Source organism: Lysinibacillus xylanilyticus, from assembly GCF_001183605.1.
Taxonomy (GTDB): Bacteria; Bacillota; Bacilli; order Bacillales_A; family Planococcaceae; genus Lysinibacillus; species Lysinibacillus xylanilyticus.
In genome coordinates this window covers 288,358-346,028 of sequence record NZ_LFXJ01000008.1, presented here as the reverse complement: position 1 = coordinate 346,028, position 57,671 = coordinate 288,358, and the positions used below count along the sequence as shown (strand labels likewise).

Sequence of the window (57,671 nt, the reverse complement as noted above, 5' to 3'; positions counted from 1 at the left end):
ATACGCATTACTTGTCCTTTTAAATAATCATACATTCTATAATCCCTCACAATCATCGTCTTCGATTATAGCATATTACGAACGAATGCTCGACAATAAGAAATAACACAAGTAGTCTTGCACATACAAAAATGACCGCCAAAAGACGGTCATTTCTTTATCATTTTATCAATATCGTACCACAGTTTTGGCCAATATGTGAGAGCTCGTTTTGTAAATGGCACTAAATAATCTAAAAATACCAGCTGTTGATCTAATGGTAAATCTACTGCAAAAAGCCATTCACGTAATAGCTCATTTGGATATTTTAAACGATGTAGCTTTCTTTTATCTAATCGTTTCAACTCTGGTAGCTCAGCAAATATTTTACCAAGGTCATAATCTACTGCTGGCAATACACGATGTAACCATAAAATATATTCATCATCAGCTTCCCCAAGGTGAGCCAAATCAAAATCAATTAAACGTAATTCCCCATCTGAGCACCATAAAAAATTATGATGGACGACATCTCCATGTAAAAGCGTTATTTCTTTTTCAGGTACATCTTCCTGAGCAATTAGCTGTAACGATTTCTCGCTATAATGTGAAATTTGATTGATTTCTTCTTTTGTTAAAAATGCACGAAATTCATTCCGTCTGCTCTTAAAACGCATATGACGCATTTGCCATTTTAAAAGCTGTGAATAGGTATGCAAACCTGGCATCCGCTGCCAAGCAATTTTTTTATGTGTATCATGTAACGTATTTAATAGCTTTAGTGATTCCTTCCGATCCTTTTTATGTGCAAAATTAGCACTATGACTTCCTTCTTGCCAATCTTGCACGATTAAATACTCATCATCACTTTTCATTAAAGGTAAGATCAATGAGGGCTCTAGATGTCCAAGCTGTCGATGGATAACCCTTACCTTTTCTGCTATTTCTATCTGCTTTGCTCGTTTCACAAAATAAATATTGGATTGATATTTATACTTCCAAATATTCGGCTTTACTTCTTCAATGATATACGCTTTTTTACCATCGATAAGGCGTCATCCCGCCTGGGAAATAGTGCGGTGACATCCATTGTCCTACTGACGAATACGGCATATGGCAGTGTGATGGACATGGCATTGGGCATGGTGGCGGACATGGTGGTGGACAGCAACATGGGTCCATTTGCCAATTTGGCATCATAACTGGTTGTGCATGACAACCACAGGGCTGTTCCATTTCCGGCATTTGCTGATATTCAGGGCTCATAGGGAAGAATGGAGATGTACTAGATTCTAAGAAATCCCCAGCAACTTTTTCGCATCCCATTTCACATGATGGTTGCTCCGGCATTGTATAAGCCTCAACTTGCGGTTGCATTGGCATCGGCCAATACATATGATGATGCACGGGCTGATGGCAGCTTGCACAATGTGGTACTGCTGGCATTTGTGGCATGATAAAAATCGGTTGCGGCATTGGTGCTGGTGGTGGCGCCGGTTGGGCTATAGGCTGTGGTTGTGGTTGAATTTGAATTGGAGATACAGTTTGCTCTACACTTGGCATGACAACTTGTTGATTCCAGCTAAGCTCAACTGGAGCTGGCTGAGGCATCGGCATTGGCATTGGCATTGGATAAGGAAATGGAATCATCTGTGGTTCTGGCATTGGTGGTGGTGGTACAATGATTGGAGGTGGCGTTGGTCTTTGAACTTCTTTTTCTTTAACGTGCCTTGTAGGTGACTCCTTGTGCATATGTTCTTTGTGCATGTGTTCCTTATGCCCCTCTTTATGTGATTCCCTATGTCCTTCTCTATGGCCTTCTCTATGTCCCCCCTCTCTATGGCCTTCTCTATGCATTTTTTCAGGTAGGATAATTTCCATGCCCGGTACAATATAATCTGGATTAGCAAGATGAGCATTAAGCCGCTTTAAATCTTCAAACGAAACTCCGTACTCTTTCGCAATCTTCCACAACGTGTCTCCCTTTTGGACTATATGAATACGCAATTTTTTCCTCCCTTCCTCTCTCCGTATCATATGTTCAATGTTTCATTTGGATACAAAAATTTCACGCATGTGGAAATGCTTCATGGTACACTAGTTTTTAAGGAAAACTGCTTCCTTTATTACAGGCAGAGGTGATCTCTTATGAAAAAAATGTTAGGCGAAGAACGCCGACTGCAACTCCTAGCACAACTAAAAAAAAGCACAGCACCTATAACAGGGACGGACCTAGCTAAATTCGCTAATGTTTCTAGACAAGTCATTGTCAATGATATGACATTATTAAAGGCTAGAAATGAACCTATTATTGCAACTAGCCAAGGATATCTTTATATGCATCAGGAACAATTACATCAAACTGTTGAACGTGCAATTCCTTGCTTCCACACTGCAGAGGATGCTGAAGACGAACTTATAACAATAGTTGATTGCGGTGGTACAGTAAAAAATGTTATTGTTGAACACCCAATTTATGGGGAAATTACCGCATCCATTATGGTTTCTAACCGTCATGAAGTAAAAAGATTTATTCAGCGTGTCAACGAAACACAGGCTAGTTATTTATCCGAACTAACAGGTGGTACACATCTTCATGTTATTTCTGCTCCTTCTGTGGAAATTTTAGATTTAATTGAACTAACTTTACAAAAAAAGGGCTATTTAGTTGTAGATCAATAAATGAACAAATTTGCTTCAATAACGTGGAAAATCAAATAATTGACTAAAAGCTGCTAGCCTTCACGGAGACTTGCAGTTTTTTTATAGAAAACATACGTAAATGTTTAGGGCTTTTAGTGATATTTACCACAAAAAATATGATGTATAGTTATTTCATTTGTTCCTTATTTATGGCCCCTCTTCAAGAATTGGTAGTGAAATTTATTATAAAGTATGACCGTATATATTAGTTGATTGGAATGGCGACTGGGCGATTAGTGTCACAAATTGGCCCTGGACCAAAGCAGCTGAATTACTGTTTCATTTTCCGTAAAAAAAGCTATCCACATCAATTGGATAGCTTCAAAGTTAGAGAAATCTTTTTCGTTGCGATGGTGTTGGCAATAAACATACTTCTTTCCGTCCAAAAAGACGATATCTATTTTTAGCAAATAATCGATACATTTTATTTCGTATAAATGAAGGAATCATGACGAAAATATAACAAACAGGCCAAAAACTATCTAATCTCCTACAGATTTTAAGTGCTGCTGCGGATTCAAAATATACCTTTCCATGCTCAATTAATATGACACTATCAATATTTTCTGGTACTTCGTATTGTACAAGTAATGCCTGCCCAGCATCGCTTTGGATGGATGCAAATTGAAAATACGCTGCCTGATCATATTTGATAATAAATTGCACACTACTATCACAAAAATTGCATACTCCGTCAAACAAAATAATCCCACCCACAACGATTCCTCCTAGCCACTTTTATTACTCGTCCGATGTTAGATAAGTAAAGTATGTACCAAGTGACTTCACCTTGCAACCAAGTGCAGCTAGTTCTTCCATCGCCCCACGCATCATAGGCTCCTTTTCATCAGCTAATACATCAATCATAAAGAAATAATCACCTAAGCCCGTTTTTAATGGTCGTGATTCGATTTTACTTAAATTTAGCTGTCGCCATGCAAATACTGATAATACTTGATGTAATGCCCCTGAACGGTCCGTTGGCAATGTAATCATGAAAGTTGTCTTCGCCTGCCCATCAGATAATTCTTGTGGCAATCGTCTATTTTGCTTTGATAATACAAAGAAGCGTGTATGGTTAAAATGGAAATCATGAATATCAGGTTGAACAATTTCTAAGCCATATTTAACTGCTGCCGCTGCATTTCCAACTGCCGCAATGCACTCGTTTGGATTTTCGGATACAAATTTTGCAGCAGCTGCTGTTGATGTCGTTTGATGTAACGGGACATGGCTGAAACGATAAAATAAGTATTTATGACATTGAGCTAGAGCATGTGGATGTGAATAAACACCGGTAATCGATTCCCAATTGTCCTTTTGCGCTTTATTGACCATTAAATGTTGTTGTATTTTTAATAGAAGCTCACCTGTAACGTATAGGGTTGCCTCATGGAATAGATAATCGAGCGTTAGCGATACAGATCCTTCTAAAGCATTTTCTAGTGGTACAACTGCTAAATCTACCTTCCCCTCAGCTACTGCCTCAATACATTCTGGAATTGTAGAACAAGAGACAAGCCACTCATTCGGAAAGGTTGCCTTTGTTGCTAAGTATGTAAATGATGCCTCCGGTCCTAAATATCCAATTCGTTTTTCCCATTGTTGCTCTGTCATTACTTCTACCTCCTTCACTACAACTTGTAGCTTTTGATTTTATATTAAAATGGCTCATCACCATAACGTGGTGTTGATTTCCGTTCCGACTACGCGCTTTGCCGCTGAGGCTCCGCTTTCGCACAGAGCAAAGCTTCCTGGGGCGTCGGGGCAACAGATTTTTTTTGCGCGAAAGCGTAGTGTTAACGAAGCGTCAGCGGCAGGATGTTTTTTGCGCGAAAGCGTAGTGTTAACGAAGCGGCAGCGGCAGGATGTTGGCCACGAAGGCGTTATCACAGGACGTGATGGTTTTAGCCTTCGTTCCTCTATTGCTGGTCCCCAAGGAGTCGCGCAGTATCCTCTCCAATCAACTTATATACATGACAACGTTCTAACAAATGTTATCCTCAACTTCTTTTTAAATTTCACTAATGTAAAAATTTAGAATTTTTAGTTTCCGAAAGCTCCTTTTATTCTACATCAAATGTCGGTAAGGCATAATATGAAGCTTCCCAACCATTATGGAATCTCTCTTTATGACGTTCTATCCATTACTTTCCTTTCTATGAATTTTCTCTTTTGTTATAGAATAAGGAGCTGTCCCATGAAGCGATATTTTTGCATCACATGGGACTGCTCCTTTTGAGCTTATTTACATTCTGTCAAAAATTCAAGCTTGCTTTTAGTCATTACAATGCACCAGAACTAATTACTTCCGCTGACTCTACAAAATCTAGACGTTTGAGTTGCTGTATTAAATCATCAAGGTCGCATGTCATACTAGTTACATCCAATGACAATGTAACATTAGCTCGTCCTTGAATCGGTATTGTTTGATGGATAGTCAGTACATTGCAATGCGTAATTGTCACTGTTTCTAAAAGCTTTGCAAGTGTTCCTTTACGGTCCTGAAGCTGTACAAAGACTGTTAAAATGCGTTCCTGCACAATTGAGTGAAAAGGAAATACAGCATCACGATATTTGTAAAACGCACTACGCGATAAATCCACCTGCTTTACCGCATCCCAAATGGAAGATACCGAACCACTTGACAGTAAGTGTTTCGCTTCCAAAGTTTTTTGCATAGCATCCGTTAAAACATCTTCACGAACTAAATAATATCGCTGATTCGCAACATTCTTCATACGCTTCCCCCTAAAACTCTTGTCTTAATCGATAAATTCAAATTCAAACTCTTGCAGACGAACTACATCGCCATCTTGCGCTCCGCGTTCGCGTAGAGCTTCATCCACGCCCATTGCACGCAATTGACGAGCAAAACGGCGAATACCATCTTCACGGCTAAAGTCAGTCATTTTAAATAGGCGTTCAATTGCGTAACCACTAATGATAAATGTGCCATCATCATCACGTGTAATTTCGAAATCTTCACCTTTTGCTTCATGTTTATACATTACCGTTGCGTCTGATTCCTCTTCTAAATCATCAAATAGAAGGAATTCAGGCGTTACTTCTAGTAAATCGGCAATAGCAAATAGTAACTCTTTTAAACCTTGACGTGAAACAGCTGATATTGGGAAAATTTGAACGTCTTCTCCCACTTTTTTGCGGAATTCCTCTAAGTTTTCTTCTGCATCTGGCATATCCATTTTATTGGCAACAATAATTTGTGGACGCTCAGTTAAACGAAGATTATATTGCTTTAGCTCTTCATTAATCGTTAAATAATCCTCGTACGGATCACGGCCTTCCATTCCAGACATATCAATTACATGGACAATAACACGTGTACGTTCAATATGTCGTAAAAACTGATGACCTAAGCCTACCCCTTGGTGTGCTCCTTCAATAAGACCAGGTAAATCAGCCATCGCGAAGCTTCGATGATCGTCTGTTTCAATCATCCCTAAATTCGGGACAATTGTTGTAAAATGATATGCACCAATTTTTGGTTTCGCAGCAGAAACAACAGATAAAAGCGTTGATTTACCAACACTTGGGAAACCTACTAGTCCAACATCTGCTAAAACTTTTAACTCTAATATAACATTTAATTCTTGTCCTGGCTCACCTTTTTCAGAAAGTTCTGGTGCTGGATTTGCCGGTGTTGCGAAGCGTGAATTTCCTCGGCCACCTCGGCCAGATTTTGCGATAATCGCTTGTTGACCGTGCTCGACTAAATCGGCAATAACAGCGCCTGTTTCTTCGTTCATTACGACTGTGCCTGGTGGTACTTTAACGATTAAATCGTCTGCACGTTTACCATGCATTCCTTTACTCATACCATGCTCACCACGGTCAGCCTTAAAATGGCGTTTATAGCGGAAATCCATTAATGTTCGTAAGCCTTCTTCAACTTCAAATACTACGTTACCGCCATGTCCGCCGTCACCACCAGCTGGACCACCATTCGGTACATATTTTTCTCGGCGGAAGGCAACCATTCCGTCCCCGCCGTCGCCACCTTTTACATAAATCTTAACGTGATCGACAAACATTTAGTTCACTCCCTATTTGCTTTCAATACATATTGCCAGCACGAATTCGTCTGTTCAATTGTTTGAATGTCTAATTGTTTCAAACCTTTTTCGGTGAATGCATCAGCACTCCATAGCCCATTTAGCGTGAATGTCACGGCAAATGTATGATCGTCAACACGTACATCGAGCGCTAAGCTCTGCTCTGTAAATGGATCTAATGTATCATAAACATGCATAACTGTTTTGTTTAAATAGTCTACAACATCCGAATCAATAGTATTTGTGACAGGCTTTTTTATCTCACCGCTTAGCTTCATTGGTAATGAAGGGTAGCGCCAGCCTCCTGTTTGCAGCCATTCTATTGTCCGTGGTAATTGTAGACGATTAAGGATAGAAAGCACATGTAATTGCTCTGAATACTCTTGAATTAGTTTTTTTGATTCATCAATTCTACCTAAATCTAGATTCATGCGAATAAGCTGAAGCTGATTCACATAATCATGATTTGCAAAACGTAATACTTCACTAATGGTTAGTGATTGATTGTTCATCCCATTCACTCCAATAAAGTTATCCTTACTAGTATAACAAGTTTTGCTGTATTTTTCCCTTAATTCTTCAATCAATTATGCCTCGGCATAATTGCGTCCGGAATCGGCATTGTGCTTAGGCCTGCAGATGTTTATTGCGCGAAAGCGTAGCGCCAGCGGCAGATGTTTATTGTGCGAAAGCGCAGTGCTAACGTAGCGGCAGCAACAGATGTTTATTGCGCGAAGCGTAATGCTAACGTAGCGGCAGCAGCACGATGTTGGTCACTCAGTCGTGTGTTGTTGCTGTCGCTGCGCTTTCGCACAGATAAATTGCCACAGGACGTGGCGTTCTTAGACTGAGTTCCTCTATTTCAGCGGATGTTTGGACACGCGCTGTAAAATAAAAGTGATTTTAAACGGCATTCATAGACTTCTGTACCTGTCGCTACGCATTCGGTACAAAAGACACTTGTAGCTGACGCTTTGCTTTCGCTACAGAAAATAATTGCTGAAAGAAGTTACAATTTAGCCAAAAAAAGGACTGCAATAAATGCAGTCCTCCGCTTTATGTTATCTTATAAAAGATTAAGCTTCTTGTGTTGCTGGGTATACAGATACTTGTTTGCGATCGCGACCTAAGCGTTCGAATTTAACAACGCCGTCAACTTTAGCAAATAATGTATCGTCACCACCACGACCTACGTTTGTACCTGGGTAAATTTTTGTACCGCGTTGACGGTAAAGAATTGAACCACCAGTTACGAATTGGCCATCAGCACGTTTAGCACCAAGTCGTTTTGACTCAGAGTCACGTCCGTTTTTAGTAGAACCTACACCTTTTTTAGATGCAAAAAGTTGAAGGTCTAATGCTAATAATAATTTCATCGTGTTCCACCTCCTACTTGGTTGTAGTTGATTTGGATGTATTGTCCGTAATTTTGCACCATAGAATACACTTGGGCAGTCATTACTTGGACAATTAACTGTAGTTTTGCATCAATCTCAGGCTCTATATCTGATGGCAAATCTACCTTAAGATAGCCTCCACCTTCAGCAGCTTGTTCGACTTCTGGCTGTAATTGTAATAGTGCATAAATAGCATTCACCGTACCTATGGCAATGGTAGATGCTCCTGCACATACTAAATCCTTACCAGATTCATCGTATTCAGCATGTCCTGAAAATTCGAATGCTGACACATGTCTATTTTCATCGTGATGAATCGTAACTTGTATCATTCGTTACACCTCACAATTAAGCGTTGATAGCTTCAACAACTAATTTTGTGTAAGGTTGACGGTGACCTTGTTTACGACGGTAGTTCTTTTTAGCTTTCAATTTGAAAACAACGATTTTTTTCGCACGGCCTTCTTTAACAACTTTAGCTGTTACAGTAGCGCCTTCTACTAATGGAGCTCCAACTTTAACGTTTTCGCCACCAACGAATAAAACTTTATCGAAAGTTACAACCTCGTCAGCTTCTACACCTAATTTTTCAATATAGATTTCTTGACCAGCTTCTACTTTGATTTGTTTACCACCAGTTTCAATAATTGCGTACATTTTACTGCACCTCCTCATAGACTCAGACTCGCCTGTTTATAAAGGTGATCATACGATACTTAAACCTTTCCAGTGCGGTTGTAGTAGCACAGGTGCTACAAACAATAACATTAAAATATTACCACACGATTTATTTTAAGTCAATCTATTCATTACATATTTCTCAAATGCTAAACGATATTTTCGATAATTCCATTCCTTTAACACTTGAAGCCATATAAATAAACATAAAATTGCTAAAAAAATAGATTGTGGGAGATAACATAAAGTTATCAAGAATAGTATAAAGGCAATTATAAGAGAAAGCCAGTAGTAATATTCCAATGCACGAACACTTGGATAGAATAAAAATAAGCACGCTAAAAATATTCTGCCACCGTCCAACGGAATAATTGGTAAAACATTGATGGCTAATAGCACAAGTTGCACATTAATAAGTTTAGTAGCAAGCAGTTCTGGCATAAAAAAAGCGAGGCCAATCCCTAATATTGTAGCGATTGGTCCCCCTAAGGCAATCCAAAGGAGTGACGTTGCAGGCACAACCGCTGGATTTTCAAATTCTATTTCCCCTCCGTAAGGTGTAATAACACATGATTTCACCTTAACACCACACAGCATTGCCGTTAACATATGACCCGCCTCATGCCATAATAACGAAGATAAAATAATGGCGTAATAAGCAATTTGGCCAGTAAAAATCATTAAAAATACGAGAGGGATACATAGAAGATGCAGTTTAATTTTCATTGGACGCCGCTGTTTCAAGCCACTGTACAATCTGTTCTAAATTATATTGGGTCTTATCTTTTTCAATCGAGATATAGAGTTGTCCCGCCTCTTTCATGCCGATTAAATCGTTTGCCTGCACCGTTGTATATGGGAGTTGTGCTAAACTATCCAGCATGCCATAGGATACTGTTGTACCATCATCATAGCTTATCGTCATTGTTTTACCAGTATATTTTGTATGACCGGTAAAAACGACAAGACCATTCTTTCCTGCATAAACCGGTAGGCCCATGTCATATTGCATTAAAAAGCCTTCCTTAAAAACTTGCGCATTGGCAAATGATAATAGTTCAGTTTGCCCAACATCACTCGATACCAAAATTGTTGTATCCTCTTTATTTAGCCAGCTTTGTCCGAGCTCACTTAAATAGGTTAAATCTGCTGATGTTGTAACAAGTTTTCGCACCGGTGTTTCCAATACACCTCGATCCTCTAAACGAATTACGAGCATAATTGCAGCCACAAGCAGTATTGTGACCAACCATTTCCATTTTTTAAACAAGCCCTCATCCTTTTTTCACACTATATGAGGTTGCATGTCCATTCATGCACAAGAAAAAAACCTTCTCGCACTGAAGTGACCCCTAAAAGTTAGACACGGTTATTTCATTAGGCAGCTTGGGTAAAATGAGTTCGGTATTGTACCGGACTCGTTTTTAATTTTGCCTTGATCCGTTTCGTATTATAGTAATTTATATATTTTTCTAATTCTATTTTAAAATGCTCTATACTTTCAAATTCTCTCATGTAAAGGAATTCAGATTTCATAATTCCAAAGAAATTCTCCATGACAGAGTTGTCGTAACAGTTTCCTTTACGAGACATACTTTGAACAATCCCTCTTGATTCTAAGGCGCGACGATATTTATTCATTTGATAATGCCAGCCTTGATCGGAATGCATGAGTAACTGGTGGTGCTCAGGTAAACGTTCGAACGCTTTGTCCAACATATCTGAAACAAGTGAATAGGTTGGTCTAGAGCCAATTGTATACGTGATAATTTCCCCGTTAAATAAATCTAAAACTGGCGATAAATAAAGTTTCTCACCGAACAATTTAAATTCTGTAATGTCTGTTACCCATTTTTCATTTGGGGCATCTGCTTTAAAATTGCGGTCTAAAATATTTGGCGCAATTTTACCAACGTTTCCTTTATAGGATTTATATTTTTTCATACGTACAACACACTTTAAACCCAGTTCTTTCATGATACGTTGCACTTTTTTATGATTCACTTTTTGCCCACGATTCGCTAGCTCGTCACGAATACGGCGATAGCCATAACGCCCTTCATGTTCTTCATAAATCGCCTTAATTTCCTCTTTTAAATCGGCATCTAAATCTGGTCGATTCATACGTTTTACTAAATCATAGTACGTACTTCGTGGAATGCCAGCGAATTTTACGAGTGCTTTCACCGGATATTTATGCCTTAATTCATAGACTACTTGCGCTTTGTCCTGTTTGGTGATTTTTCTTTGTTTTGAACTAAGGCATTCAACTTTTTTAAATACTCATTTTCCATTTCTAGTTGTTTAATACGTGCTTCAAGTGCTTCGGTAGAGCCTTCAACTGGTGCTTGTTTCGATTGTTTATTAAATTCTTTTTTCATGGATGGACGCCCCTTTTTCTTTGATTGAAGGGCATCTAATCCTTGAATTTCATATTGCTTTCTCCAAACACTAATTGTTGAAGGGGCAGGTATCTTAAAAATCGCTGCCGTTTCGTTTAAGGACGTACCATTTTCAATCATAAAATTTAGTACATCCATTTTAAACTCTAGTGTGTAATTTGTATATGGCTGAATAAAAGCTTCAACACCATTGTATTCATATTGCTTAACCCATTTAAGGATTGCTTTATTATCAGTCTCCATAGATTTAGCTATATCATAGGAACTTTCCTTTCCATTTAAGTAACGCTCAACAGCTTGTAATTTATCTTTGGCAGTATATTTTTTGACCATACAAAAACTGCACCTCCAATTGTTAGATGTGTCTAACAATTGGGGCGCAGTTCATACAAATGCACGAAAAGGCTGATGATTATTTAGTAAATAACGCTTTTAGTTTTGAAAATACACCTCTATGTTCATCTTCAATTGCCATAAGTGGCACAGACTCGCCAAGTATTCGACGAGCAATATTACGATAGCCTAGAGATGCTTTATTAGTAGGATCCATTACTACTGGTTCACCTTTATTGGATGATGAAATAACACCTTCATTATCTACGATGATCCCTAATAAATCGATAGACAAATGTGTCGTAATTTCATTAACATCCAACGTATCACCGCTTTTCATCATATGCTGGCGAATGCGGTTAATAATTAGTTTAGGAGCAGAAATTTCTTCCTGTTCGAGTAAGCCAATAATTCGATCTGCATCACGCACGGCAGAGATTTCTGGTGTTGTTACAACAATTGCATGATCTGCACCAGCGACAGCATTGCGATATCCTTGCTCAATGCCAGCTGGACAGTCTATTAAAACATAATCATAGTCTCTTTTTAATTCTTCTACTAAGCTCTTCATCTGCTCAGGTTTAACAGCATTTTTATCTGTCGTCTGAGCAGCAGGTAATAAAAATAGTTTCTCATCTACACGTTTATCCTTTATTAACGCTTGATGAATCTTACAGCGCCCTTCAACAACGTCTACTAAATCATAAATAATCCGATTTTCAAGACCTAAAATTACGTCTAAATTCCGTAGTCCAATATCAGTATCTACTAAACATACTTTTTTACCTTGTAGAGCCAATGCAGTTCCAAGGTTAGCCGTTGTCGTTGTTTTTCCGACACCGCCTTTACCTGAAGTTATGACGATCGCTTCTCCCACACTAGCTACCTCCCTTAGACACATTTAATAATGGTCGAATATTTTTTAACGCGTGAACTTGATCGTACGTAATGCGCCCATCATAGCCAATAAATGCACAAGTCATCTCTTCATGTTTAATTGCTTTTACATGTTCGTCCGACATTGCCTGAACTTGATCAGCAATCATGATATGTGTGGCTTCAAATAGAGATGCTGCAATGATTGCCTCCTTATTACCATGAACACCAGCATGTGCAATTCCCTTAAGTTTACCTAGAACATACACATTGCCACCCGCTTCTACACGTCCGTTCGGATTGACATTCCCTACGATAATAATATCTCCCGGCGAACGCAGAACTTGACCCGATCTGACCACACCAATATATGTATCTTGTTGACTTTCAATCCTTTTCTGGTTGCTCTCATGGGCAGTCAGTACTTCACTTTGCACCTTTGAAACGATTAGTTGCTCTGTTTCCTGAACAATTTTAATAAGCTCTTTGATTTGTTCATCAGAACAGTATCGATAGCCCAAATATAATTGTACATCTACTTTACTATCGATACCGCTTTCTGACACTTTCTTTTTAAGCTCTTCTACTAAATCGACATACGCACATTGATCGTCTAAACGAAGAACAAATCCATCCTTTGTTCCCTTCATATTAACTAACTGTTTTTTCATGAATGCCTCACCCCACGTTGCTCTTTGTTAAGAAACTTCACGTGCTCTCTGCAAGACACGCGCATTAATTAGATACTTGAAGGCCCAACCAAGGATCATTAAAAATAGTGCATTAGCGATGATCGTTGGCAGCAGTCGTGAACGTAAGAAATCCGATAATGGAATCGTTGTAAAGTCGATAAGATAGAAGAATTGATAGAGTATAAATTCTAAAATTGCTACTAAAACAACTGAAATCGTCGTTGTCACAACTAAGTGCTGATGAATAACTTTCACAATAGACCCTGCTAAAAAACAAATAAGCGGAAACAGTACTGAATATAATCCAATAATATCAATGTAAAACACATCATACAAGACACCAAAAAAAAGTCCATACATTACCGCTCGTTGACGGCTGTAATAGATGGATATAAATATTAAATATAAGATTAAAAATCTCGGCACTAAATAAAAGATTTGCCCTTTCACTTCAATCGGTGAAAACATAGCAAACTCGGGTTCTACTAAAAATAGTAAAACTGCCACAGCAGGGATGAGAAACCGAACCATTATTCCGCCTCCTCTTTACCCTTTTGTGGATGTGTTAAATCCTCGTTCGATGTATTACCATCAGATCCATCTATTGTAGTAGCGGAACGTTTAGCAATAACAACATAGTCTAAAATTGAAATATCAGCAGATGGTTTTACATAGGCCATTTTTGTTAAGCCATGATCATCTGTACTTACTTCAGTTATTTCTCCGATTGGCACATTTTTAGGGAAAATACCGCCAAGTCCTGATGAAACTACTTGCTGACCTTTTTTAACTGTTACTCTTGAATCGATTCGCTTCATGATGAGTTCATTACGCTCTTTATCATAGCCCTCGATTAAACCGTATGCTTGTTTATCTCCTTGAACCATCGCAGAAACACGATAGTTTGGATTATTTGTATATAAAAGCTCTACCTCAGAGGTGAAAGGTGTCACTAAAGTAACTTTACCGACTAACCCTTTTGCTGTCATAACTGCCATATTTTTTTCTACACCGTGAGAAGATCCTTTATCTAAAATGATCTTTTCTTCCCACTGGTCAGGATTTCTAGCGATAACTGTGGCATGAATCGGATCATAAGCTTTTAAGCTTTCCGATTTGTCCATGAGCTCTTGAAACTTTTTAATATCAGATTTCAAGTCCGATGCCTCAGCTTGTACAGCTGCATATTCATCTAAGCGTGCTTTTAAACGTTTGTTTTCTTCGTACGTGTTTAAGAGGGAATCAATATTATTAATAACACCAGTAATATAATTCGCCGGCTTCGCAACAATAGATTGTGCGACGCCGACAGTGTCTTTAATAATTTGTTCTGGTAAAGTTGCATTCGTCCGTTCACGTAATGAGAAGCTAATCAATGCCACAAGAAAAACCATGCCTATGAGCAGCAAAATTAATTTCTTATTGAAAAAAAAATGTGGCATTGCCTAAACCTCCTTACCCTTTAACTTGTTGTGCACGAATTAAATCAATATGTTCTAGAGACTTACCTGTACCAATAGCAACGCAGTCCAGTGGATCTTCTGCGATAAATACTGGCATATTAGTTTCTTGGCTAATAACTTTGTCTAAATTCGTTAATAGCGCACCACCACCTGTTAGTACAATTCCGCGTTCCATTACGTCTGCAGATAATTCTGGAGGTGTTTGTTCAAGCGTTTTTCGAACACCATCAATAATAGATGCTACCGCTTCACGTAAAGATTCAGAAATCTCTTGTGAAGAAATTTCGATTGTTTTTGGTAAACCTGTTAAAAGGTCACGTCCTCTAATTTCCATTCTTTCTTCTGGACCCTCAGCCAACGCTGTACCAATTTCCATTTTTACTGCTTCCGCAGTACGTTCACCAATTGTTAAGTTATATGTTTTACGAATATACGAAATGATGGATTGGTCCATTGCATCACCGCCAACACGCACGGATTCACTTGTCACAATACCACCTAATGAAATAACCGCTACCTCAGTTGTACCACCACCGATATCAACGACCATTGACCCTGTTGGATCCCATACTGGTAAGCTCGAACCGATCGCTGCTGCAAATGGCTCTTCAATTGTAAATGCTTCTTTAGCACCTGCTTGGCGAGCAGCATCAATAACCGCACGTTGTTCAACCGATGTAATACCGTAAGGCACACAAATCATAACATTCGGCTTTTTCCAATTACCACCAGAATTTTTACAAGCTTCTTTTAAATAGTATTCTATCATTGCTGTAGTAATATCAAAATCAGCAATAACGCCATCTTTCATAGGACGGATTGCTACGATTGAGCCAGGTGTACGACCAATCATATTTTTAGCATCATTACCAACTGCAACAATATCTCCAGTTTTTGTATTTTTCGCTACAACTGAAGGTTCGCGTAAAACGATTCCCTTCCCTTTAATAAACACTAATGTATTCGCTGTGCCAAGGTCAATCCCGACATCTTTACTTCCTAATCCAAACAAATTGTGAACTCCCTTTCTATTTAAGCCATACTTTCGTTGACATCATATACCCCGGCGCGTTAAACCCCGAGGCTTTATCTTCATTCACTCGGTGTTAGACACCTACTGAAAAAAAAACTACACACTCATTTATCTCACACCCGATGGAGTGAGAGTCTTTTTCTGAACAAAAATAAAATCATACCTTTCATTATAACGGAAAAACGCAAGAATTTGTAGTGTCACATACCTCTTCTCGCGGAAAAGATACTATTTTATTTCCCTCCTAAACAAAAATAGTACGTATAGATTAGCATATAATTTTTATTCTTGTAAGACAACGTGTAATTGCCTACCAATTTTTGTGAATATAATAGACATTTCTACGAATACAATAACGATTTCTATAAAAAAAGGTTCACATTTATTTTTAGCTTTTCGCAAAAAAATACAAAAATATTTATTTTTAAAATAATAAGTGATGCAGACTTTACACCAAGAAACCAGGAACACTGTGAGGCTTCCTGAAATGATGCGGCAACCGGTTTACAATTCTAAATCGTGTATATCCCGCAATAACTACTAAAAATTCCCATCAAAAAAAACTCTGCAAAATATATTGCAGAGTTAAAAGTATCCTTTTTCTTTCAAGCTAATGAACTGATGATCACCGATGATAAGATGATCTATTAAATCTATGCCTATTATATAACCCGCCTCTATAATTCGTCTCGTCACTTCAATATCCTCTTCACTGGGTGTTGGAACTCCACTAGATAGCAATAGGTAAGGCTTTGAAGTAATCTCTACCTTTTCCCCTGCTCCACACCGTGCATGCAACTTTCATCGCACACGGCATTCCATCGTTTGCCTACTATTTCATTTACCTCAATCTACTAAATCTAATTTCCATCCCTATTTTATTGCTTCATTCCCAATTAACAACCTTAGTTTGTTTACTTTCTCAATTTGTTCCTTATTTAATTTGAGAAATACAAGATATGTTTGGATAGTTTCTGTATTAGTGGCATGCATTAACCGATGAACATCTCTCGTAATTAGAATTAGATTAGCATACCTATCATCTTTCGTTTCACTCCATAATCTTTTATGATGGCAATCCATTTCAGTTAGAATTAATTCTTCCCCTGTTACTCCACATTTCCCATTTTGGGCCATAAACAGCGATATCCGATTATCATTAAATTCTATAGTTGCTCGTTCATGTACGACAGGATGTTCCCTAATCCATTGTACTTGCCACTTCGGAACAGACTTTTGTTCTCGATGAATTAGTTCCCGTCCTTCTTTGGTGAATTTATTGACTCCGTTTTTTGGCATTAATGCATTCGTTTTGATGAACCCAATAGGGATAAGAGGATATCCATTTATATATCTTGTCATATCAGATTTCAAATAAGTTTTCGCTCAAGGTCTATCACGCTCCAATCATGGCTCGTGACCTTTTTAGTCATACTAGAATCCTTGAAATGATTGAGTTGAAATAGTTTAAACGAAACGACTTGAGGCTATTGTTCCATTTCCATTACAGAAACTTCATTACTCCTGCCTCTACTCTCACTATCATAAAAGGAAGTTATAGATACATTCCTTTCCTTCCTAACACTTCATCGAGTGTGTACTCTTCATGTTGATAGCTTTCCACGTTCCCTTAACCCTATCAATACTTAACTTAGGTGCTAGCTCTTGCCTGGCGTCCTCTCCATCGCCTGTAACGATGCATGGAGCTTTCGAAACCACCATACTTATTCGTCCACGGAAACGCACTTGAATTTTCATCAAGTCTACTCATTTCTAAATAGTCACACTTACAGACATTTCGTTCGCTAGTTCGTCAGTGTTTTACCACATTCTCACCATATTAAGTTTTAACGACTCCCGACCTATCTGTTACACCAACTACCTCTAGTTAGCTTTCGATTACCAATTAGATTGGCACTACGGTAACATTCAGCCGACTTCACCGAGCTTCACACCTTATTCTTATACACATTCGAATAACGCATGTCGGAGTATTAGAGTAGGCGTTTCAAGGCGTTACCCTATCATTCCACCTATCGAGTGAAGAGTTCACGACTCTCTTACTTGTCAACTTGACGTTCGGACAGCATGCGCAACCTTTTCAGTTGCGAACGTGTCGCACGATGATTATGTGCACAAATAATAGAAGCAGCAGATCTTTTTACAGCCTCGCGGAAAATTTCCCGAGGATGGACGATCGAAGCATTTAAACTGCCTATAAAAATCGTCTGTCTGTGAATAATTTGATTTTTGACATTCAGAAAAAGAACTACGAAATGCTCCTGATTCAGTGAGGTCATATCAGGCATTAAATAGGCAGCGGCATCTTGAGGTGAACGAATTGTATATTTTTCATCGCTATGTTTCTGTGCGAGACGTCTCCCGAGTTCAATAGCCGCTAATAATTGAATGGCTTTAACCTCACCAATCCCTCTAATGGCAACCATTTCTTCTATAGTTGCATCTTTCAAATGATGTAAACGTTCAAAAACGCTTAGTACGCGATTTGCAAGTATAAGAACAGATTCTTCTTTAGTGCCTGTCCTTAGTAAAATAGCCAGCAGCTCCTGATTAGATAAACTCATAGCTCCTTGTCTACGTAGTCTTTCGCGTGGTCGATCCTCTATATTAACGTCACGTATCATCATCCTTGGTAAAACCTCATTTGTCAAAAAAGCCTCACTCCTTCGCAAATTGGATAATATTAAGTGCTACCAATTGCGTAAACAACGCTGCAAGTGGTAAGCCGACAACATTGTTATAATCTCCCTCAATTAGTTTTACTAGAAGGGTTCCAGCAGTTTGAATGCCATAACCGCCTGCTTTATCAAATGGATCTCCCGAATCTACATATGCTTCGATGAGTTCCTGAGATAAATGATGAAAGACAACATTTGTCTCTTCGACGAATGTAGTTTCATTACCATTCGGCTCAATAATTGCAACAGCTGTCATGACCGCATGACGTTTACCTGATAAGCGCAATAAGTGAGAAATTGCCTCCTCACGATTTTTAGGTTTATGGAGTAGCTCATCATCATAAACAACAATAGTATCTGCTCCAATAACCATGGCATTTGGAGCTTTTTTCGCCACATCACGTGTTTTTAATAGAGCTACATCTTTTACATAATCTTGCATTGTAGATGCCTGAACGCTTGTCTCTTCCACTTCACTAGTTATTATGTCGAATGGAAGTGATAGCATAGCAAGCAATTCTTTTCGTCGTGGTGAAGCTGAAGCAAGCACTAGCTTGTGATTTGTTTTAAACATTATCTGACCATTCCTCCTTATTAGTTATCATAACGGAGAAATTGGGATTTGAAAATTTTCTAAAAATCAAGATAATGCTAATTCCGCTATCTTTTGTGCTTAAAATTTCACTTGAAGACAAGCATTTTTCGATTTGTAATGGGCAAGAACTTGTAAGCGAACGATGCTGATATCAGTTGAAATAGAAGAGGCTGCCGCCCCAATAGATTGCCAATCAGCAGGCAACGTAGAATCCTTCGATTTATCCTTAAAATTTAATTTTGTTGCATTTTTGTCAGCCAGCACAGATGGAAGTTCTGCAATCGTTGCCTCCTTGCAACTGTCACCGCTTAAAGTAAATGCTTTTTTAAATGTTGCAGGATCTTTTAAAAAGACAAGCTGACTTTCATCTGTTACCACACTTGTCCAAATATAAAATTTTCCATCAATCTCAACAATAGCACTTTCTTTTAATGAAGGATGTTCAGATACAAACGAGCTTGCACTTTCATAATTCGAATAGACCCCTGCTTGACTTGCAAAAAACGTGGGTCCTTTCGTTGCCCCTCCAGCTGTCGGCATTGTTTCTCCGGTTGAATTACCATTATTACTTTTAGTGGCTACCTCAGTACTATCATTTTTTAAAGAAAATTTAGTACTTGCTTGAAGAATGCCTAAAAAAAGAGCTACACCAAAAAGTCCGACTATACCTCCAATAACCATCGCTCGAAATATTTGTTTTTTCATCACATGACTGACAATTTTCATTCGACCATCACCTCTTTCTTTAACGTATAAAAGTAAATTTAAACAAGACGATATTGTTACAATTTGATATATAAGTATATGTATAAAAGAATGTGTAAATGCGAATTTACTACATTTTGATTTAATAGTTATTTTCGAAGTTTTACTTCAAAATTAACTATTTTTGCAACGAAAGATTTTTCTATAAACAAAAAAAGAGGTGGATTCATTACTCTACTATGAAGAACATTATTGCTGAATGAAAAAAGGAGTTAATAGAAAGGAAATAGAAATAATATTTTTACTGGTAAATAATCGGCTCATCACCATAAAATTGTGGATGACATTTGTTAAAACGTATGCCATAGAAGAAAATGTCCACGTCTGAAGGTGGTGAGATAAATGCAGATGAAGCTCCTTTACCCTGCAGCGAAGCCAAGCAGTTCATCGGATACAGCGCTTAGTCGGAACGAAAATCAACCACTCGTTATGGTGATGAGCTAAATAAATCGTTATTGGAGGTAATGAGATGGAAAATCCAAAAATTATAGGACAAACAAAAACGGTTGGATTTCAAGTAGGTGTTAGAAGGACATTCCCAATTTCCCAAGAAGAAGCCTGGAACCTCGTTACTTCACAAGATGGTTTAAACTTATGGTTAGGGGAGAGTAAAAACATTATCCTTGAACCAGGGCAAAAATATATCACGAAATCAGGGTATGGTGAAATACGCGTTGTTAAACCTTTACAGCAACTTCGCTTGACTTGGCAAAAGATAGAATGGGAAAAGGCAGCAACAGTTCAAGTTCGTATTATTGAGTTCAAGTAATAAAACAACTATTAGTTTTCATCATGAAAAACTTTCCAATCAGAATGTAAGAGAAGAAATGAAGTTATATTTGGAAAAAGTGCTTGAGGAAATCAAAGTGAGAATACCCAAAAATTAATTTATATCCCTTAACTGATTTATTTAAAGTTTGATGGAGAAAATGTAGTTCCCCTTTCGAAATACGCTTTGGGTACAAAAAGTATTTGTAACTGCCGTTTCACTTACGTTACATAAAACACTTAGCTGAAAAAAGTTAAGAAAATCAGGACTCATTTAATAATGAGTACCTGATTCTTTACTGTAAAAATATTGTTCGCTCAACTAGATATTATATATTTTTCAATCTACTACGTACTTCCGTTAATAAATACAACGAACCCGATACAATCGTTCTCGATTTGTTTTCTGACTGTAGTTTTAATAATTGCACATAATCTTCTAAAACTACTTTATGAGAGGCGTTCGACAGCTCAAGCATGTTGTGAGCAGCCATCGCACGGGGATTATTGAAATCAACAAAATAAAAATAATCACTTACCTGCTCGAATTGCTGCAAAATCTCTGTTACAGCCTTATCAACAAGAATACCAATTACAAAAGTAATTTGCTCACCAGGAAACTCCTGCTTAATCGTTTCTATTAATTTTTCAGCACTCGCTGGATTATGCGCACCATCTAAAAAAATATAAGGCATAATTTCTTCAAAACGTCCTAAAATGGTTGCGTTTTTCACAGCTTTTTGAATAGCTTCTTTACTAAGTTGTAACTCTAGTGCTGTTGCCACTTCAAAAAAGGCTGTAATAGCTAATGCCATATTATTCCCCTGATGTGCTCCCTTCATTGTGCGAGTAAGCTTTGTTATATGGAAGCTGTTGTCGTTATGCATATAGCTCTCTCCATCATTCTCTTGTTCTATATAAAAATGATGATTTAGTTCAAGAACGGATGAATGTTTTTTTTGAGCTTCCTGATAGACTGTATTCTTCGCTTCTAACGGTAGATCTCCGATTATAACTGGACGATATGGCTTAATAATTCCTGCTTTATGATGGGCAATACTTTCAATCGTATTTCCTAAAAAATTCGTATGCTCTAATGCGATACTCGGTATGATTGACACAATTGGTGTAACCACATTTGTACTATCAAGTAAGCCCCCCATACCTGCTTCAATAAGGGCAATATCTACATCACTAGCAACAAAATGTAAAAATACTACAACCGTTAAAAGTTCGAAATCTGTTAGTTTCCCACTTAGCCCGGCAGCCTGCATTTGTTGGAATACATGATTCATTTCCGCTTCTGTAATAGCTTGACCCTCTACTTGAATTTGGTCATGCACATCCAAAATACAAGGAGACATAAATTTACCAACACGTAAACCATGTTCTTTAGCGATTGATTCTAGAAATGTAAGTGTCGAGCCTTTACCGTTAGTCCCTGCTAAATGCACGACCTGTAATTTATTTTCTGGATTACCTACTCGCGCCAATGCCTCTTCAATCGCAGTCAGACCAGGTTTTATAACATCATCACTTTGAACATTCCACTTTTCCTTGTAGCTATTCAATTTAGGAATCATCGTTGTTCCCCCTGTAGCCATTGTCGTATTTCAGCTATAAAATACAATGACCCTGTTATGACGATAACATCCTTATCATTTCTTTTATGTAGCATCGTTTGAACCATTTCACGCCAATTCGCATTATGCTCTTTATTCGTATTTGTAGATAATGCAGCTAATTGATCAGCAGGCATTGCATTCGGTAGCTCAATTTGTGTAAATGCAATTGATGTAGCAATACTATCCATTAAAGCAATACTTTTCGCATGATCTTTATCGGATAATGCCGCATATATAAATCGATAGTTTTGGTGTGGGTAGACCGTTTTTAGTGTTTGAATTAATGCAGCAGTTCCTTCCGAATTATGTGCTCCGTCTAATATAATATTATTAGGTAATTGTTCAAATCGACCTGCCCACTGAGCTTTTGCCAAAGCTTGACGGATTGATTCATCTGAAATATCAATGGCTCCATTCTCTCTTAACGTTAAGATCGCCGTGATCGCAAGGCTTGCATTATTTATTTGATGTACCCCGGCCATTTTTAACGGGACAGCTACCATCTCCGCATTTGCTTTTCGGTAATTAAAGTGTTGCGTATTAGTGCCTTGTTCAACGTTTCCAACCGTAAAATCTTTCCCTAAAACAAGGCATGGGGCATGACGCTCATTTGCTATCTCCTCGATAACAGTAAGTGCCTCCTCACTTTTAACACCCACTACAACAGGTACATTTTCTTTAATAATTCCCGCCTTCTCAAACGCTACCTTTGCTAATGTATCTCCTAAAAACGCAGTATGTTCTAATGAAATCGTTGTAATAATTGAAATTAGGGGCGTAATGACATTCGTAGCGTCTAAACGTCCACCAAGTCCCGTTTCTATCAGTGCAACATCCACTTCTTCATCCGCAAAATATTGGAACATAATAAGTGTCACAACTTCAAAGAAGCTTGGAAAGTCACCTTCATAATGTGTCTCAATAATCTCAGCAACTTTGTTCATATAGTATAAAAATTGTGCATCAGAAATCTGATTTCCATTAATAGTCATACGTTCATTAACAAGCTCTAAATGAGGCGAAGTAAAGGCGCCTACTTTAGAGCCAGCATGTTGTAACATTTCTCTTAGCGCATTTACTGTTGACCCTTTTCCATTTGAGCCTGCTAAATGGATAGCATGCAGCCTATCCTGCGGGTTATTAAGAAGTGCTAGTACCGCTCGCATCAATACGAGCGGTGCACGTTTATGATCAACTGCCTTTAATGTAAAAATAAAATCTGTACATTCTTTCATCGTTTTAAACAAAAGAAACACTCCCTCTTAACTACAATATCTCTATTTTAGTACATGTAGCGCCCAATACACATACATTTCGAAAAAAACTCTTGTACTTTGAATGAAAGCTAAAAAAACACACAGAGAAACACTTATAAAGTGAGAATCCGTATATTGTATATTAATTTCATACTATTGGAGTTGTTGTGCACCTGATAGCGCTCCCACATTATCTAATTACCGTATTTTACCTAATGCAACGCATATCTTTTGTTGCATATACAATCAATAAAAAAACAGCGGATGACTATATCGCCATCCGCTGTCTCAATCTTACATATTTTTTAGTTCTTCTAAACGTTTTAATACAACCGCATGTTTACTTTCGTAATCGGCTAATTTTTCACGCTCCGCATCAACTAATGCTTCCGGCGCTTTAGATACGAATTTCTCATTCGATAATTTACCAGTTACAAGCTTCACTTCTTTTGCCCATTTTTCTAATTCTTTTTCAAGACGAGCAATTTCTTCTTCTAGATTAATAAGTCCAACAAGCGGTAAGAATAGCTCAGCTCCAGTTACTACTGCTGTCATTGACTGACCAGGAGCCTCTAAGCCTTCTCCAATTGTTAGTGATTCTGGATTACAGAATTTTTCTAAGTACGCTTTATTGGCTTCAAGTACTGTAACCGTTGTAGTATCCTTCGCTGAAATATATAACGGCACTTTTTTGCTCATTGGTGTATTAACTTCCGCACGAATATTACGTACTGAACGTATAATATCCATTAGGAGCTTCATATTGTCTGCTTCCTCTGCAAAATGAAGATCCGCACGTACAGTTGGCCATGCTGCCACTGTGATTGATTCACCTTCATGAGGTAAGTGCTGCCAGATTTCTTCCGTAATGAATGGCATGAATGGATGTAATAGACGCATAGTTTGATCTAAAACATAAGCTAAAATAGAACGAGTTGTTTTCTTAGCTACTTCGTCATCACCGTATAACGGTAATTTCGCCATTTCAATATACCAAGAACAGAAATCATCCCAAATGAAGTTATAAAGCTCGCGGCCAACCTCACCAAATTCGTAGCGCTCTGCAAGAGATGTTACACGTTCAATTGTTTCATTTAAGCGAGTAAGAATCCATTTATCGGCAACTGATTTTTCACCAGTTAAGTCGATTTCATCATATGTCATACCTTCCATGTTCATTAAAGCAAAACGAGAGGCATTCCAAATTTTATTAGAAAAGTTCCAAACTGCTTCTACTTTTTCAGTTGTATAGCGTAAATCTTGACCAGGTGATGATCCAGTAGCTAAGAAGTAACGTAATGAATCGGCACCATATTGATCAATAACGTCCATAGGGTCTACACCATTGCCAAGTGATTTACTCATCTTACGTCCTTCACCATCACGTACTAAACCGTGAATTAATACATCTTTGAATGGGCGCTGACCTGTAAATTCAAGACCTTGGAAAATCATTCGAGAAACCCAGAAGAAAATAATATCATAACCAGTTACAAGTGTGCTTGTTGGATAGTAACGTTTATATTCTTCATTTGTCTCATCTGGCCAACCCATTGTAGAAAATGGCCATAGTGCTGACGAGAACCATGTATCTAATACGTCTTCATCTTGTGTCCAATTTTCTGCATCTGCTGGTGCTTCTTTTCCTACGTAAATTTCACCTGTTTCATTGTGATACCAAGCTGGGATTTGATGGCCCCACCATAACTGACGAGAGATACACCAGTCACGAATGTTTTCCATCCAGCGAGAATATGTGTTTTCAAAACGAGATGGTACGAAGTTTACTTGGCCTTCTTCATCTTTTTGAAGAGCAAGTGAAGCATCAGCAAGTGGTTGCATTTTTACGAACCATTGTGCTGAAAGATATGGCTCTACAACTGCACCAGAACGTTCAGAGTGACCCACTGAGTGTGTATGCTCTTCAATACGGATAAGCACGCCCGCTTCCTGTAAATCTGCTACGATTTGCTTACGGCATTCAAAGCGATCCATACCGTTATACTTGCCTGCAAGCTCGTTCATTGTACCATCTTCATGCATTACTAGAATGCGTTCTAGATTGTGGCGGTTACCAACCTCAAAGTCATTAGGATCGTGTGCTGGTGTCATTTTAACAACCCCAGTACCAAATTCCATATCTACGTAGTCATCTGCTACGATCGGAATTTCACGACCTACGATTGGTAAAATAACTGTTTTACCAATTAAGTCTTGATAACGCTCATCTTTCGGGTGCACGGCTACCCCAGAGTCACCTAGCATTGTTTCAGGACGTGTAGTTGCTACTTCTATATATCCTGAGCCATCAGCTAATGGGTATTTCATATGATAGAACGCACCTTGAACATCTTTATAGATAACTTCAATATCCGATAATGCTGTTTTTGCAGCAGGGTCCCAGTTAATAATGCGTTCGCCACGATAGATTAAGCCTTTTTCATATAATTGAACGAAAACAGTTTTAACTGCATCGGAAAGACCTTGATCAAGTGTGAAACGCTCACGAGAATAATCTAATGCAAGACCAAGTTTCGCCCATTGATCGCGAATATGCCCAGCATACTCTTCTTTCCATTCCCATGTTTTTTCGAGGAATTTTTCACGACCTAAATCATAACGTGTAATATTATCTTCTCGTAGTTTGGCCTCTACTTTTGCCTGTGTTGCAATACCTGCATGGTCCATTCCTGGTAACCAAAGTGCATCATAACCTTGCATGCGCTTCATACGAATTAAAATATCTTGTAATGTTGTATCCCATGCATGACCAAGATGCAATTTACCTGTTACATTCGGTGGTGGAATAACGATAGAATAAGGCTCCTTTTCACTTGTAGGCTGCGCCTCAAAAAATTTCCCTTGTAACCACCATTCATAACGACCCGCTTCAATGGACTGCGGATCATATTTTGTAGGCATTGAAATGTTTTCTGTCATTTTGACTCCTCCTGTTGACTTATTAATTTTACCGGTGTGAGATTGTACCAATCATTCTGTTTTTATGTCTCAGGTAGAGGCACATGTAGCAGAAGATTAATGAAAATAAAAAAAACTCCAAACGTCTAAAAGGACGAAGGAGTTTAAGTTCGCGGTACCACCTTTAATTCCAGCAGAGGCGAGTTAAGCTGTCACACATTTCATCAGAAAAAATGTACATCTTGCTTAAGCCTTTCACTACTGGCTCTCAATTCGGTAACGGTGTTTAACCGGCTTTAACTACTGTTAGTTCACTAAAGCTGCTCGAGGGCTACATTCAATTAGGTACATATAGAAACTTCTCAGCTACCGTTTCCTCTCTTAAAATGTACTTATAATTTACTCTTCCCTGTCATAGCATCTATATTCGACTTTTTCACATTGTACCGCAAAATCATGGAATTTTTCAAGTGATTTAGTCATTTTTTAGGAAGCACTACTAGAAAAGGAAGTGAAAATTCAAATGCGTCGACGTAAGTATAATCCTTGGCATTTACCACCATGGCTACGACAATTTCGTTTTTATTTCAAAACGATAATTGTACCAATTTGTGTTTTTCAGTTTGTACGTGTCATCATCATTCCAACATCTGGAGATTTCATTATTTTATTGCTCCTGCTACTTTTATGCTATTTACTTTTGAATGAAGTCATTTGAAACACGAACCTTTAGCGGTGTATAGTCTTCCGTTAAATCCCAGATCATAGATGGAGCTTCTCCCCAAGAGCTGGATTCACGGACTACAATATGACTCGAGGATTCCCTCAACATTGTTTTTTGCTCAGCTTGTGCAAGCTTTTCTTTTTTGTCTGAAGCTACTATTGCTTCAGACTTTTCCTTTTGTGCTGCAAATGTTACAATCTTTGATTTTTCCTCTTGTATTGATGTTGTTACAACTGCGGATTTTTCTTCTCGTGTTGAATCTACTACTTCTGTAGACTTTTCATATTGTTCCGAAGCTGCAGTTACTACTGCTGCAGGTTGTTTTACCTGCGACGTTTCTTTAAAAGCCGCTTTCTCTATATGAGCTGAAGCATTGACAGTGACTGGCTGTGTTTCTAAAATATGCGCTTTTTCGAATGCTGGCTCTGACTCATTAAAAATACTTGTAACTGTCCATTCGAGCTGACACATCTGATTAGTCAATATAGGTCGAATATCCTTTACCATTAAATCTTCAATAGCTGCATCCTTTGGTAAATCCACATTTAAAGGAACTGCATACTCAAAATAACCAGTATCCCCTTGAATATCTAACGCATCAATTTGTACTAATTCTTCATCATCCATGAAAGCTTGCATGTCTTGAAAATCAAAGCGAACATGTGCTGTGATATGATAAATACCATTTAATCGTAAAGAATCTTCTAACTGCATTGTCTGCCACCGTGGCTTGATTTGTACAGCTGCTATTTCTGTTGGGCAGCCATAACCAGGAAAACAAAAAGTTTCACTCATATTCCAAGTTTTCTGTTCGATAATAATCCCTCCCCTTGCATCATATGAATCTCCGAAGGTGAGTATGCTATAGGATGAATAATCAATTTCGTCTTGGCGTAATAATGTAGCTGTCGTTTTGCTTTCAAGCAGAAAAACAATGCGTTCGGATTTGAGTTGCACTAAGGAAGGTGACTTATGGAACGCCCCAGAAAAGAGCCAGACCGGTACAGATAATTACTGATGATGAGCCTAAAAAAGGCATACTAGAAAATTTCTAGCATGCCTTTTTACTATTTGTATCAATTATGCCTCGGCATAATTGCGTCTGGAATCAGCTTTGTTGCACAAAGCCGATTCCGTGACATCCGCCGGAGGCGTTATTATACATTCACCAATTTAATTTTATTTGCTACACGATCTGTTAACATTTGTGTTGCTTTTGGTATGATCGGTTTAAAGATTGGATTTAAAACAGGACCAGCTAATCCTCCTGCTACTACTTCCAAGAAGCCTGTCATTTTTGTATTTTCTGCATCAATACTTTCTGCTAGGAAATAACCGTTTCCTGAAAAATTATCAGAAAGTCCTTTTAATTCGAATGTTACTTTTGTAGGCGCTGCCCATTCTAAAATAGTAATCTCTACTTGTACTGTCTTTTTTAGAACACCAACATTACCTTTAAACGTCCAATTTGAATGTTTTTCATCAATCATTTCATGTGCATTATAACCTGGGACAAGCTTTGCCCATTTTTCCATATCACTGACGAAATCCCATACATTTTCAATTCCTACGGGTACTTCGACCATATGTGTGCCAGTTGCCATATAAATTCACTACTTTCTTTTACGAATAGCTATATTATATACGATTTCGCCCACAATTTGGCTATGCTGAAAGTTATAATTTTAATAATTTTTTTCAAGTAATATCGATTTTTTTGATCCAATAAACTTTTAACGAGTAAAAATAAAAACCATTGCAGACAAAGACATATTGTATAACTTTATCAACAAAAAAATAACATGCCAGAAAATACTTCTAGCATGCTATTTTGTAACAACTTTTTATCTTGCTAATTGTGCAAATACTTTATGGAAGGCATCAACCGTTTTTGCGATATGCTCCTCCGTATGTGCCGTAGAAATAAATAAACCTTCAAATTGAGATGGCGGTAAGAAGATACCTTCCTCTGCCATTAGACGGAAGTATTCAGCGAATAATTGTAAATCAGACGTTTTTGCTGAAGCAAAATCAATAACATCTTCATTCGTAAAGAAGAAACCTATCATTGAACCAGCACGATTTACAGTATGTGGAATATTGTATTTAGTTGCTGCTTCACGGAATCCGGCCTCTAATTGATCTCCTAGCTTTTTGAAGTATTCATAAGAGCTATTATCAAGGCGAGATAATGTTTCATAGCCTGCTGTCATTGCTAATGGATTCCCTGACAATGTTCCAGCTTGATAGATTGGACCAGCTGGTGCTACTTGCTCCATAATTTCTTTTTTCCCTGCAAATGCACCGACAGGAAGTCCACCGCCAATTACTTTTCCTAATGTTGTTAAATCTGGTGTTACATCAAAATAACCTTGTGCACAGCCATAGTCAACACGGAAGCCTGTCATAACTTCATCAAAAATCAACAATGTTCCATGTTCCGTTGTTAATTCACGTAAGCCTTCTAGGAAGCCTGGTAGCGGAGGTACAACGCCCATATTTCCTGCGACTGGCTCAACAATTACTGCTGCAAGCTCTGAACCAAACTTTTCGAAAACTAGTTTTGCCCCTTCTAAATCATTGTACGCTACTGTTAAAGTATTACGTGCAATATCCGCTGGGACACCTGGGCTGTCAGGTAAGCCTAATGTAGCTACCCCTGAGCCTGCTTTAATAAGTAAGGAATCTCCGTGACCATGATAAGAACCCTCAAATTTTAAAATTTTATCGCGTCCTGTAACGCCACGAGCTACACGTAAAGCAGACATTGTAGCTTCTGTCCCAGAAGACACGAAGCGAATCATTTCCATACCAGGTAGTCGATCTAACACTAATTTAGCTAATCGATTTTCTGTATAGCTCGGTGCTCCAAACGAAGAGCCTTTCGCTGCTGTTTCTGCAATCGCTTGTACAACTTCAGGATGTGTATGTCCTAAAATAAGAGGTCCCCATGATAATACATAATCAATATATTCATTGCCATCAATGTCTTTAATAATAGCACCGTGACCAGATTCCATGAAGATTGGATCCATATTTACGGATTTGAATGCACGTACTGGGCTACTAACACCACCTGGCATTAAGTTAATTGCTTCAGCATAAGCTTGTTTTGATTTTTCGTAAGAACGCGTCATTTATTTCTCCTCCAACCAACGTACAACATCTTTAGCATGATACGTAATGATTAAATCTGAGCCTGCACGTTTCATGCTAAGTAACGTTTCAAGCACTACTTTTTTCTCTTCAATCCAGCCATTAATAGCCGCTGCTTTAATCATTGCATATTCACCAGAAACGTTATATGCAACAATCGGTAATGTATAGTTATTTTTAACATCACGAATAATATCTAAATAACTTAGAGCTGGCTTAACGATTAAGAAATCTGCACCTTCTGCAATATCAGACTCTGCTTCACGGAATGCCTCCATACGATTCGATGGATCCATTTGGTATGATTTACGATCACCAAATTGAGGCGCACCATCAGCTGCTTCTCGGAATGGACCATAGTAGCTAGATGCATATTTTACGGCATATGACATAATCGGAATATTTTCAAAGCCAGCTTCATCTAGACCTGCACGAATCGCAGCCACAAAACCATCCATCATATTGGAAGGAGCGATGATATCCGCACCAGCTTTTGCTTGTGATACTGCTGTACGTGCTAAAACATCTAATGAAGAATCATTTAGAATTTGATCACCTTCAATTAAGCCACAATGACCATGATCTGTAAATTCACATAAGCATGTATCTGCAATAACTAAAAGCTCTGGGTAACGAGCTTTAATAAGTCGTGTTGCTTCTTGCACAATACCATGATCATGGAATGCACCTGTTCCGACTGCATCTTTTTCTGCAGGTAAGCCAAATAAAATAACCGCAGGAATACCTAAAGCAACAACTTCATCAATCTCAGCTTCAAGTTTATCTAATGAAAATTGAAAAACTCCCGGCATAGAAGATACTTCATTTTTAATATTTTCGCCTTCAATAACGAAAATTGGATAAATTAAGTCTTCTTTGTGTAAGTATGTTTCTTTTACCATAGATCGTATTGCAGCATTAGCACGCAAACGACGATGTCTTTGAAATTGTAATTTTGTCATTTTCTTTCTCCTACTTTCGTTATTTCCTCGATGACTGCTTGCATTGTATATACGCTCGGCATAACATCCACAATAGCACCGTGATCCAAAATAGCTGCTTCTGTAATATGACCGATTACTGCTACACGTACTGCCTCCCAACCAATTACCGAGGCTACTTCCTTGGCGTAGACATCAACAGCGGAAGGGCTAGCAAAAATCACTGTGACATCGCTATTCGCACGGATACATTCAAATATTAATTGTTTTTGGTCATGTCGCTCAATCGTTTCATAAACTGTCCATTCCTTTAATTTAAAGGGCAGCCCTTCCTTTAATGTCTTTTTCGCTTTTTCTCCACGAATAAATAGACACGTAGGATTGCTACCTGCTACACTAGGAAATTCTTGAACAAATACATCTGCACTAAATATAGAAGGCATAAAGCTCACATGGAATCCTAGCTGTTCTAGGGCTGTAGTAGTTTTAGTACCAATAGAAGCAATTTTCCCTGGAAAATACGCTGCATTTACATTAAATCGGCGCATCTTGCTAGCAAAAGCTTCTACAGCATTTTGACTCGTAAAAATGAGCCATTCAAATTGACGCGCAGACTCTAATTGCACATCGTCGTTTCTATTGATCAGCTCGCTAGTTTCAATCAATGGGACAATTACTGCTTGACCACCTAAAGCTGTAATGTCATCTATTACTGTTGTCGTCTTAGATGTACCTGTCAAAATAATAGTTTTACCTTCTAAAGGTAAATTACTTTGCATCTTGCTCTGCCTTTACTCGTTGAATTAATTCAAAGGCACCTTGCTTCGTTAAAATCTCAGCAAGCTCTTTTCCAACTGCTTCTGCATCAGTACCTACAACAGTTTCCTTATAAACAACTGAAGCGTCTGGTGCAGCAACAAGGCCAGTTAATGTAATTTCTTCCCCATTAGACTTTGCGTATCCTGCGATAGGTACTTGACAGCCACCATCCATAGCCGCTAGGAAAGCACGTTCTGCATGTGCTTCTTGCCAAGTAATGTTATCTGTTAACTTGCCTAATTCCGTTAATAGCTCCGTATCGTCTCCACGGCATTCAATACCTAGAGAGCCCTGTGCTACTGCTGGTAGACAATCCTCTACAGGTAAAAACTCAGTAACTACTTCATCGCTCCAGCCAAGGCGTTTAAGTCCAGCTGCCGCTAAAATAATAGCATCGTATTCATCAGTTTCAAGTTTAGCTAAGCGTGTATCTACATTTCCTCGAATCCATTTAATTTCTATATCTGGACGGACTGTTAAAAGTTGAGCACTGCGACGAAGAGAACTTGTCCCAACTACAGCTCCTGCTGGAAGATCGGCAAATTTCACATGTCCTTTTGAAATAAATGCATCACGTGCATCTTCACGTGGTGGGATACAGCCAATTACTAATCCTTCAGGCAATACTGCAGGCATATCCTTCATAGAATGAACTGCAAAGTCAATTTCTTTGTCGTAAAGTGCTTGTTCAATCTCTTTTACGAAAAGCCCTTTACCACCGACCTTAGATAGCTGCACATCTAAAATTTGATCACCTTTCGTGACAATTTCTTTCACTTCAAATTCAAATGGTACACCAGCAGCTTTTAACTCATTGATAAACCAATTTGTTTGTGTTAAAGCTAGCTTACTTCTTCTAGAACCTACAATAATTTTTCTCAACAGTCTTCAACCTCTCTTCTAATACCATAAATGGAATCGTGATAAACTGCTTCCTAAAAAGAAGTTAACAACAACTAATAGGTAAGCATATATATGTACCCACGCATAGGTTGTCCCTGTCAGTTTACCTTTACGATTCACATACAATATAAAGCAATACAAAATTAAAATAATAAAGGACCCAATAATCTTCGCATCAAAAATTGAAAAACTCTCTAGCGTTAGTAGTGCCCATTCAAACCCTAAAACTAAACTTACAAATAGCACTGGAATAGCAATGAAAAATGAAACATTCATCCAATTACTCGTCTGCTGTAGTGATGGCAACCTTGTCCATAAATGTGACCATTTTTTCTTTTTAAGCAAACGATATAATACTAAATACAATATCGCAAAAACAAATGTTAACGAAAACACTGCGTACGATAAAATTGCAAATGATATATGAATAAACAGCAATTCCGAAATTAAAGTATCGCTAACTACTCCTGTTGAGCGTTTGGGCATAAAAGTAAAAATGCTGGCAAATAAAAATCCTAGTATATTAATAATAAATACCGGTAGATCAACTCGTGCAATACAATGCAAAATAATAGATAGTGTCACGAGCAGCCAGGAATAAAAGAGAATCCCTTCTGATAAGGATAAAATCGGAAAACGCTTCGTTTCCACAAAAGTTAATAATATTATGGCACTTTGAATTACCCATACGAATGAAACAAGCCAAAAAGCAATTCGCCTTGCTCGTATTTGCTTATAAAAGTAATCAGTAAAGTAAAATACTAGACTGATCGCATACAAGACGATCATTACTTCATAGAGCCTTGTCATTGTCAAATCAGCCAATAGACATCCCTTCTTTATTTTGAAAGTGCTAAAGTAGTGTACTTTAGCCTAGAAAAAAAAACGTTTTCGCATCCTTAGTTTACCATACAGATACGAAAACGCCTCATATAATATCAGTAGAAAATCTCGTTCGCGGAAAAAAGCTCGAAGGACAACTTTTCTAAAGTTGCACCGCGAACACATAGACATCTATCAATTATACCTTGGCATAATTGCGTCTGGAATCGGCTTTGTGCTTAGGCCTGCGGGAGGGCCGACACGATGTCGGTCATTTCGGTAATGCCACAGGACGTGGCGTTTTTACCGATGCAGGTCAGTTAGCCGTTATCGCATGGATGCGATGATTTTAGGCTAACATCCTCTAAGAACTCCTTTCCGATTCTGTGACATCCGCCGGAGGCTTTGGGCCAACAAGATATTGGTCACTCAGTCGTGTGTTGTTGTTGCTGTCGCTTCGCTTTCGCACAGATAAATTGCCACAGGACGTGGCGTTTTTACCGATGCAGGTCAGTTAGCCGTTATCGCATGGATGCGATGATTTTAGGCTAACATCCTCTAAGAGCTCCTTTCCGATTCTGTGACATCCGCCGGAGGCTTGGGGCCAACAAGATATTGGTCACTCAGTCGTGTGGTGTTGTTGCTGTCGCTTCGCTTTCGCACCGATAAATTGCCACAGGACGTGGCGTTTTTAGACTGAGTTCCTCTATGTCAGCGGATGTTTGAACACCCGCTGAAAAGTAACTTTAACCTGCATTCATCTCACCACCTATAGAAGTGGGAGACTTCTGTAGCTGACGCTTTGCTTTCGCTACAAAAGAGTTCTGCTGAATGAAGTTAGAAAGAATACTTTGGTTCAGTGGAAGATTGTGACGACTGTAAGCGCTCTTTGCGTTCAAGCTCTTGTTCTGTCATCGCAGTAACTTCAGCTTCCACAGCATCCTCAATACCGAAAATTTGTTGGAATAAACGTAACTGTTCATTTGCTTTTGGTGAATTTGCCATTTCCTTAGCTTGTAAAATTGGTTCTTTTAACAATTGATTAATAATAGACTTTGTATGCTTACTTAAAATTTTACGTTCTCGATCCGTTAAATCCGGCATTTTATTTTCGATACTAATCATTGTCTCTTCTTGAATATGATTCGCTTTTTTACGTAAAGCCGAAATGACAGGGACAACGCCAAGAGTCGCAACCCAATCTTTAAATTGCACAACCTCTTTGCCAATCATTGTAGAAATATCAGCTGCAGCACGTTCACGTTCAGCTAAGTTTGCTTCGACGATGCCTTGTAAATCATCTATATCATATAAGAAAACATTTGGTAAATCTCCAACCCTCGGATCAATATCACGTGGTACTGCAATATCTACCATAAATAATGGTTTACCTTTACGCAAACGTTCAACAAATTGCATCAATTCATAGTCAATAACATAATCTGTTGCACCTGTAGACGTAATTAAAATATCCGCTTCTAATAACGAACATTGAAGTTCCTTCATAGATTTTGCTTCACCGTCAAATTTAGCTGCTAAACTTTCTGCTTTTTCGAACGTACGATTAATTACGGTTACTTTTCCTACACCGCTACCGTAAAGGTTCTCAATAGCAAGTTCCCCCATTTTTCCTGCACCTAAAATTGCTACATGTTTACGTTGTAAAGATCCGAATATTTTCTTCGCTAATTCAACTGCTGCATAAGAAACAGATACTGCGTTCTCACCGATAGCCGTTTCATTATGTGCACGCTTCGCAAATGTCACCGCTTGTTTAAATAGCTGATTGTATACCGTTCCTGTTGTTCCAATCTCTTGTCCATTTAAGAAGCTTTTTCGTACTTGTCCTAAAATTTGAGTTTCGCCAAGTACCATCGAATCAATTCCAGCTGTTACTTTGAATAAATGTTCGATTGCCTCATCTTCTTCACGAATTGTTAAATACGAAGAAAATGTCTCCGCAGGCAGGTCGAACCAATTTGCTAAAAATTGTTTCACAAAATGACGTCCTGTATGCAATTGATCAACTACTGCATATATTTCTGTACGGTTACATGTCGAAACAATAACGTTTTCTAATATACTTTTTTGCTTTTGCAGCGCTTCCATTGCCTGTGGTAGTTCACTCTCTATGAATGATAACTTTTCACGAATCTCAACTGGCGCCGTTTTATAATTCAAGCCTACTACGATGGTATGCATGAATAACACCTCTCACGTTCTAATTGACAAATCTCATTATAGCACAGTTCGACAAGAGTTCAGCAATAATTTGTGAACATGTCATGAAGAACTGAAATTCGTCATCTACATTAGAATTATTATAAACTAAGTGTAACAAATTATACGTTCTGTTTCAAATTTAATGTTTGTCCAGAACATTGTCTTTTAATGGATCATTACCAAAACGTGTGGTTGATTTCCGTTCCCTCCGGGCGCTTTTGTTGTTGTTGCTGTCGCTACGCTTTTGCACAGAACAAAGCTTCCTGGGGGCGTCCGATGAGCCGCTTTTATTGTTGCTGTTGCTACGCTTTCGCACAGAAAACATCCGCTTCGCTGCAGGGTCTCGGGCCAACAGATGTTTTTTGCGCGAAAGCGAAGCGGCAGCAGCACCGATGTTGGTCACGAAGGCGTTATCACAGGATGTGATGGTTTTAGCCTTCGTTCCTCTTTTCGCTGATCCCCAAGGAGTCGCCAAGCCTCCACTACAATCAACTTATCCACATGATATACGTTTTAACAAAATGTCGTCCAACTTTTGAGTTTTATCGAAACACTTTTACGTTTTATCGCTCAACTTTTGAAATTTATCGATTAACTTTCATGTTTTATCACGCAACTTCTAAATTTTATCGACATCCACCTGCCAAAGAGCAAAAAGGATTCATACACAAAACTGTGTGAACCCTTTTACTTCATTATGTCTCCTAAAATAGAATTGTTGAATTATCTTTAACAGGCTAATTTTACTCTTAAGTCAAAAATGAAATAATTTATCTGGTCCATTTAATAATCAATAGAATTGGCTATGTCCACTAAAGTTTCAGGGGTTACTTTATTTGAAACTCGTTTATCTATACTTAGCATATACTGCAAATTGTCTCTCTCGAAAACAAGCACATTAAAACCTGAAATGGTCATATATGTGGCCACAATCCCATTTTTTAATTCATAAGTTTTTACTACATATTTCTCTCTAAGAGGCAATTTATACTTAAGTGGACGAATATCAATTTTATAGTGATTTTCGGATAATTGGTCATTGATAAGTGTCACTTCAAATGCGTCATTGCCTTCATACTTTGAATCGGAGAATCGTCCAAAATGATGTGTAAAGCTTATAGGGGGTACTCTAAGAGGTAGTTTTAGTTTTTGATTAAAATGTTGTTCAAAATCACTCACTGCTTTTTCCACCGATTTATATCCTATTTCGGAATATATTTTTTCATAAGGACTTGGCTTATCCTTTGCAGATACATGTAATGTTAATAAAAAAAGTGTACAAAATGAAACTAAGAAAAGATAAACAGTTCTACCCATTTGTCTCCACCTCAAAATATCTTTAGGTGTAATATCCCCGATTTCATTAAAATTATTAAATGGATAAGGGTATCACCATAATTAAAAAACCACCGCCTTCTATGAAAGGCGGTGAGCTTATATCTCCGTTCAAGAAAAAATTAAAACTGTACACTAAACCCTTTAAATTTATGAATCCCTGTTCCAAACTTTACTAGATCCTTTTCTTTAAGTTCCTTAACTGCGTTTACGAGTTCTTGTAGGATACTTGGTTCAAGACCTAATGTATTATGTGAACCATAAATTTTTGTGACATATGGGATCTTTGATATCTTTTCCCAGGAATCGACTAAATCAATAGGGTTAGTAGAAGGATAAAAAGCATAAATAGGTGTTTCATCATAAAGTAAATCACCGGTAAACAAATATCCGTTAGTTTTGTCAAAAACACATATATGACCTGGAGAATGCCCAGGAGTATGATGAATAATTAATTCTCTATTCCCTATATCAATCATATCACCATCCTGTAATAAGCCAGTTGGTGTTCCTTGATATGGTTTATATGTTTCCGGATTAAATGTTTTTGGAGTAGGAATTGTTATATCCCTACTAATATCTCTTCTTATTTGTTCTATGGTCAATCCTTTAATACCATTAGTTAACCAATCAGAGTCAGCTTCATGAACATAAATATTTTCAAATTCTCCATGGTTTCCAATATGATCAGCATGCACATGAGTTGTTAAAACAATAATCGGCAAATCAGTCAATTGATCCGTTATGCGTTTAATATTATCTATTCCAAGACCAGTATCAATAAGAACTGCTTTTTCATTGCCGACTAATAGAAATGAATGCACCTTTTCCCAATGTCCATATTCACTAATTGCGAATGTTTTATAATCGATTTCCTGAATCGTAAACCACGAGTCCTTAACCATAATAATCCCCCCAAAAGTGCGAGTATGACTTTCAATATTATCCGTAAACAGGCTCACCATATTTTTCTTATTCGATATAGTATTCTCATATTCCTTGCTATTTTAGTAACGAAACCAAACTAAATAATTCATAGCAATCACCCCCACGTAGGTAATTACTATATGAATATTTCATCTAGAGTAAAAAAGCTGAACTAATTGTTAGAATTAGTTCAGCTTAAAAACAACTTTTATCTATTAATCTGTTATTGTCACGGTTTTTATAGCTATAATTTTACCGTCTTTATCATATGCAACAAATTCAATCTCATTATTAACTTTGAAGTCCTGCATCGTTTGAACTGTTTTTGTTAGCATGTAGACACTATCACTACGCTTATTCAATTCAAATTGCACATCTCCACTTAAAGAAGGGAATCGCACATTAACCTTTGCAACATTAGAGCAATTACCATCAATTCTTGCATTCATTGTAATATTGCCTTTGCGTAGAGTGACTGTCGCTTCTTCAAATAAATTTTCAGGATTCACGCAACTTGAAGATGGTGTTTTACATAAAATTGAATCAATAATTTTTTGGAATACGTGATGTAATTGTAAGTTATCGATTGCGTGGTAATAAGTACCACCAGTTTCAGCAGCCAGTTGCATTAAAATTGCATCATTGACTTGTGATTTTTTACCCATACTTACAGTGTAAACCTTAACCCCTTTATTTTTCGCATCGTTCAGCACTTTTGTCATTTTAGATTTACTTGTTTTACCGTCTGATACGACAATTATAGCTTTTGAAGTTTTCGAGTCATTTGAGAATTTAGACAGAGCGAGATCTATACCTGCAAAAATATCTGTAGCACCTTTCTCTTTTGATGCTTTATATAGATCTTTTTTCAAGACATTGGCTGTACTGCCTTCTCCAAGAATAGTAGCTTTTGTATTTGTTTCAATAACAATATTATTTTTAGCCTTGATTTGATCGATTACTTCCATCATTTTCTTACCGCGATAATTTGTTTGGTCAGAAGCTTTCATGGAAGCAGAGTAATCAACTACGTAAGCGACCTCTGTTGCTAAAGAACAAGAATTTTTACTAAAGTAAGGATTTGTGAAAATTTCCTTTGTAATTGTTTTATCTTTTAAATCCTTCAAAATTGTTGCATAACGAGGATCTATTTTGTTTACTAATGTTGCTTCAGCTTTTGATTTCCCATAAATAACTGAGTCAAAGTACGCTACAGCTGTACCTGGGCTTCCAGTATTATTTAAATAATCCGAAGTGTTTGTAACAAATGAAGCTGTTTTCTCAACACCATCAAATTTAATTTTTACTGTTCCTTGGTAGTCAGTAATAATTTCCCCACCTGGTCTTACTAATGTAACCATTACCTTAGTATAACGATCTTTTCCAGACGGTCTTGATGCCGCATCTGCACTTTCCTTTAATGCTTCCACTCGTTTTTTATAGGCTTCTACTTGACCGAGCAATTTACCACCTTGGTATTTTAATAATACTGTTCGATCATAGTTACTCAAGCTTGTAAAAATAGCATAAATTTTCATAACACTATCATAATGTTCAAGCGTCAGCTTTTTCTCATCTGGCAAATAACCCATAAGTTGAATAATAGCACCGACTGGGTTAATGTTCTCAACCTGTGAGGCAATTGCATCATCAATTCCTTGAATACGATAAATTGGACGCCCATCATCTGAAATCATATACATAATTTCAATCGTATCATTAACCGAATCCTTCAAGCGTTTTTCAACAATCTCTTCGAACAGCCAAACGGAAATATTATAGTTTTCAAACTGTAAAATGGCATTTTCATAGCCTAATGCAGGGTATTTTGTATCACTGCCACCATATTGTAAATATTTATTTTCAACATTTCCAAGAGAATTTGTTACATTTGTTTGCTGCCCAATACTAAATAGTTTCTTTTCTCTATCAATCCAATGGACGTTAATAATATTTTCTGTAAAGAACTCTGGTAATTTTTCATACGGTACATATGGAGGTGTGACATTTCCATTTTCATCATCAGTGTTTGCTGGATCATACACTTGATAATCAATGCGCATTTCCGGCTGAGGTGAGTAACGGACATGTGCATTAAGTTTTTCACCTACAAGACATTTCATATTAGGATCTGTGTTGTTAATAAGCTCAAATGAGATTGTATCACGTACAGATTTTGTTAATTTTGGCGCTATCACAATCGCAGAGACAGTGGAGCCATCTGATTGTACATTTCGAACAGCTTCACCAGATGTGTCAACAATTTTTGCACCATATGATGAAGTTACTCGGAATGTATAAGATTTATCATCAGGTAATGGATCACCATTACAAGCTTTTAAAGATACAGTAATGAGTGTTGAATCTTGGCCATTTGCGATTAAATCTGTTTTTTCAACATCAATACTTTGTAGCGCATTATTCACATACTCCGGTCCAGTAAAATCATTGTTATTATCCTTTGGCTCTTCAAATTCTGTATTGCTTGAGCCCATAAAGCCTGGAGGTAATGTAATATTATCGTTATCACGGCCTGCTGCAGTACGTTTTAATCCTAGTACAGCAAAGCTGCTGTTTTGTACACTGCGGTATAAAAATTCAGCACTATCTCCTCGAGTTAGTTTTGTAGAAGGATTGAAATTGGCAAATGTCTTATTACCAGTGCTTCCTGTTGAAATCTCATTTGTGTATAAATATTGAACCGCCTGAGGCTCATCTAAATCTAAACCTTTAAAGGCAGCATATATACGCGCAAATTGTCCACGTGTAACAGCCTTTGTACGATTAGCAGTTGTGTAGGTACCATTAAAAGGTAAATAAAAATCGCTATAGAAGTTATAAGCTACACTGTCGTTATATGTTAATGCATAGTTTCGATCCAGTTTTGCAAACATGACAACAAGCTCTTGCTCAGTTAGCTGCTCATTAGGTAAAAAGTTATTAGCGCTATTCAATGAGAGTAAATCATTATCGACTGCCCATGAAATAGCTTTGAATTTACTATTATTAGTTGGTACATCATTAATTTTCGTAGCCGCCTGTGTTACAGCCGGAGCTGATGTCATCAGGATTAGTACGAAACATAGCATGGATAGAAATGCTTTTTTAGCATACGTCATTTATTGTTCAGTCCTTTCTTTAATTAAAGAACAATATGTCATCTCGATAGTTTTGTTTTAAATCATTTTCTAAATAATTCAAAAAACGTTCTAGTACTACTGATGCTTCTGCCCGCGTTAATGGTTGATTTGGATTAAATCGACCTGCAGGGTCACCAGTCATTAAGCCTAACTCATTTACAATGTAAATACCGTCTCTTGCGTAGGCTGGAATTTGCGCATCATCCTTAAACTTTGTTATATAGCCTGGATCTGGCGCTTTATTCTCAAGCCCTAAGGCACGCACATAAATCGTAGCAGCTTGTGCTCGAGTAATTGGATGATCAGGCTTGAAATACTCAGGTGATACACCTTTAATAACACCTTTATGAACCGCAGACTCAATATAGGCATAATCTTTTACTGAACGCTTGATATCTTTAAAAATACTTGCAGTAGTTGTCGATTTTTTCGTTTTCGGTGCTGCCATTACACGTAAGTCAACTGCCTTTCCAATCGCCGCTGTAAAGTCAATACGCTTCATAGGGGTATTTGGTGAGAAGAAGTTACTTGCATCAGAGTAAATACCTAAAGAGTATAATTTTTCAATAGCTTGTTTCGCATAATGATTTGATAAATCGCGGAACTTAGGAATGATTAGACGTTCAATTGTCGGCATGTATTCAGTATCTAAGTCCATAGTACCTTGTTGTCCAGAGGCTAAATCATACGTATATTCAGAAATAACATCCTTTTCACTTACTACCGCATATCCACCATCAAAGCTCCCTAAACTCCCTAGGTTTTCTTCATAGTTTAGTACACGTGATTTGCTTGTAGATACACGATTTTTCACATGGCTTGTCTTACCATCGCTATAATTATAAACATCTTCTGTAATTTGTGTTTCTGTTGCTCCCCAGAAGTTTTCATAGCCAGCATGACGACTATCGGTATCAATTGTTACAGTATTTTGGACCGCATTTTTTCCAGTCCCGGTTTGATAGGCATATGTTTTTCTCGAAATCACATTACCTGAGAAATAATCAGAGGCTACACGATTGTCCGTTACAGTCCCTTGTGAAAATTGATAATCAACCAATGAATATGTTGTTTTCCCAACAACAATTTTCTCTGTATATTTTTTCACAACACCATTCGATGTTTTTTGACCAATCGTAGCATAATCTACAACATCTGATTCATATGCAATATTTCGTGTCAATGTAGCACCGTTACTTGCTTTTAACTTTAAACTATATGTTTCAGTTAACTTTCCTTTAGATTCTTTTTTTGTAATATTAATGTCTTTACTAGTGCCTTTAAATATAATGGGTGTTCCTGTTATGAAAACAGCTTCCTCATATGTATATTCATTTTTTACAGCACCTGTTGTTTCTAATGAAGCAGCTGATGCATTTTCTGGGATAGTAGCTCCAATAGCAAATACAGCAAGGACCACTAACATTATTTTAGATAAATGTTTTCGCATTCTTTTTTTGTCCCTCTCTTTCAATCCATACATATCCGGATCTGGTGCTGTCAATAATTTCTTCAACATTACAAAATAATCAGGTGCATTGATTAACCATTGTTATCTACTTTTATCAACACACCTGAAAAATTTAAGGTTAATATTTGCTCGCCTTTTACTCGTGCCACAAGATTATCCTTCAGAAGCGACACTCGAATACCTTCATCGGAAATATACTCGTAGAAGACTCATAGATTCTCATTTAATCAATTATTCGTAGCTGAGTTCCTCTATTTCAGCGGGTGTCCAAACACCCGCTGAAAGTAGCTTATATCCGTATTCATCTCGCCACTTATAGAGGTGGGAGACTTCTGTAACTGCCGTTTCACTTTCGTTACAAAAAAGATTTTCTGAAGGAAATTAATCAACTAATATTAGATGAGCTTTAACAAAACGATCTGATAATACTACTAAACGATCAGCAGGTTTTAATTCAGATGCTTGAATAACTTTACCAGCTTTAATAATTGTTGCTTGGTCAATATTCATATCAACCATTTCACCAGCTTCATACCAACGACCATTTTGCCATTGACTAACACTCTTCACATTGATTATAGCTGGGTATTTCGATTTAACTGACTGTAGTTTACCAGTTAACATTAATGGTGCAACTGGCTTAGCTTTATTAAGAATATGAAGGGCCTGTACATGACCATCCTTCACATAGAAGTATCCATATTCCCCTTCGTATAAATGAAGCTCAATATCAGGAATGACATTAAATGTTTTGTTACCATCATCTACTTTTGCTTTTGTTGAATTACTAACAGATAGTACAGTACGCTCTGTTTTCTTGAAGACATTTGACTCGATCTTTAGCGCATCATCAATTTCGATTAGATAGCCATCTGCTTGTGATAAGCGTCCATAATATAATTCATGACCTGCTAAGTTTGGTGACATAAAGCTATCACTTGTTACTTGGACAACTTGAGCATAATGATCACGTGCAGCACCGTCCGAAATAACAAAAGCTGTACCATAAGCTAATAAACCAGTAGGTTCAATTAAACGACCATTTCTAATTAAAATCGTTCCATCGTGGAAGTATAATGTGCCAGCATATTTAAGTTTTAATAATTGATATTTACTATCTACAGAAAGCATAGGCTCATAGTAAGTTCGCTCATCGTTTTTCAATACAACAATCTTTTCAATCACTTCTTTGCCAAATTGTTTAACTGTTGCATAATATGCTTCACTACCAATGTAATTTTTCAATTGATCTTTATTAATTTTTGTGTTTCCAACATATACCGGAACCTTCGATGAAAAATTCATCGTTGATAAAGCCGTTGTTGTATCAGAACCAAATTGCCAATTTATAAAAGCATGTTGGTTTTTGACAGTTAATTTATTTGCGTTGGCATTAACCGTTTGAATCTCACCTTTATATAGGTTTTCAACTAATGTACCCGTCTCACTAATTTCAATCTTCGTGACAATGGATGTGTTTCGATTTTTAAGGCTAAGCTTAACACGATCCCCTACATATAATGCACTAATATCGACTGCAGAGGAGTTTTTTTGGTAGTTTGTATCTTTATTTATATAATAGGTTGTTTCTTCTCCAAAATCTGACTTCAGCATAATGAATAGTCCATTTGGATCAATACTTGTCACTACCCCAGCAAGTGTTTTAGTATTTTGTGCAGCTGTTGGAGATTCTGTTTCTTTTGTAGAATTAGAAGTACCTCGAAGCTCAACAACACTTCGTAGGGAAATTTCCGCTTCTACTTTCATCCCCATCTTAAAGCCTTCAATTGTTGTCTCTGTATTATTAATATACAGGCGGGCACTATTATTTATATTGTATGTAACCTGACGACCGCTATCATTTTGCAAAGTAATTTTACTAAGCTTTTTTTCTATTACCCCATTGGAATTTGCATATTCTGAAAATGTTACATCGACAAAAGTTCCAGTCACCATTTGGGCAGCATGTGCTGTTTGATTTGATGAGAACCCGAGAATCGCTAGTAACAAAATCGTTAGTATGTATGGAATCTTCTTCAACAAATCCCACCTCCTTAAAATGTTATTAATAAATAGTATATCGTAATATTGGTAGTTTTTACTATTGAAAAAAAGTTGAATTTTAGTGCTTTTACTTACTTTATCAATTATGCCTCGGCATTTTTCCGTGACATCCGCTGAAAGAAGTTAAATCTACCATCACTAGACACAAAGATAGAGGTAGCTTCTAATTTCAAGCTACCTTTGCTTCATCATACTTGAACGTCAATTGTATGTCCGGCTGTAGGATGTGGAGCATCTAACATTTCAACTAATTGTTCTGAATTTTGCTGTTGCATCTCCATTGCCTGTTTCGTTACAGCAAGAGATACATTTTGTATTAAAGTTGCTTGATTCATTGCCATTGATAAACCTGCGATATCCATTTAGTCCACCTCCTATTTCATTTATCGGTCAGTTGTTTCATTCATCAAGCGATTCCCTCAATTTTCAATAAAAAAAAACATCTACTGTCCTAAACAATAGACTCAATAGATGTTTTCTTATTACATTTTATTTTCGATTATACGCCAAGCTTCTTCAAAGCCAATTCCTTTTTCTGAAGAAAAAACAATAAGTGGATCATTTTTGTCCATATCTAGCGTTTCTTTTACGACTTTTTTATGCTTATCCCATTTACCTTTTGGAATTTTATCTGCTTTTGTTGCAATGACAATACAAGGAATATTGTAATGCTTTAAAAAATCATACATCATGCGATCATCAACTGTAGGAGGATGACGTAAATCAACAATTTGTACGACTGCCTTTAATTCATTGCGCCCTGTGAAGTAACGCTCAATCATTTTTCCCCATGCTTCACGCTCAGTCTTTGAAACCTTTGCATAACCATAACCCGGAACATCTACAAAAAATAACTGCTCTTCAATTTTGTAAAAATTAAGCGTTTGTGTTTTTCCGGGTTTAGAAGAAATACGTGCTAAAGCTTTACGACCGATCATTCGGTTAATAAATGAGGATTTCCCCACATTCGAGCGACCGGCTAGTGCAAATTCTGGCAGTCCATCTTCTGGATATTGGTCTGGTCTTACAGCACTAATGACCATTTCTACGTTATGGACTTTCATTTTCTTAAAAACCTCCGTCCAGTGCATAGGCTAATACTTCATCAGCCGATGACACTAGTTTAAATGTTAGTTGTTCGCGTACGCTTTCAGGAATATCCTCAATATCTCTCTCATTATCTTTCGGACAAATAATTGTCGTTAAGCCCGCTCGATGCGCACTGAGTGTTTTTTCCTTTAAGCCCCCAATTGGCAGTACACGTCCACGTAATGTAATTTCACCTGTCATGCCGACTTCACGGCGTATTGGACGGTGTAAAATTGCGGAAACAATTGCGGTTGCCATAGTAATACCTGCCGAAGGTCCATCTTTCGGCACAGCTCCTTCAGGAACGTGAATATGAATATCATGTGTTTCAAAATATTCTGGATCCACTTTTAGATCTTCCATTTTTGTACGGACATACGATAGAGCTGTTTGAGCAGATTCCTTCATGACATCGCCTAACTTCCCAGTTAACTGCAATTTTCCTTTACCAGGTGTTAATGATACCTCAATTTGTAATGTATCACCACCCACAGTTGTATAAGCAAGTCCAGTAGCGACACCGATTTGATTTTCCTCTTCTGCTTGTCCATATCGGAAACGGTGTTTACCGAGTAATTCCTCTACGACTTTCGAGCTCACTGTTACTCGTTTTTTCTCACCAGAAACGATGATCTTAGCAATTTTACGGCATAGGGTTGCGATTTGACGCTCTAGTCCGCGAACACCTGCTTCACGAGTATAATAACGAATGATATCCACTACAGCTTCGTCTTTAATAGTAACTTGTGTTTTTTTCAAGCCATGCTCTTTTAACTGTTTTGGTATTAAATGATTTTTCGTAATTTGTTCTTTTTCAATTTCTGTATAACCAGCAATTGAGATTACTTCCATACGGTCTAGTAACGGCCCAGGAATTGTACTTAAATCATTGGCTGTTGCTATAAATAATACATTCGATAAATCATAAGGTTCTTCGATGTAATGATCACTAAATGAATTATTTTGAGCAGGATCTAAAACTTCAAGCATTGCTGCTGCCGGATCTCCCCTGAAGTCATTAGACATTTTATCAATTTCATCTAGAAGGAACACAGGGTTAATTGTCCCTGCCTTTTTCATCCCTTGGATAATACGACCTGGCATTGCCCCAACATACGTACGACGATGACCACGAATTTCCGATTCATCTCGTACCCCACCTAATGAAATACGGTTAAATTTGCGATCCAAGCTTTCTGCAATAGATCGAGCTAATGAGGTTTTACCTACACCTGGAGGGCCAGCTAAACATAATATTGGTCCACGTAACGATTTTTTCAACTGACGTACAGCTAAATATTCCAATATACGTTCTTTTACTTTTTCTAATCCGTCATGATCACGATTTAAAATGTTCTCTGCAAGTTCGATATTCATGCGATCTTCAGTCGCATTTGTCCATGGTAGCGAAACAATCCAATCAATATAGTTTCGGATTACACCACTCTCTGCACTAGCTGCCGGTATCTTCTCATACCGATCCAACTCTTTAAGCACTACTTCTTTCGTTGATTCAGGCATTCCTGTTTCGTCAATACGTTTACGTAATTCAGCTACTTCACCAGTTTTCCCTTCACGGTCTCCTAGCTCAGTTTGAATTGCTTTCATTTGTTCACGTAAATAATATTCCTTTTGCGTACGCTCCATGGATTGCTTAACTTTTGAATTAATTTTCTTCTCAAGATCAAGTACTTCTTGCTCGTCATGTAAACGAATAATTAAATGATCTAAACGCTTCTTTACACTGAGCATCTCCAGTACTTCTTGTTTATCTGCAATCTTAAAGGGTAAATGCGATGCAATGATGTCTGCTAAACGACCTGGCTCTTCAATGTCTGCCACAGTACTAATGGTTTCAGATGTAATTTTATTGGAGCCTTTAGCGTATCTTTCGAAATACGTTAACAACGTACGCATTAAAGCCTGTGTTTCAACATCCTTACCGATTGTTTCCTCCTTAACATCGATGTCAACAATCGTATATTTGTCTAACGCACGATAGTTAGACCATGTTGCACGCGACACACCTTCCACTAAAACACGCAGTGTTCCATTTGGTAATTTTAGCATCTGTTTGACATATGCCATCGTACCAACTGTATATAAATCTTGCTCATCAGGCTGTTCATCATGCACTTCTTTTTGTGTTACCAATAATATCAATTGGTCCTCTAACATCGCTTGTTCTAGCGCTGCTACAGAACGATTTCTACCCACATCAATATGTAACACCATCGACGGGTATACTAAAAGTCCACGTAAAGGTAATAATGGTACATTTGTTGTTTTTTGTATTGTCACCATGCGGGTATTCACCTCCGTCAAAATTTTCTTATTCACTCCCACGCTACTAGTATGTGTCTAAAAAACTGATTCACACTAGTTAATCAATTGAGCCAAAAATTTCATCTAATTACAGTTGGCTTTATGTATGAATGAATAAAAAGCTGACTGTCGATATGTGCGGATATTGCACAATCGAAGTCAGCTAAATTACTCTTTATCTCATAACAATAGACACCCAAGCCTGTTCGTTATGCTGAAGTTTTTGTGTCGCTACCTTCATCGAGTTCAGTGCCATCTTCAAGAAGCAATTTCGGTTTTTCTTTATCCGTAATTGTTTTTGCCGTAATGATACATTTTTTCACATCTTCGCGTGAAGGTAGTTCGTACATTACATCAAGCATAGTTGACTCAATAATTGAACGAAGACCACGTGCACCTGTTTTTCGTTCTATTGCTTCTTTTGCAATTTCAGAAAGCGCACCTTCATCAAACTCAAGCTCAACACCATCTAGTTCAAGCATTTTTTGATATTGCTTAGCTAGTGCATTTTTAGGCTCCGTTAAAATTTGTACAAGCGCATCCTCGTTTAATTGTTCTAGACTCGCAAGTACTGGTAATCGACCGATGAATTCTGGAATTAGACCAAATTTTAATAAATCCTCCGGAATAAGCTTTGCCATAATTGAGCCTTCATCCACATCAATTATGTTTGGATCTGAACCAAAGCCAATTACTTTTTCACCCTGACGACGTTTAATAATGGATTCTATTCCATCAAATGCTCCACCAACAATAAATAAGATGTTTGTAGTATCGATTTGTAAAAACTCTTGGTGAGGATGCTTACGACCACCTTGTGGTGGGACACTTGCAACTGTACCTTCTAAAATTTTCAGAAGTGCTTGTTGTACACCTTCACCAGAAACATCGCGTGTAATGGATGGATTTTCTGACTTACGTGCAACTTTATCGATTTCATCAATATAGATGATTCCTTTTTCAGCACGCTCGATATCGTAATCTGCGGATTGAATTAATTTTAACAAGATATTTTCAACGTCTTCACCAACATAGCCAGCTTCTGTTAGAGAAGTAGCATCTGCAATAGCAAAAGGAACGTTTAATATACGCGCCAATGTTTGGGCCAATAAAGTTTTACCGCTACCAGTTGGGCCGATTAACACAATGTTCGATTTTGCTAATTCTACATCATCAATTTTACTGTTTGTATTAATGCGTTTGTAGTGATTGTAAACCGCAACTGCCAAAGCTTTTTTAGCACGTTCTTGTCCTATTACATACTCATCTAAAATCGTTAAGATCTCTTTCGGTTTTGGAATATCTTGAAATTCAATTTCTTCTTCAACGCCCAGTTCCTCTACAACGATTTCTGAACAAAGTTCGATACATTCATCACAAATATAAACACCAGGACCTGCAACTAGTTTACGTACCTGTTCTTGTGGCTTTCCACAGAATGAGCATTTTAAATTGCCTTTTTCATCATTAAATTTGAACAATATGTTTCACCCCTATTCAAGCAACAATCTTACAAGATTATTGAATCTTTATCAAATAAATTGTCTGCATCTATTTACAGCACGGCGATAATGTTTCAAGATTTTTAAAATAATTCGACATCCATTGTACAAAAACATTAACATTTATCACAAAGAATGCCAATTTATTGACTTGATTCCAGCTCATCACCATAATGTATAGTCGACTTCCGTTCCGACTAGCGCTTTCCTTATGGCGTCCGATGAGTCACTTTGCTGCAGAGTCTCATCTGTGACGCTAATTAAACATTTTATTTCCACGTAAGTGTAACTGACTGATTCTTCAGAAACCTCTAGCGACCAGAGACCTTTCATTTCGTTAAGATCTCTGTCCATCGACAGATATTTGACTTGTGACTTCACTGATGTACCCGATAGTACAAGTTAAAGATACCCATATATGAGTATCTTAATTTCTTTAAAATCTATTACATTCGCCAGAGGCTTAACTTCATTCAGAAGAGGATGTATTTCGTTGTTCCTCATTTGGAAGAATTGAGACATCAGTCAATTATGTCTCGGCATAATTGTGTCCGGAATCGACCGGAGGCTTTTTACTTCTTTTAGCAGGTGTCTTATGTGCCGAAAGCGTAGCGACTGGATACCCGCTGAAAAGTGACTTAAAACCGCATTCATTTCACCACCTATAGAAGTGGGAGACTTTTGTAACTGCCGTTTCACTTACGTTACATAAAACATTTGTAGCTGACAATTTGCATTCGCTACAAAAAATAATTGCCGCAAGAAGTTAAACTAAAGCCTCTTCTCTGCTGAATAAAGTTAAATTTTTAGCATCGTGTGAAAAGTCAAACAATACTATGTATTAGAGAAGTGTAAAGGCCTTTGCCTGCCCCTTTTCAAAAAAGTATTTCCTTTTGGAGGATGCTTTTTGCGGTGAAAGTAGTCGTATATTAATAATATAATTAACCGAACTAAATCTAAAGGGGAATCTAGCTTAAACTAAATAAAAAATATGTTATAAAACAAGGCACGGTTTAATGCCGTACCTTGTTTTCATTTTTCTATCCAGTTACAAAAAAAATCCTATTCAGTAATTTTAGCGTTTTCTACTAAAAATTCAACTGTTTTTTGAATTTTAATGTCGTTTACAAGAACTGCTGTGCCGCCTAAAGCTCCAGTAATTTGGTCTTTAGTCATGTTAAATTGAGCAGCCATTTTTTCTAATTCAGCTTCGATATCAGCTTCAGTTGCTTCAATTTTTTCAGCTTCAGCAATTGCTTCAAGTGTTAAAGATACACGTACACGGCCTTCTGCTTCTTCTTTCATTTGTCCACGTAAATCTTCTTCTGATTGACCTGAGAATTGGTAGTAAAGGTCTAAGTTCATTCCTTGCATTTGTAAACGTTGACCAAATTCTTGTAACATACGATCAGTTTCAGAGTTAATCATACCAGCAGGTACTTCGAATTCTGCATTTTCAGCAGCTTTTTCAACTAATTGATCACGAAGTGCTGCATCAGATTCAGCTTGTTTTTGTTCAGCAGTTTGCTCTTTGATTTTAGTACGTAAAGCTTCAACGCCTTCAACTTCTGGGTCTAATTCTTTAGCGAACTCATCGTTTAATTCAGGAAGAACTTTCGTTTTAACTTCTTTTACAGTTACTTTGAAAGTAGCTTCTTTACCAGCTAATTCAGCTGCATGGTATTCTTCTGGGAAAGTAACAACTACGTCTTTTGCTTCGCCAGTTTTCGTACCTACAAGTTGCTCTTCAAAGCCTGGGATGAATGAGCCTGAACCGATTTCTAGTGGATAGTCTTCACCTTTACCACCTTCAAATGCTTCTTCACCTACGAAACCTTCAAAGTCAATTGTAGCTGTATCGCCTTCTACGATTGCTTCATCTTCTTTAATTTCAAGCTCTGCTTTACGAGCTAATTGGTCTTGAATTTGTGCTTCTACTTCTTCGTCAGTAACTTCTACTGGAAGTTTCGCAACTTCTAAACCTTTGTACTCACCAAGTTTTGGTTCTGGTTTTACAGTTACTTGAGCAGTAAATGTGAAATCTTTACCGTGTACGAAGTTTTCTGTACCAGAAATTTCTGGGTAATCCACTGGCATAATTCCAGCTTCATCGATCGCTTTTGAATAAGATTCAGGAACGATGATTTCTAATGCATCTTGGTATAAAGATTCGATACCAAAGCGTTGTTCAAACATATTACGAGGCATCTTTCCTTTACGGAAACCTGGTACGTTAATTTGTTTTACAACTTTTTTGAACGCTTGGTCCATTGCTGCGTCTACTTCTACAGCTGGTACTTCGATTGTTAGAGTACCGATATTACCTTCTTGTTTTTCCCATTTTGCTGACATGTATAAATACCTCCAAATAAATGATCATTTTTAATGTTAGACAATTCATTCGTAACTACGATTTTGACAACCATTTTAGTATAACATAGATGCGTATAGTTTCAACTTATTTCATACTTCATGGAGTTCTGATAATTTTTCTAACATTTGTAAAAAGTCAATGATTTCATAGTCCATTTCCTGTACTTTGCCTAGCATAGACTGTACAAAGTCAATATAACTATAAGCAATATCATCGGCTTCGAATGGGTGCCATTCAAACGGATACGACACAATGGCATGCTTCGCCATTAAATATTGTACCATTTCCAACGTCGATGGGTCTTGCTCTAATTTATTTTCAATTATTTTTTTTATTTCCCTATACTGAGGCAACTGATTTGGTAGGACTAAATTATTAGGATTAACAGTTATAGTTTGATCAAATTTTGAAACTAAAATGTCAATTGACACTTCTTGTTCCACTAATAAAATTAATGCAAGGCTCCGAACAAATGGATGGATTGTTGGACATTCTATAATTTCTTTCAGTGCTGTTTTTAATTGTCGTACATTCGTATCCATTAAGCGATGCAATCGAATAGATTGTTCGTTTGGCGTTAATGCACTAAATTTCGAAAGTTCATATTCTTGCTCTTCTAACAATCGTTTTGCATCCTCTTTTTTTTGAAGATTACTAGCAACCTCTTGATTCAAGCTTCTTAAGCGTTCAAATTTCTCAAGCTGATCTTCGGGAAGTACGTTTTCTTCAATTAATGTCGTAATTAACGACTCTACTTGATGGTATTCCTTTAGCTGCATACAAACTGTAACATACAGTTCCATTACTTCCACATACAATGTCGTCCCTATAGCAAACAATTGCTCACAAACATTTTTAACTTTATCGTATTCTTTTAATTCATATAAAGCATACGCGTAGGTACTTAATGCATTTTCGTCTCCAGCTTCATATAAAAATGCTTTTTCAAAGCTTGCTACAGCCTCTTCATATTGATAATTTTCCGCATACATATGTCCTTCACGTATTAATGTCTGAACAGCACCAGGAAAAACAACAATATTGTCATGTTTGATAACATGCCGTTTTCGCTTTGTCATTTTTCTCACCTCTTTACCTCTATTTTACTTATTAATTTTAGTTTCTTATTGAATTATCATCATAACATGGAGTTGATTCCCGTATTCGACTGACCGCTTTACCAGTAAGCTATTCTTGCATTATTTATAAATTTATCCACTACTTATTTTTAACAAAAAACTTTTTCATATTTTGTAATAAATTGTATTATAATTAATAATATCTTTTATTTATTTCTGTTTACAGGCATCCAGCCTTCTCTGAAATTTAAAGTTCTTCACAAGGAGTGGAATACATGCAATTAATAGATACAGTTAGTGAATTTGGTAGTAGCATCTCTCCTATGTTTGAGGCACTATCAATTAAAGTTGTTTCGTTTTCTACAGCGGACGGTCCCTATCAGAAAGATTATCCGATTGAATTTGAAATACTCACAAGGACTAAGATTGATTTATACACACAAGAAGCGATTACACATATTATAAGTATCCAAGGAAACATTCCTGGCTCCATCTCACTTGGACACCAGCATGAGTCACTTTTTATTATTCCCCAAAGTGTACACATTGAATGCAACTATAAACTTCTAAGTATCGATAAAAAAGATATGCAACAAATCTTAATGCATTCTCAACCGAATCTTCATTATAGTGAATGGCTAATCGATGCCATTAAAAATGCAAATATTCTCGTAGAATTAAAAACCAATCAAAATACCTTTACTGAATGGCCGCTCGGTATAAAGTCAGCCGTTATATCATAATCAGGATGAGACATACTTTAATTAGGTATGTCTTTTTTTATTGAAAACTATTGTGTCAATGAAATTAAGGTGTCATTTTAAATATGATTCTTCGACAAAACGAGGGGATTGATTTGATTTCCGTTCCGACTTGATCGCTTTCCTGAGGGGCGTCCGATGAGCCGCTTGGGGCAACAAATCTTTTCTGTGCGAAAGCGAAGCGACAGCAACAAATCTTTTCTGTGCGAAAGCGAAGCGACAGCAACAAATCTTTTCTGTGCGAAAGCGAAGCGACAGCAACAAATCTTTTCTGTGCGAAAGCGAAGCGACAGCAACAAATCTTTTCTGTGCGAAAGCGAAGCGACAGCAACAAATCTTTTCTGTGCGAAAGCGAAGCGACAGCAACAAATCTTTTCTGTGCGAAAGCGAAGCGACAGCAACAAATCTTTTCTGTGCGAAAGCGAAGCGACAGCAACAAATCTTTTCTGTGCGAAAGCGAAGCGACAGCAACAAATCTTTTCTGTGCGAAAGCGAAGCGACAGCAACAAATCTTTTCTGTGCGAAAGCGAAGCGACAGCAACAAATCTTTTCTGTGCGAAAGCGAAGCGACAGCAACAAATCTTTTCTGTGCGAAAGCGAAGCGACAGCAACAAATCTTTTCTGTGCGAAAGCGAAGCGACAGCAACAAATCTTTTCTGTGCGAAAGCGAAGCGACAGCAACAAATCTTTTCTGTGCGAAAGCGGCGTCGATGCACAACTACAGTAAAGTGAGTAGTTCGGAAAAGAAACAATCCTCATATTAAATACACAAAGATTTACCCGACAATTTTGTTTTCCATCAATATAAGACATTTATAAATAAGTATGTATTTAATTGTACACTCGTTTAGTCTACCCTTTTTTGTTGCTTGTCTATCATATCAACTTTCTCTTGATTCTGGAATTCTTATTGTGAATATACTCGTATATCACATGAAAACTTCACCAATCAACAAATTTATCGTTGTAGCGTTATAATAAAACAAAACCTAGTTCAATATAAGCATTTTTATTCTGTCTACGCATTTGTTAGAGGACAAATAATCATCAAGGAATACATTTAAAAAATTCTCATAAAGAGAATGAACTTAACTTCGGAGGAATTACATATGGATATCAAAAATACATTACAATCATTTTCAACAATGACACTTCCAGCGCGACAAGAATTCATGTTGCACAAAGGCAATTGGTTGTTACAAGAAATGTTAACGCACATTGGTTCACCAGATGCCGAATTACGAGACAAATTAATTTACCGTACTTTTATTGATATACTTAGCGACAATCTACTGAGCCCCGAGCAGCTAGGATATTTATTTGATACTGCAATAGGCGACGATTTTTTATATTTAAACATAGGTGAAGAATCGACAGATAGTGTCTTTACACGTTCGTTTTCCGCTTTACTTGCAGCAAGTATTCTTGCAAAAGATGCCGAACTACTAATTTTAAATGATGAACGTCTACAGGTTTTCTTTCAAAAGATTGGTCGTTATTTATTATTAGAAAAAGATACACGAGGTCATGTTCATAATAAAGGCTGGGCGCATAGCATTGCACATGGTGCAGATTTAGCAGCAGTGACGATTAAACACCCTAAATTTGATTTACAGCATGCGCCTTTAATTTTACATGCATTGAAACTTGTAACTTGGAAAGATACTGTCTTTGTCAACGATGAGGAAGAACGCTTAATTAATATAATTGAGGCGTTACTAGCTCGTGACTACTCCGAGGAAGCATTAATAGAATTTATCGAGCAGGTATTTGATAAATTTGAAATGCATTTAGTGACGCAGGGCTATAACGAAGCCTTTTTTAGTGGGCGCACATGCACATTAAATTTAATGAAGACATTGTACTTCGCCTTAAAGATGAATAACCTAGCCCCAAAACTTCAAAATACTATCTATGGACAAGTAGCAAAATGGCTGAAGCTCGGAGCTTAAAACTAATTAATTTAACTTTTAATTGAGCAGAATGAAGATAAACTTCACCTTCTCTCTGCTTAGAACATTTATCTTCGCCTTCATAACCAAATTTAGCAAACCAAGGATATCCTTAGTTTGCTATTTTTACTTTTTAGATAAAATATTATTAATACAATATATGGAAGTGTGTAATTATATTAACATAATTAATAGTAGCTTCCGAAATATCCTTTTCCAATCATCCCTTTCATTTATAGTTTATCCTGATATATCCATAATTTCACTTTCTGTGGACTCCCCTTTTAAAAAAACGCAACAAAAAAGCATTCGAAACCTTAACATAGCGGTGATTTTATTACAAAATGAAGTCTAAAATGTGAAATGATATTTTCACAAAATAAACTATTTACATAGTTAAATACGAGAAACTCAGTGTTTTCAACGTTTCAACAGTGTTTATTTAATTAAACGCAAAAATACTAATATTGAAATAACGATTTTTGTTCAAAAAATGTTCATATTCTTCCCCAGTTTATTATTAAAAATACAAAAAAATAATTTTTTTTTTGTAAAACGGGGCGTATAATCCAATGTGCAAACAACAACATTTGTGTCGATCGATTATGACACATTGTTAAAAAATCGATTACACAGATTAATGATTTTGCGAACGCTTGCACTAGACCAATCAAATACTAGATTCAATGTTTCATAATGAACCATGCCATTGTAAGTATTTCTGATTATTTGATTGGTACAACAACTAAAAGAGGTGACCTTATTACCCACTATTTATAATTTCGAATCTACTATATAAACACATGAAATTTATGAATAGCCGTTTTATAGAAAGGAGTCTAACATGAAGAAAAAGTTAAGCTTAATGTTTATTGCGTTTGGTGCGCTTGCAGTTCTTGCTGGCTGTGAACCCCTAACAATTTTTGATCCAAAAGGTCCAAATGCCAAAACATTATCAGACACAATTATTTTATCCATTATTACAATGGCCTTTATATTACTAGTCGTGTATGTACTTTTAGCATTTATGCTAACTAAATACCGTGCTTCAAAAACACCTGCCGATTATGAGCCTCCTCACGAAGAGGGTAGTCATCTACTTGAAATAGTATGGACAGTTATCCCTATTATCATAGTGGCATTCTTGGCGATTGTTACTGTAAGAACAACAAGTACAGTAGAGTCTCAACCAGCAGGTTATGACAATAAAGAGCCACTTGTTATTTACGCATCATCTTCTAACTGGAAATGGCATTTTAGTTATCCAGAGCAAGGTATTGAAACTGTAAACTATGTAAATATTCCAACTGACCGTCCAATTGAGTTCAAACTTTACTCATTCGGACCAATCACAAGTTTCTGGATTCCTCAATTAGCTGGTCAAAAATATGCGATGAGTGACATGTTAACAACTATTCACCTTGCAGCTGATGATGTTGGTTCATACATGGGCCGTAACTCTAACTTTAATGGTCGCGGATTTGCTGAAATGGAATTTGAAGCTCAAACTATGACACAAAAAGACTTCGACAAATGGGCTACTGATGTGAAAACAAAAGAAAAACCATTAACAGAAGAAAAATTTGATGAACTATTAAAAGCAGAACACGTTGGTCGTTCAAGCTATTCATCTACACACTTAGAATTTAGTCCAGCTCCAATGGAACACAGTGAACACATGAAAATGGGAAACATGGATCATAGTGAGATGAACCATGGGGATCATTCTGATTCACAAGAAAATTCTGAAGCAACACATTCACATTAATTTTTAAACCTGAAAGGAGCGCGTCTAATGAGTATGG

55 protein-coding genes, 1 pseudogene and 2 other annotated features (2 of these 58 only partly in view) are annotated in these 57,671 nt (G+C 37.3%); of the genes and pseudogenes, 9 read left to right on the top strand and 47 right to left on the bottom strand.

Going from position 1 to position 57,671, the window contains the following annotated elements:
• The 3 genes from ruvA to ACZ11_RS27345 form a co-directional block, all read right to left on the bottom strand.
• Positions 1-35, bottom strand: the 5' end (the start) of a protein-coding gene (gene ruvA, locus ACZ11_RS16790) for a Holliday junction branch migration protein RuvA (RefSeq protein WP_049667672.1). It extends 586 nt beyond the left edge of the window; 35 of the gene's 621 nt are visible here — the first part of the coding sequence; its start codon is at positions 33-35; its stop codon lies off the left edge, out of view.
• A 114-nt stretch (positions 36-149) separates the two neighbouring features.
• On the bottom strand, positions 150-947 hold the full coding sequence (locus tag ACZ11_RS16785; protein ID WP_236690892.1) for a phosphotransferase: 798 nt from the start codon (positions 945-947) through the stop codon (positions 150-152).
• Positions 948-1,017: 70 nt separating this feature from the next.
• On the bottom strand, positions 1,018-1,986 hold the full coding sequence (locus tag ACZ11_RS27345; RefSeq protein ID WP_049667671.1) for a LysM peptidoglycan-binding domain-containing protein: 969 nt from the start codon (positions 1,984-1,986) through the stop codon (positions 1,018-1,020).
• A gap of 141 nt (positions 1,987-2,127) precedes the next feature.
• On the opposite strand from ACZ11_RS27345, the gene ACZ11_RS16775 reads away from it, so the two are divergent.
• Complete coding sequence (locus ACZ11_RS16775; RefSeq protein ID WP_049667670.1) at positions 2,128-2,661, top strand: transcription repressor NadR; 534 nt, start codon at positions 2,128-2,130, stop codon at positions 2,659-2,661.
• A 348-nt stretch (positions 2,662-3,009) separates the two neighbouring features.
• Here the strand turns inward: ACZ11_RS16775 and ACZ11_RS16770 are convergent, their stop codons facing one another.
• On the bottom strand, positions 3,010-3,399 hold the full coding sequence (locus tag ACZ11_RS16770) for a thiol-disulfide oxidoreductase DCC family protein (protein WP_049667669.1): 390 nt from the start codon (positions 3,397-3,399) through the stop codon (positions 3,010-3,012).
• Positions 3,400-3,423: 24 nt separating this feature from the next.
• Positions 3,424-4,299, bottom strand: a complete 876-nt coding sequence (gene pheA / locus ACZ11_RS16765) for a prephenate dehydratase (protein ID WP_049667668.1) — start codon at positions 4,297-4,299, stop codon at positions 3,424-3,426.
• Positions 4,300-4,510: 211 nt separating this feature from the next.
• Here pheA and ACZ11_RS25930 point away from each other — a divergent pair, with 211 nt between their 5' ends.
• Positions 4,511-4,723: a hypothetical protein gene (locus ACZ11_RS25930; protein WP_134008780.1), complete on the top strand. Its 213-nt coding sequence runs from the start codon at positions 4,511-4,513 to the stop codon at positions 4,721-4,723.
• A gap of 244 nt (positions 4,724-4,967) precedes the next feature.
• Here the strand turns inward: ACZ11_RS25930 and ACZ11_RS16755 are convergent, their stop codons facing one another.
• The 19 genes and pseudogenes from ACZ11_RS16755 to ACZ11_RS16660 form a co-directional block, all read right to left on the bottom strand.
• Positions 4,968-5,423: an ACT domain-containing protein gene (locus tag ACZ11_RS16755; RefSeq protein ID WP_049667666.1), complete on the bottom strand. Its 456-nt coding sequence runs from the start codon at positions 5,421-5,423 to the stop codon at positions 4,968-4,970.
• A gap of 24 nt (positions 5,424-5,447) precedes the next feature.
• Complete coding sequence (obgE, locus tag ACZ11_RS16750) at positions 5,448-6,737, bottom strand: GTPase ObgE (protein WP_049667665.1); 1,290 nt, start codon at positions 6,735-6,737, stop codon at positions 5,448-5,450.
• 5 nt (positions 6,738-6,742) lie between these two features.
• Positions 6,743-7,270 (bottom strand): Spo0B domain-containing protein, encoded by a 528-nt coding sequence (locus ACZ11_RS16745; protein ID WP_049667664.1) that lies wholly within the window; start codon positions 7,268-7,270, stop codon positions 6,743-6,745.
• Between the two features lie 564 nt (positions 7,271-7,834).
• Complete coding sequence (gene rpmA / locus ACZ11_RS16740) at positions 7,835-8,134, bottom strand: 50S ribosomal protein L27 (RefSeq protein WP_024363181.1); 300 nt, start codon at positions 8,132-8,134, stop codon at positions 7,835-7,837.
• Complete coding sequence (locus ACZ11_RS16735; RefSeq protein WP_049667663.1) at positions 8,131-8,487, bottom strand: ribosomal-processing cysteine protease Prp; 357 nt, start codon at positions 8,485-8,487, stop codon at positions 8,131-8,133. Before ACZ11_RS16735 ends, rpmA begins: the two co-directional genes overlap by 4 nt.
• A gap of 16 nt (positions 8,488-8,503) precedes the next feature.
• On the bottom strand, positions 8,504-8,812 hold the full coding sequence (gene rplU / locus ACZ11_RS16730) for a 50S ribosomal protein L21 (RefSeq protein WP_049667662.1): 309 nt from the start codon (positions 8,810-8,812) through the stop codon (positions 8,504-8,506).
• A gap of 14 nt (positions 8,813-8,826) precedes the next feature.
• Positions 8,827-8,902: a sequence feature (ribosomal protein L21 leader region), on the bottom strand.
• A gap of 45 nt (positions 8,903-8,947) precedes the next feature.
• Positions 8,948-9,559: a site-2 protease family protein gene (locus tag ACZ11_RS16725; RefSeq protein WP_049667661.1), complete on the bottom strand. Its 612-nt coding sequence runs from the start codon at positions 9,557-9,559 to the stop codon at positions 8,948-8,950.
• Complete coding sequence (locus ACZ11_RS16720; protein WP_049667660.1) at positions 9,549-10,103, bottom strand: M23 family metallopeptidase; 555 nt, start codon at positions 10,101-10,103, stop codon at positions 9,549-9,551. The genes ACZ11_RS16725 and ACZ11_RS16720 overlap by 11 nt, the downstream gene beginning before the upstream one ends.
• A gap of 107 nt (positions 10,104-10,210) precedes the next feature.
• Positions 10,211-11,568, bottom strand: a protein-coding gene (locus ACZ11_RS25325; protein ID WP_134008815.1) for an IS3 family transposase whose coding sequence is annotated in 2 segments (ribosomal slippage) — positions 10,211-11,097 and positions 11,097-11,568 — 1,359 coding nt in all. Because the reading frame shifts where the segments join, the coding sequence is not laid out codon by codon here.
• A 79-nt stretch (positions 11,569-11,647) separates the two neighbouring features.
• Positions 11,648-12,445 carry a septum site-determining protein MinD gene (gene minD, locus ACZ11_RS16705; RefSeq protein ID WP_049667659.1) on the bottom strand — a complete coding sequence of 266 codons (798 nt, stop codon included), beginning with the start codon at positions 12,443-12,445 and terminating at the stop codon, positions 11,648-11,650.
• A gap of 1 nt (position 12,446) precedes the next feature.
• Complete coding sequence (gene minC, locus ACZ11_RS16700; protein WP_049667658.1) at positions 12,447-13,115, bottom strand: septum site-determining protein MinC; 669 nt, start codon at positions 13,113-13,115, stop codon at positions 12,447-12,449.
• A 27-nt stretch (positions 13,116-13,142) separates the two neighbouring features.
• Positions 13,143-13,667, bottom strand: a complete 525-nt coding sequence (gene mreD, locus ACZ11_RS16695; protein ID WP_049667657.1) for a rod shape-determining protein MreD — start codon at positions 13,665-13,667, stop codon at positions 13,143-13,145.
• A complete protein-coding gene (gene mreC / locus ACZ11_RS16690; protein WP_049667656.1) occupies positions 13,667-14,578 on the bottom strand; it encodes a rod shape-determining protein MreC in 912 nt (303 codons plus the stop codon). The genes mreD and mreC overlap by 1 nt, the downstream gene beginning before the upstream one ends.
• A 13-nt stretch (positions 14,579-14,591) precedes the next feature.
• The gene (locus ACZ11_RS16685; RefSeq protein WP_049667655.1) at positions 14,592-15,611 is read right to left on the bottom strand and encodes a rod shape-determining protein; all 1,020 of its coding nucleotides are present in this window, start codon (positions 15,609-15,611) and stop codon (positions 14,592-14,594) included.
• A 606-nt stretch (positions 15,612-16,217) separates the two neighbouring features.
• Positions 16,218-16,364: pseudogene (locus ACZ11_RS25320) on the bottom strand (JAB domain-containing protein); the annotation flags it as partial.
• Between the two features lie 141 nt (positions 16,365-16,505).
• A complete protein-coding gene (locus ACZ11_RS16680) occupies positions 16,506-16,994 on the bottom strand; it encodes an HNH endonuclease signature motif containing protein (RefSeq protein WP_236690891.1) in 489 nt (162 codons plus the stop codon).
• A gap of 698 nt (positions 16,995-17,692) precedes the next feature.
• Positions 17,693-18,277, bottom strand: a complete 585-nt coding sequence (gene radC, locus ACZ11_RS16670) for a RadC family protein (RefSeq protein WP_403089527.1) — start codon at positions 18,275-18,277, stop codon at positions 17,693-17,695.
• Between the two features lie 34 nt (positions 18,278-18,311).
• Entirely contained in the window at positions 18,312-18,905 is a 594-nt protein-coding gene (locus tag ACZ11_RS16665) for a Maf family protein (protein ID WP_049667652.1), read from the bottom strand.
• Positions 18,906-19,004: 99 nt separating this feature from the next.
• Positions 19,005-19,652 (bottom strand): hypothetical protein, encoded by a 648-nt coding sequence (locus ACZ11_RS16660; protein ID WP_049667651.1) that lies wholly within the window; start codon positions 19,650-19,652, stop codon positions 19,005-19,007.
• Positions 19,653-20,160: 508 nt separating this feature from the next.
• On the opposite strand from ACZ11_RS16660, the gene ACZ11_RS16655 reads away from it, so the two are divergent.
• Complete coding sequence (locus ACZ11_RS16655; protein ID WP_338048319.1) at positions 20,161-20,460, top strand: SRPBCC family protein; 300 nt, start codon at positions 20,161-20,163, stop codon at positions 20,458-20,460.
• 328 nt (positions 20,461-20,788) lie between these two features.
• On the opposite strand, the gene ACZ11_RS16650 is transcribed toward ACZ11_RS16655, so the two are convergent.
• From ACZ11_RS16650 to ACZ11_RS16640, 3 genes are all read right to left on the bottom strand, one after another.
• The gene (locus ACZ11_RS16650) at positions 20,789-22,042 is read right to left on the bottom strand and encodes a bifunctional folylpolyglutamate synthase/dihydrofolate synthase (RefSeq protein ID WP_049667650.1); all 1,254 of its coding nucleotides are present in this window, start codon (positions 22,040-22,042) and stop codon (positions 20,789-20,791) included.
• Positions 22,039-23,331, bottom strand: a complete 1,293-nt coding sequence (locus ACZ11_RS16645; protein ID WP_049667649.1) for a bifunctional folylpolyglutamate synthase/dihydrofolate synthase — start codon at positions 23,329-23,331, stop codon at positions 22,039-22,041. Before ACZ11_RS16645 ends, ACZ11_RS16650 begins: the two co-directional genes overlap by 4 nt.
• 303 nt (positions 23,332-23,634) lie before the next feature.
• Positions 23,635-26,280, bottom strand: a complete 2,646-nt coding sequence (locus ACZ11_RS16640) for a valine--tRNA ligase (protein WP_049667648.1) — start codon at positions 26,278-26,280, stop codon at positions 23,635-23,637.
• 126 nt (positions 26,281-26,406) lie between these two features.
• Positions 26,407-26,684 (bottom strand) — a binding site (T-box leader).
• Positions 26,685-26,782: 98 nt separating this feature from the next.
• On the opposite strand from ACZ11_RS16640, the gene ACZ11_RS16635 reads away from it, so the two are divergent.
• Positions 26,783-26,977 carry a hypothetical protein gene (locus ACZ11_RS16635; RefSeq protein WP_049667647.1) on the top strand — a complete coding sequence of 65 codons (195 nt, stop codon included), beginning with the start codon at positions 26,783-26,785 and terminating at the stop codon, positions 26,975-26,977.
• Here ACZ11_RS16635 and ACZ11_RS27075 read toward each other — a convergent pair.
• From ACZ11_RS27075 to ACZ11_RS16540, 20 genes are all read right to left on the bottom strand, one after another.
• Positions 26,954-27,940, bottom strand: a complete 987-nt coding sequence (locus ACZ11_RS27075) for a valyl-tRNA synthetase (RefSeq protein WP_082172831.1) — start codon at positions 27,938-27,940, stop codon at positions 26,954-26,956. The two genes, ACZ11_RS16635 and ACZ11_RS27075, sit on opposite strands and share 24 nt — an antisense overlap.
• Positions 27,941-28,140: 200 nt before the next feature.
• A complete protein-coding gene (locus ACZ11_RS16625) occupies positions 28,141-28,587 on the bottom strand; it encodes a CoxG family protein (protein ID WP_049667646.1) in 447 nt (148 codons plus the stop codon).
• Between the two features lie 240 nt (positions 28,588-28,827).
• Complete coding sequence (gene hemL / locus ACZ11_RS16620; protein WP_049667645.1) at positions 28,828-30,120, bottom strand: glutamate-1-semialdehyde 2,1-aminomutase; 1,293 nt, start codon at positions 30,118-30,120, stop codon at positions 28,828-28,830.
• Positions 30,121-31,101 carry a porphobilinogen synthase gene (gene hemB / locus ACZ11_RS16615; protein ID WP_049667644.1) on the bottom strand — a complete coding sequence of 327 codons (981 nt, stop codon included), beginning with the start codon at positions 31,099-31,101 and terminating at the stop codon, positions 30,121-30,123.
• A complete protein-coding gene (locus tag ACZ11_RS16610) occupies positions 31,098-31,859 on the bottom strand; it encodes a uroporphyrinogen-III synthase (RefSeq protein WP_049667643.1) in 762 nt (253 codons plus the stop codon). The genes hemB and ACZ11_RS16610 overlap by 4 nt, the downstream gene beginning before the upstream one ends.
• On the bottom strand, positions 31,849-32,781 hold the full coding sequence (gene hemC, locus ACZ11_RS16605) for a hydroxymethylbilane synthase (protein WP_049667642.1): 933 nt from the start codon (positions 32,779-32,781) through the stop codon (positions 31,849-31,851). Before hemC ends, ACZ11_RS16610 begins: the two co-directional genes overlap by 11 nt.
• An 18-nt stretch (positions 32,782-32,799) precedes the next feature.
• Positions 32,800-33,627, bottom strand: a complete 828-nt coding sequence (gene ccsA, locus ACZ11_RS16600; protein WP_049667641.1) for a cytochrome c biogenesis protein CcsA — start codon at positions 33,625-33,627, stop codon at positions 32,800-32,802.
• A gap of 834 nt (positions 33,628-34,461) precedes the next feature.
• The gene (hemA, locus tag ACZ11_RS16595) at positions 34,462-35,826 is read right to left on the bottom strand and encodes a glutamyl-tRNA reductase (protein ID WP_049667640.1); all 1,365 of its coding nucleotides are present in this window, start codon (positions 35,824-35,826) and stop codon (positions 34,462-34,464) included.
• Positions 35,827-35,986: 160 nt separating this feature from the next.
• A complete protein-coding gene (locus ACZ11_RS26390; protein WP_049667639.1) occupies positions 35,987-36,322 on the bottom strand; it encodes a hypothetical protein in 336 nt (111 codons plus the stop codon).
• 308 nt (positions 36,323-36,630) lie between these two features.
• A complete protein-coding gene (locus ACZ11_RS16585) occupies positions 36,631-37,164 on the bottom strand; it encodes a hypothetical protein (protein ID WP_049667638.1) in 534 nt (177 codons plus the stop codon).
• 140 nt (positions 37,165-37,304) lie between these two features.
• Positions 37,305-38,087 (bottom strand): MBL fold metallo-hydrolase, encoded by a 783-nt coding sequence (locus tag ACZ11_RS16580; RefSeq protein ID WP_134008245.1) that lies wholly within the window; start codon positions 38,085-38,087, stop codon positions 37,305-37,307.
• Positions 38,088-38,324: 237 nt separating this feature from the next.
• Entirely contained in the window at positions 38,325-41,228 is a 2,904-nt protein-coding gene (locus tag ACZ11_RS16575) for a vWA domain-containing protein (protein WP_049667637.1), read from the bottom strand.
• 19 nt (positions 41,229-41,247) lie between these two features.
• Entirely contained in the window at positions 41,248-42,699 is a 1,452-nt protein-coding gene (locus tag ACZ11_RS16570; protein ID WP_049667636.1) for an S-layer homology domain-containing protein, read from the bottom strand.
• Between the two features lie 402 nt (positions 42,700-43,101).
• Entirely contained in the window at positions 43,102-44,760 is a 1,659-nt protein-coding gene (locus ACZ11_RS16565) for a hypothetical protein (RefSeq protein ID WP_049667635.1), read from the bottom strand.
• Positions 44,761-44,972: 212 nt separating this feature from the next.
• A complete protein-coding gene (locus ACZ11_RS25315) occupies positions 44,973-45,146 on the bottom strand; it encodes a YjfB family protein (protein WP_082172830.1) in 174 nt (57 codons plus the stop codon).
• 120 nt (positions 45,147-45,266) lie between these two features.
• Entirely contained in the window at positions 45,267-45,848 is a 582-nt protein-coding gene (gene yihA, locus ACZ11_RS16560; protein WP_049667634.1) for a ribosome biogenesis GTP-binding protein YihA/YsxC, read from the bottom strand.
• Positions 45,849-45,852: 4 nt separating this feature from the next.
• Complete coding sequence (gene lon / locus ACZ11_RS16555) at positions 45,853-48,177, bottom strand: endopeptidase La (protein ID WP_049667633.1); 2,325 nt, start codon at positions 48,175-48,177, stop codon at positions 45,853-45,855.
• A 230-nt stretch (positions 48,178-48,407) separates the two neighbouring features.
• Entirely contained in the window at positions 48,408-49,679 is a 1,272-nt protein-coding gene (clpX, locus tag ACZ11_RS16550; protein WP_049667632.1) for an ATP-dependent protease ATP-binding subunit ClpX, read from the bottom strand.
• 1,083 nt (positions 49,680-50,762) lie between these two features.
• A complete protein-coding gene (tig, locus tag ACZ11_RS16545) occupies positions 50,763-52,052 on the bottom strand; it encodes a trigger factor (RefSeq protein WP_049667631.1) in 1,290 nt (429 codons plus the stop codon).
• Between the two features lie 111 nt (positions 52,053-52,163).
• Positions 52,164-53,153 carry a DUF3196 family protein gene (locus ACZ11_RS16540; RefSeq protein WP_049667630.1) on the bottom strand — a complete coding sequence of 330 codons (990 nt, stop codon included), beginning with the start codon at positions 53,151-53,153 and terminating at the stop codon, positions 52,164-52,166.
• A 275-nt stretch (positions 53,154-53,428) separates the two neighbouring features.
• On the opposite strand from ACZ11_RS16540, the gene ACZ11_RS16535 reads away from it, so the two are divergent.
• The 5 genes from ACZ11_RS16535 to qoxB form a co-directional block, all read left to right on the top strand.
• Positions 53,429-53,896, top strand: coding sequence for a hypothetical protein (locus tag ACZ11_RS16535; protein WP_049667629.1), 468 nt, complete (start codon positions 53,429-53,431; stop codon positions 53,894-53,896).
• 156 nt (positions 53,897-54,052) lie between these two features.
• The gene (locus ACZ11_RS16530) at positions 54,053-54,646 is read left to right on the top strand and encodes a hypothetical protein (RefSeq protein ID WP_049667628.1); all 594 of its coding nucleotides are present in this window, start codon (positions 54,053-54,055) and stop codon (positions 54,644-54,646) included.
• Between the two features lie 377 nt (positions 54,647-55,023).
• The gene (locus ACZ11_RS16525; protein ID WP_049667627.1) at positions 55,024-55,866 is read left to right on the top strand and encodes a DUF2785 domain-containing protein; all 843 of its coding nucleotides are present in this window, start codon (positions 55,024-55,026) and stop codon (positions 55,864-55,866) included.
• A gap of 844 nt (positions 55,867-56,710) precedes the next feature.
• Complete coding sequence (gene qoxA, locus ACZ11_RS16520) at positions 56,711-57,634, top strand: cytochrome aa3 quinol oxidase subunit II (protein ID WP_049667626.1); 924 nt, start codon at positions 56,711-56,713, stop codon at positions 57,632-57,634.
• Between the two features lie 27 nt (positions 57,635-57,661).
• On the top strand, positions 57,662-57,671 hold the start of the coding sequence (gene qoxB / locus ACZ11_RS16515; RefSeq protein ID WP_049667625.1) for a cytochrome aa3 quinol oxidase subunit I. The gene runs 1,934 nt beyond the window's last position; 10 of the gene's 1,944 nt are visible here — the first part of the coding sequence; it begins with the start codon at positions 57,662-57,664; its stop codon lies beyond the right edge, outside the window.

Excerpts from the sequence above, each read along its gene's own strand:
- ACZ11_RS16775 (WP_049667670.1), top strand. The coding sequence starts at position 2,128 with ATGAAAAAAATGTTAGGCGAAGAACGCCGACTGCAACTCCTAGCACAA.
- pheA (WP_049667668.1), bottom strand. The coding sequence starts at position 4,299 with ATGACAGAGCAACAATGGGAAAAACGAATTGGATATTTAGGACCGGAG.
- ACZ11_RS16755 (WP_049667666.1), bottom strand. The coding sequence starts at position 5,423 with ATGAAGAATGTTGCGAATCAGCGATATTATTTAGTTCGTGAAGATGTT.
- obgE (WP_049667665.1), bottom strand. The coding sequence starts at position 6,737 with ATGTTTGTCGATCACGTTAAGATTTATGTAAAAGGTGGCGACGGCGGG.
- ACZ11_RS16745 (WP_049667664.1), bottom strand. The coding sequence starts at position 7,270 with ATGAACAATCAATCACTAACCATTAGTGAAGTATTACGTTTTGCAAAT.
- rpmA (WP_024363181.1), bottom strand. The coding sequence starts at position 8,134 with ATGAAATTATTATTAGCATTAGACCTTCAACTTTTTGCATCTAAAAAA.
- ACZ11_RS16735 (WP_049667663.1), bottom strand. The coding sequence starts at position 8,487 with ATGATACAAGTTACGATTCATCACGATGAAAATAGACATGTGTCAGCA.
- rplU (WP_049667662.1), bottom strand. The coding sequence starts at position 8,812 with ATGTACGCAATTATTGAAACTGGTGGTAAACAAATCAAAGTAGAAGCT.
- ACZ11_RS16725 (WP_049667661.1), bottom strand. The coding sequence starts at position 9,559 with ATGAAAATTAAACTGCATCTTCTATGTATCCCTCTCGTATTTTTAATG.
- minC (WP_049667658.1), bottom strand. The coding sequence starts at position 13,115 with ATGAAAAAACAGTTAGTTAATATGAAGGGAACAAAGGATGGATTTGTT.
- mreD (WP_049667657.1), bottom strand. The coding sequence starts at position 13,667 with ATGGTTCGGTTTCTCATCCCTGCTGTGGCAGTTTTACTATTTTTAGTA.
- mreC (WP_049667656.1), bottom strand. The coding sequence starts at position 14,578 with ATGCCACATTTTTTTTTCAATAAGAAATTAATTTTGCTGCTCATAGGC.
- ACZ11_RS16680 (WP_236690891.1), bottom strand. The coding sequence starts at position 16,994 with ATGACAAGATATATAAATGGATATCCTCTTATCCCTATTGGGTTCATC.
- radC (WP_403089527.1), bottom strand. The coding sequence starts at position 18,277 with ATGATACGTGACGTTAATATAGAGGATCGACCACGCGAAAGACTACGT.
- ACZ11_RS16665 (WP_049667652.1), bottom strand. The coding sequence starts at position 18,905 with ATGTTTAAAACAAATCACAAGCTAGTGCTTGCTTCAGCTTCACCACGA.
- ACZ11_RS16660 (WP_049667651.1), bottom strand. The coding sequence starts at position 19,652 with ATGAAAATTGTCAGTCATGTGATGAAAAAACAAATATTTCGAGCGATG.
- ACZ11_RS16655 (WP_338048319.1), top strand. The coding sequence starts at position 20,161 with ATGGAAAATCCAAAAATTATAGGACAAACAAAAACGGTTGGATTTCAA.
- ACZ11_RS16650 (WP_049667650.1), bottom strand. The coding sequence starts at position 22,042 with ATGATTCCTAAATTGAATAGCTACAAGGAAAAGTGGAATGTTCAAAGT.
- ACZ11_RS16640 (WP_049667648.1), bottom strand. The coding sequence starts at position 26,280 with ATGACAGAAAACATTTCAATGCCTACAAAATATGATCCGCAGTCCATT.
- ACZ11_RS16635 (WP_049667647.1), top strand. The coding sequence starts at position 26,783 with ATGCGTCGACGTAAGTATAATCCTTGGCATTTACCACCATGGCTACGA.
- ACZ11_RS16625 (WP_049667646.1), bottom strand. The coding sequence starts at position 28,587 with ATGGCAACTGGCACACATATGGTCGAAGTACCCGTAGGAATTGAAAAT.
- hemL (WP_049667645.1), bottom strand. The coding sequence starts at position 30,120 with ATGACGCGTTCTTACGAAAAATCAAAACAAGCTTATGCTGAAGCAATT.
- hemB (WP_049667644.1), bottom strand. The coding sequence starts at position 31,101 with ATGACAAAATTACAATTTCAAAGACATCGTCGTTTGCGTGCTAATGCT.
- ACZ11_RS16610 (WP_049667643.1), bottom strand. The coding sequence starts at position 31,859 with ATGCAAAGTAATTTACCTTTAGAAGGTAAAACTATTATTTTGACAGGT.
- hemA (WP_049667640.1), bottom strand. The coding sequence starts at position 35,826 with ATGCATACCATCGTAGTAGGCTTGAATTATAAAACGGCGCCAGTTGAG.
- ACZ11_RS16585 (WP_049667638.1), bottom strand. The coding sequence starts at position 37,164 with ATGGGTAGAACTGTTTATCTTTTCTTAGTTTCATTTTGTACACTTTTT.
- ACZ11_RS16580 (WP_134008245.1), bottom strand. The coding sequence starts at position 38,087 with ATGGTTAAGGACTCGTGGTTTACGATTCAGGAAATCGATTATAAAACA.
- ACZ11_RS16575 (WP_049667637.1), bottom strand. The coding sequence starts at position 41,228 with ATGACGTATGCTAAAAAAGCATTTCTATCCATGCTATGTTTCGTACTA.
- ACZ11_RS16570 (WP_049667636.1), bottom strand. The coding sequence starts at position 42,699 with ATGCGAAAACATTTATCTAAAATAATGTTAGTGGTCCTTGCTGTATTT.
- ACZ11_RS25315 (WP_082172830.1), bottom strand. The coding sequence starts at position 45,146 with ATGGATATCGCAGGTTTATCAATGGCAATGAATCAAGCAACTTTAATA.
- yihA (WP_049667634.1), bottom strand. The coding sequence starts at position 45,848 with ATGAAAGTCCATAACGTAGAAATGGTCATTAGTGCTGTAAGACCAGAC.
- lon (WP_049667633.1), bottom strand. The coding sequence starts at position 48,177 with ATGGTGACAATACAAAAAACAACAAATGTACCATTATTACCTTTACGT.
- tig (WP_049667631.1), bottom strand. The coding sequence starts at position 52,052 with ATGTCAGCAAAATGGGAAAAACAAGAAGGTAATATCGGTACTCTAACA.
- ACZ11_RS16540 (WP_049667630.1), bottom strand. The coding sequence starts at position 53,153 with ATGACAAAGCGAAAACGGCATGTTATCAAACATGACAATATTGTTGTT.
- ACZ11_RS16535 (WP_049667629.1), top strand. The coding sequence starts at position 53,429 with ATGCAATTAATAGATACAGTTAGTGAATTTGGTAGTAGCATCTCTCCT.
- ACZ11_RS16530 (WP_049667628.1), top strand. The coding sequence starts at position 54,053 with ATGAGCCGCTTGGGGCAACAAATCTTTTCTGTGCGAAAGCGAAGCGAC.
- ACZ11_RS16525 (WP_049667627.1), top strand. The coding sequence starts at position 55,024 with ATGGATATCAAAAATACATTACAATCATTTTCAACAATGACACTTCCA.
- qoxA (WP_049667626.1), top strand. The coding sequence starts at position 56,711 with ATGAAGAAAAAGTTAAGCTTAATGTTTATTGCGTTTGGTGCGCTTGCA.